The following is a 56,750-nucleotide window of genomic DNA, read 5'->3' as shown; positions in this document are numbered from 1 at the left end:
CCAGCGACCCCGGGTCTCCCTCAAAAGGGGCATAGGAACGCAGGGTCACATCGCCGCCGTATTCCTTCCAGCGCGGAAAAGCGGACTCACTCTCTCTGGCTTGAAGCATCATGATCTCATGATTGCCCCGCAGTGGCTTCAGATCAAACCGGGAGTCGAGGTAGAGTAGATAGTCCAGCACCGCATGCGTATTCGGACCGCGATTGACATAATCCCCGAGCGTAATCAAGGTATCATCGTCACGCAGTCCCACAAACTCGCACAACGTACGCAAGGCCTCATAACAACCATGAATATCTCCAATCGCCAGATCGCGTTTCAAATGAAAACTCCTTAATCTGAGCCTGAATCAGCCCTGCAAACTCGTATCATAGTAACAGACTCACCTGAACTCTGCCTCTGTTTTGAGACGATCCAAGGGCATTCTCTGGTTCTCGAACTGGGTCACCGAAAACTGATTTGCCCGGCCGAACCAGCCGGGCGGACACATGGGTCCGCACCCTACGTTGGCGTTGGCATGTCCTTATTGGAACAGTGAAACCCCGCCAACCGTGAGCGGAATGGCGCTAGCCACCGTTTTTGAACCAGGCCACCCAACACAAAAACGGCAGCTAGCGCCGTGCCGCTCATTTTTTCAGAATGAGTCAGTAAAGTTTTCGTGTGGTTTCGTGTCTTTCGTGGTAGCAAATCCGTTACTAAAACCCGCTCCCCGGTGGCACCGTTGGCTGGCCTAACGGTGAGTGAGAATTCACCGATGACAATCCGTTTCAAGAGCTGGAGACGTCACGCTCACGCCGCCGCGCGTTCCTTCGAAAACTATTTCCCGAAATTATTTCAAAATTCTGAACTCTGATATTTTAAATTCTGCAAAGATTGGTAACTTACTCGTCGATATGAATATCTTAGTTCATATCTGTTTCTCAACCTCCTTTTTACTGGAGACACTGCGATGGCCAAATCTACTTCTAAGATTGGGCAAGGTGCCAAAAAACAAACTGGCAAAACCGCTGAAACAACAAAAACTGCCAAAGGAAAAACCAGCAAGAAGAAATAAGCTTCTCGCCTGATTCTTAGCAGAATGACAGCCCCCTGTTTTTGATGTTTTCGAACTCAAACACAGGGGGAAATTTTTTGCGTCCGCCTTTATCGAACTGGTCCGTGGTGAGTGAGAAGTCGCCGACCCGATAGAATTTGTAGGGGCAACCCTGTGTGGTTGCCCGCGGTATCGATGTGATTTGTGTGAAGGCGTTTGAATGCTTCAGGCGACTCCATCGCAAGAGTAAGCCAAATCAAGCCCGCCAGGCGGGCAGGCACATAGACCTGCCCCTACGTTTTTATGAACCGATCGCGTGTTCCGGAAACGCTCGTATTTCCTGCAATCCCAGATGCTGTTCGCATCTTTTCGTATTTTTCGTGGTAGAAAACCACTGATTTCAGGATCGGCGTTCCTGCTGTCGTAAAAAGGCCAGCACGTCGCGGCAGCCGCGTTGAATCTGGGCACTCATCACTTTGCGGGCCAGGGGACCGTCGCCGGCGCGCAACGCTTCCAGCAACTGCTGTTTGCTGTCACAGGTTTTCTCAGCCAGGTCCAGCGTCAACAGTTTCGAGCTGTTCCGCTGTGACTCAAACACGGTTGACACCGCACGATGTTCGCGAATCACTTTGGCAATCAACCGATTGCGCGAGGCGTCGATCACAATCTCATGAAAGGCTTCTTCCAGATCCAACCAGCGATGGAACTGGGCCGGCGTGGCATGCCCGTCGCTCCGGCCGCGAATGAGCTCCCGGATTTCGTGAAACTCCACCAACAGCGCGTCGAGGTCATCCAGTTGGTGCGGCGTAATGTACCGCGCCGCCTCCGCAGCAGCACAGCTTTCTAACGCATCCCGTAGTACATACAGTTCTTCCAAATCTTCCCGATTCGGATTCCGCACGAAGGCGCCCGCGCCGGGAACATGCTCGACCAGGCCTTCCGAGACCAGCCGATGAATGGCTTCCCGCACCGGAATCACACTCACGCCGATTTTCGACGCCAGCTTCCGGTTCACCAGCTGCACGCCGGGCACCAGCGCCCCGTCCTGCAGTTCCTGCTTGATAAATCGATAAGCACGATCCGCCAGATTTTCAGTAACTTCATACATCTCTGGTTTTCCGGTTGACAGACAGACTTTCAGTTCTCACAATCAGACTATGTTATAACATGTTATTACTGTATGTCAATTTCCCCCCTTAATCCAGTTTCCTCATCAGAAGCGCGCACTATGAAAACCTTGTTGACTCTGCTGACTCTCTTCATTTTCACTTCCGACCTCAACGCCGCCGATCCACTGCCACTGGTAGATGTCTCTAAACAGACCGACCGGCAGACGGTCATTGCCGCCGGAACTCCTAAAGTCTATCAGGGGCACCCGACCACGCTGCTGATGCCCGATCAGAAAACCATCTTCTGCGTCTGGTGCGTGAATCACGGCGGCTCGGCGGGACCGATGGCGCGCAGCACCGATGGTGGGAAAACCTGGCAACGGGTTGATCAAACATTACCCGCCGGTTACACCACACATCAGAATTGTCCCAGTATCTACCGCATGGTAGACCCGGCAGGCAAAGCACGGCTCTGGGTCTTCTCTGCCGCCAAAGGAACACGTAGCGGCCCCGGGATGCCCAGCATCATGAGCGAAGATGAGGGCAAGACCTGGAAAGAAATGCCGCCCCTCGGCTTTCCCTGTGTGATGACCTTTAGCAGCATGGTGCGATTGAAAGACGGTCGCTATCTGGGACTGTACCATCGCGGACCGGACGGAAAAGATCGTGCACCGCTGGTGGTCCTGCAAACCATTTCCGCTGATGGCGGCTTTACCTGGTCTCAACCGCACGTGGTCGCCGAAGTCAAAGGGAAAAACCCGTGTGAACCCTGTGTCTTCCGTAGCCCGGATGGAAACCAACTCTGTTGCCTGATGCGCGAAAACACGCACAAAGGCCGCAGCCTGATGATGTTCAGCAATGACGAAGGCAAAACCTGGACGAAGCCGGTCGACACGCCCTGGGGATTAACCGGCGATCGACACAAAGAGGTCTTCACCAAAGACGGCCAGTTGGTTGTCTGCTTCCGTGATCAGGCGCCCGGCAGTTCCACCCGCGGCCATTTTGTCGCCTGGGTCGGCACCTATGATGACATCGTCAACGGTCGCGACGGTAAATTTCGGATCAAGCTGTTACACCACTACGGCCGGAAAGGGGACTGCGGATACCCGGGCGTCGAACTCCTGCCAGACGGAACGATCGTCGCCACCACGTATGTCAAATACCGTGACGATGAAGCCAAAAACTCAGTCATTTCCGTCCGGTTCAACTTAGACGACCTGCCGCCGAAATCCGATAATTAAGCATTGTCCAATAATAAAAAGTAGGGAAAACCCTGTGTGGTCGCCCGCGGTATCGACGTGGTATATGTGAAACCAGTAGCCTCAAATGAAATTCGGCGGGTGGCACCGTTGGCTTGTCCAACGGTGAGTGAGAAATCTCTCCCCCAACAAAAAATGTAGGGGGAGACCCATGTGTCTCCCCGCGGTACTCACATTGATTGTGTAATGTTGAACGAACTCTTCTACCGGTCCCATTCGACCGAGGAGATAAATCGACCATCGCCAGGCGGGCGGACACATAGGTCCGCCCCCTACGAAGACGAAATCGATCGCTTTATTCAATCCGCGCCGCGACAGCGTTCTGCCAGTCGATTGATGGTCGCGACCGCCGCCGTCATGCGATTGCGGGCAGGTGGGTTGGCCGTATGGACCTGGATTACAGGAGGATCGAAATCACTGGTGGCGACAGTCTCTTCAATCCAGAGCAGCACATCATACCCGGTTCCCCGTGCGTCATCGCCCAGATCATGGTCGAGACTGATCTCCCGCACCGTTTCTGTTTTAAGCAAGGAAATCGCTTCTTGAGGCCAACGTACCTGCCGCCAACCCGGCGGCGCCTGTCGTTCATCGTCCAGATAAACCCGCATGTGTCTGTTCTTTCGATCATAAATAGGAGCATAAAACAGGAGTGGTTCTCGTATTCTGATCAGACACAAAAGCACAAAAAAAGTTCGGGGAATGCCTTCAGCCGACATATCGACCAAGGACAAAACGCTACTGATAAAGCCTTAACCGAAGATTTCCTGTTATTCAGAACAGTGCAGGGAGGCTCATGGAATGCATCTATGGGAAATGGCCAGGTGACAATAAGTCTGCCCCGTTACTGAGATCGTATGGCAATCAGTATAATGCCTGTTCGCAACATGTTGACAGCCAAGCAAAAAATAGCAACCATGACCTTCAGGATTCCTGATACCTAAACCACGCTGATATAGCGGAAGTTGACGTTGCTTGCCGACACATTCCCCCGGTCGATCTCCGGACTGTTCGTGTTCGAAGTGCCAATTATTCTGCGCGTGCTCTCCACGGGGAGGGCGAGCAGTTGTCGTAAACACGGGAATACAACAGTAGATACAATACAATTCCTGCTGCCCCGCATTCTCGACATGAACGATCGTATGATTCGTGACAAACTCTTCAATCGCTTTAGAATCATAATTCTGAATGGCCCTCGCGATTTTTTTTCTGACAGGAGAAGCAGTTTTTCTACTAGTAAGTGCATAAATCATGAGAGACCTTTGATAGAGAGTTGAAGAAAACCCAAACCAGTTCATCAGCCGCATCTGATCAATCGTCAGATAACTCCTCAATCAATTTTGCTCATCGCATACCCCAGTCCCAAGGCACCCGCTTCCAGGCAGGCGAACAGAATCACCAGCCACAAACGATTCGCGAAATTGAACGAGATCACCGACACCACATTCGGAATCTGGCTGAAGGCGTTCCAGATAAAATCTCTCAACGATGACTTTTTTGCCCGCCTGATGTTCCCAGCGTCTTCCATACGTTCGTCCTGCCCGACAGCCGTGGGATCAGCAACATTGGTGCTGCTGTCTGCTTGTCGCCAGCCTTCTTCTGAATGGGCATAAGCGGCTGCGAAAAAGGCCCAGCCAAAGAAAGCGATCGCCAACATCAACATCACGATGACTTTTGTCGTTGATGCTTCACCGTCAGTATTTTTTCTACTCATTGTTGTTACTCTCTAATCATTACCTGTTCGATTCCAGCTTCACTACGTTGTTCGTCTGGTTGATTTTTCTATGTGAGAATTTGAAGCATTGACTCACTACCGGTCTCTCAATAGAGTAGACAGCAACAAAACAAGTTCATCTCATCTACAACACATCAAGCATGAAAGCATCACAAATACTTGCCTTCCACCCCTGATTTCTTACACGCTTTTTTATACACTTTCTTCATTCCTTTTTCGGAAACCAGATCGGGCCGCAAATCGTAAATCTTGTCGTAGGTTTCCACGATCTTGGGATAATCGTTCGCATTTTCATGAATCCCGGCGATCTCTATAATCACATCCAGATTATCGGGATCGATCGACAAGCACTTTTCAAACGCCTGCATCGCTTTGCCGGTTTTTCCCATCAATCGTTCTGTTTTGCCGATCTGATAGAGAATAAAAATATCTTCCGGGCTCAATTCATGAGCGGCCTGATAGCTCTGAACGGCACGATCCAGATTCCCTTGAATTTCATGCCAGCGGGCAGAAACGATTTCCGCTTCATGATGCATCTCCTGCGACTTTAAGACGGCAAGAATCGAATTCGCGTCATCAATTTCCTGCAGCAGATACAGGTTCTCCAGCGCCCCCGAAAACAAAAGTCCTACGTTAATCGGCTCGGGATCGCCTTCAACATGAATCTCTTTTTTTCCGCTCTGAACCTGTTCAATCCAGTTTTTAAAATTGCTACGAATATCATCCCGGATCGGCTCCATCTTCTCCAGCGGAATATGAGTGCCGATCCCACAGTTACTGCACTCGTTCAAAATTTGGGAACGCGGGCCTGCCGGGAACAGAGGGATAAAATAAATGTGTCCAAACTTCCGGGCCTCGTAACTGGTCTGGCTCGTATAGTGCCCACAATGATCACACGTGCCCTGCGATTCCACCACATTTTCTTTGAAGTACATTCTGGAGCCGTAAATAATCATCGCTGTACCTTTCGCCAACCCGCCTCAAGAAAAGAAACCTGAATCCACACAGACCCGCACAAAAAAACATTATGGCAGACACTATCCCCATGTCAATCATGTGCGCATTACTAGTTAATGTCAACCAGACCAGTCTGCACCACAAACGCATCATCAAGCAACACCGGCACAACGCCACTGATATCGAACTCTGCCGCGATTTCCACATCACGCACAAAACCGCGTTCTTCCAATTCGCGACCCGATGCGCAGGAGAGCAAACGCTCTGGTAACTGATCCGCAGCATCTTCAAAGGCAGCGACAGCCAACGACGATTCAGGAGAGCGTATTCCTGTTAGCTGGTTGATGATCGCACCCGCACCAATGAGATCTTCAATCGCGGGACGCAACGAACCGTCGGCCCAGCGTTCCCCCGCCGGAACAACTGTGATCCGCCGCCCAGCCGCTTGTGCCTGTCGGGCGACTGCTGATGCATTCCGCAAGCAGCCCGCAAACACGGTCGCACCATGCGACATCGCCGCGAACGACAGGGTCGAACCGTTGGGAGAGGGAAGCACCAGCCGCAGTCCGCGGGGAGCGGTGATTAGCGAAGAGGGAGCCAGTGAATACTGGCCCGGCAGACTGTTGCGCGAACTGGCCAACTCCGCCGAACGCTGTTGTGCATACGCTTGTGCCGAAGCGTCTTTCCAGCGGTAAGGAAACACCGTCACTCCCCGGCTCACCGCCACTTCGACGCTTGTCGAGAATGATAAAACATCGACGATCACAATCACATCGGACGAGGTCATTTGCTCTACGCCGGGCAGACCCCACTCACAACGAATGTCATATGGTTCCTGATCAAACCAGGTCATCGTTATTTCGCTTCATTGCCAGACAACTCATTCAGGTAACTCCGCAATCGGATGGAGAGATCGATATACTTTCTCGCTTGCTCCTCGGAGAACGTATAGCCTTCGGCATGCACGATCTTGTTTCGCAACAGACGCAGGTCGTTAAATATTTTGCAATGCCGTTCGTCGAGCAGGTTCTCGTTTTCTAACGTATCCTGGATCAGTTTGTACGGGGTCGCGGTGTCATAATCCAATCGGTGTCCCTTCGCTTGAATCAAGACGCGCGCGGCAGATTCAACCGATTTCCAGGCCTCAATCACAGCGACCGTCGGCGAAATACTGGCAAGCTCATACAGGTCAATCTCAACACTTTCCAGCTTCCGTTCCCGCGGAGGTTCATTCAGAGAAACCTCTTGCGCTTCGGCTTCAATTTTTTCGATACTCTCACGGAAACTGACTTCGAGGTCTTTATATTTGAGCTTCTTCGTCTTTAAGAGCAACCGGGCCAGTGATTCGCGCAGAATGACCACCACAATGATCACGGTCACCGGCCAAACCAGGATTTCTAATACTTCGTTCATCTTGATCCTATTTGCTTATTCAGAACGCCAGAGAGATACTTCTTGATTTTTGACGGCCCACCACCCACATCAAATCTGCAACCGGGAGACACTCGGCTCGTCGATATCTTCCCGATTTTCAAGGGCCGCCCGGATAGCCAGCTTCACGCCGGCAGTTGAAGTCTCAGCCGACATACTCGGCGCCCCCAGATTTTCCTCCAGCGCCGCCACACAAGGCAGGTGCGGCAGATGAATCCAGCCTGCGCGAATCGGCAATTGCTTCTGTGCGATGTGATGCAGAATGCCGTACATCAGGTGATTACAACCGAAGGTTCCCGCCGCATCAGAAATATCGGACGGAATCCCTTCGGATCGCATCGCCTTGACCATCGCACGCAGCGGTACTGTTGAATAATAGGCCACCGGTCCTTCCGGTACTGTCAATTGTCCCTGCGGTGCCGCCCCCGCATTGTCGGCCAACTGGTAGCGCGTCGCATCATTCAAATTCTGTGCCAGTCGCTCTACCGTGATCATCGAGCGACCACCGTATTCTCCCAGCATGAACACCAAAGACGGTTCCAGCTCCGCGATTGCCGCACTCACCACATCGATGCATTCAAAGAACACGTTCGGCACAATCCGGGATACAATTTTCGCTTCGCCAATCACGGTCCCGTCCAGGGCCCGCGCCACGGACTCTGCCGGGTTGACCGGAGTGTTTCCAAAAGGTCCGTAGCCTGTCAATAATACGTTCGTCATCAGTGGTCCTTCCTGAGCCCATGTGAAATATCATGCGAAACCTGATCCGAGGTAGCGTCTCTCCATTCGAACGCTCCTTACCAATGACGCACAACCGGGGCTAACGCCCTGCGGCTAATGGGACTTTTCTGCGGTCATTGTCCAGTAAACAAGGGCGACATCACACTGTCGGTCAAGACATATTCTTTGATCGCTAACGCTGTCGACCTCAAAATCAGGATCGGAGCGATTAAATAAACGCTACCTGGGTTTTCATAGAGTACCGGTTCAGACGAACTCATTCCAGAGGGAATCAGAAACAGAGCAGGGTGGGGGAAGAATTCCACTTACCGTTGTGAAATCACATCCGGTTCGCGTGTCTCACTCTTTTGTGACGCGGCGGCAATGTTTTTCAGCATGCCGGAAAAGACAAAATGATGCAGCGGGCAGACCGCATACCAGTAAATCCGGCCCCACACACCGATCGGATCATATATGGCCGTCTGCGTGATCGTTGACGATGCCTCGTCCCCCGTCACTTCAAACTCCAGCCAGGCACGTCCGGGCAGCTTCATCTCGGCCGACAGCCTTAACAGATGATTCGGTTCATACGCTTCCACCCGCCAGAAATCGACCGTGTCGCCCACCCGCAGATGTTCCGCGTGTGCCCGTCCCCGACGCATACCCACGCCGCCCACAAGCAAATCCAGCGCCCCGCGCAGATGCCAGAGCCAGTTGCAGGCATACCAGCCGGTTTCGCCTCCGATCCGCTGAATCGGCTGAAACGCGACCTCAGGTGGTTGATTGACTTTGATGCTCCGCAAGTCGACGAGCCGTGAACCGAAGCGGACGCCTACCCAGGCCGGCAATGCTCCTGAAGAAGAGAGCGCGTCTGACCAGCGTGTCTCGGCAAACTCCCGGTCTTCATTGACCAGCGCACGTCGGATTGCCGCCTCGATTCCCATCGGCTGAATTTCAAACGCGACCAGCGCACTCTGATCCTGGACGACTGTCGCATGCACGATGCTCTGAATCAGCTTGCGACCAATGCGTGCGTACAACGGAGTCACCAGCCCCAGCCAGAGACTCGAAAGATAAGGCGTCAGCACGGGCACCGGAATCATCCGCACACGTGTGCCGCGGCACTTCGCATACACGCGCATGATGTCGGCATACGACACCTGATCGGCGCCCCCAATTTCAAACACCCGGCTCTGCGTGAACGGCATTTCGAGCGCCCCGATCAGGTAGGCAATCAAGTCTTCAATCGCAATCGGCTGGGCTGCCCGCTGCACCCATTTGGGCGTAATCATCACCGGCAGCCGTTCCACCAGCGAGCGAATCATCTCGAACGACAGACTTCCCGAGCCGATCACAATCGACGCGCGAAATTCCAGTACCGGCACACCCGTTGCACCTAAAATCTGCCCGACTTCCTGACGACTCCGCAGGTGGGCCGACAGTTCTTCGTCCTCATTTCCCAGGCCGCCCAGATAGATAATCCGCTCGACCCCCGCCTCTCGGGCCACTTCCGCGAAGTTGCGGGCCGCCTGACGATCATTTTCTTCAAACGAACCGGTCGCCCCCATCGAATGGATCAGATAGTAGGCAACCTTCACCCCCTTCATCACCGGGTTCAGACTGGCCCGATCCAGCACATCGCCGGCAACCACTTCCGTTGATGCGGCTACTTTCGGTTCCAGAATCTCCGGCCGCCGCGCCAGACAACGCAGCTTCGCCCCGCGCTGCTCCAGCACCTGTAACAATCGACCGCCCACATATCCCGTCGCCCCGGTCAATAAGATCAACCCGGCTTCAGCGAGATTTTCCTCAGCGGCGACAGACTCCGGCACAGTTCACCCATAAAATTAGTAGAAAGGACAAAACCGGTTAGTGGACTTTTCAGTACCTGCGGGAGTATAGTCCGCCGTTCTCCGATGATCAGGGATGAATTCGGAATTTCAGAGAAAAGCAGGGAAATTTGAAAGCAAAAGTATGCTTAACGAATGACCAACTGCCCCTGATCGTAGGCAATCGCTTTCTGCCGTCGGATCACCATATCCCAGTCCATCCGGTGCGGCGGATCCAGATAATGCTGATAGGCGACCACCATCTGCCGAGCCACTTCCTGAAAAGGAACACCGCCAAAGCCGGCTCCCATCGCGGGAAACACAACCGTTTCAATTTTCGCGTGCTCATTCTCACGCTGACTGACATTGTGCTGATACACGGCCAGCAGCGATGCCCAGGTCGCCGCATACACTTTGTCCGTCCCCGAGATCGAGCCGGGCACACGCATCGTCGGGCTATGTGCGACATACGGATATTCGGGATTGCCCGTCGGCTCAATAAACGAAGTTCCCAGCGGCTGCTCGCCCAGATACGCATCCATAATACGATGTTGAATCCGCCGCATCAGGTCTTCGCCATGAAAATGCACAACGGCCGCATCGATGCCAGCGTTCATAATTCCAAACGCATTCGCCGCCGTCACAAAACAGTCGTGCGGAGGCAGGTCTTCAAAACGGCTCTCGATCACCGTTACGCGAGGCAGGTCTTCAAAGCGATCGCGAAACGCGTCGCACATTTCGGTTTGAGGATGAATTAACCAGAGATCAATGGGCAATGCCATAAGTCAGAAGGGGTCCTTTCTAAATGACGCGCCCGATTTATATCACAGCTTTGTTCAGGTGACAAGTCGGCAGTCACCAGAGTTTCCTAAAACAGCGTCGCTTTCATTTCCCCCCTTGATCGGCAGATTTATTCTGGTAGCTTAATAGAGAGAGACAGATTCACTCCATCACTGGTTCTAAAAGGGAGACGCTGCGATGTGCTCAAGCAACGATCACCGACAGGCAAACATCCGCCGCTTACGACTACTGGGATTTGGCATCTTGTGCGTTCCCCTACTTGCTGTTTCATCCCTCGCTGCCGAGACAATCCGCGTTCCGGAACAGCATAAAACCATTCAGGCCGCCGTTGATGCCTCACAAGCCGGCGACACCATTCTGGTTGCTCCCGGGACCTACAAAGAACGCATCAAACTCAAAGCAGGCCTGATCCTGAAAAGTACCGGCGATGATACGAAAGGCACGCTCGGCTTAAAACGGGCGGAAGCCACCATCATTGACGGCGGTGGAGAGCAGGGGGAAGGGGCCGGCGTCACGATGGCCCAGCGTAGCACGCTCGACGGGTTCACCGTCACCAACGTCGGCGTGTACGACGATGCGAAATGGAACAAGCACCACGCCACGCACGGCGAACAGCAGTCACACGAACACATCGGCGCACCGGGCACCGCCGGCATCGGAGTTATCGGCGTGACCTGCGCAGTCACCAATAACATCGTGCATCATATCGGCTATACGGGCATCGCCATCCAGAGCGCACCCAGCAAACGCTGTTCGCCCCACATCTATCGCAACATCACCTACCGCAACATGGGGGGCGGCATCGGTTCGATGCAGAAGTCAACCGCCATCATTGAAGAAAACATCTGCTTCCAGAACTTCTACGCCGGCATCGGTCACGACGACGCCAGCCCAACCGTCATTAACAATACCTGCTACGAAAACATCCGCGCCGGCATCGGCATCAGCGAAGGCTCGCACGCGCTGGTTCGCGGCAACAAGTGTTATCACAACCGCCGTGCCGGCATCGGCGTGCGGACCGGCGGCGAGACGCGCCCGATCATCGAAAACAACGAGTGTTATGAAAACGACATGGCAGGCATCGGCACACGCGAAGAAGCAGCGCCGCTCATTCGCAACAATCGCTGCTATAAAAACAAACTCGCCGGCATCGGCTCGCGCACTCACGCCACGCCCACCATTGTCGGCAACGAATGTTTTGAAAACGGACAATCCGGCATCGGACAGCAGAGCGACGCCGTCACCATGCTGATCAACAATTTTTGTCACCACAACAAAGCCTCCGGCATCGGTTTCGCTCCCTGCAAAGCGGGCCGTTCGACTTTGATCAATAACCGCATCATCGACAACGCCCGGGTCGCGGTCGGCGTCAACGGGGGCTGGACCGTACGTCTGGTAGGCAATGAACTCTCACGCAAAGGGGGCATGCCCCCGATCATGATGGTTTTCAATGGGTCCGAGGTCACACTCACCGACAACATCATTCGCGGCGGCGGAGTCGCCGGGATTCGCGTCGCCGGTAAGATCCGCGCCGAAAACAACGAATTCGCAGGCACCTCACTCCGCAAAGTCGGCCCCCCCAACTTCGGAGTCTGGGCACTCCCCGGTTCCGACGTCACCCTGATCGCCAATAAATTCCATCACTGGCGACACGCACTCCAGGCCAGCGAAGCGACGGTTCTCGCAACCCGAAATAAAATCAGCGACTTCCACGGCACCGCGCTGGTGATCCAAAACGCAAAAGTCCCCGCGAATGTCTTCGACAATACCGCGATCTCAGCCAATCCGAAAGATAAGGTGGTCTCGATCAGCGGTGAAACCGGCATGATGCAGGGGAATCTGTTACATAAACCCGCTGATTAGAACGTGTGTAGTCAATCTACCAACATGATGACTTCCTGTTCGTCCCAGCCGTATTCTTTCCCATCGACTCGGAGCCAGTTTGACATCATCACAAACTCATGTCCCTGCCAAACAAAGGCCACGTGGCCGGGACGCAGTGTGATATCCTGAAACGTCAACCGGGCACCGGGCATTTGAACGGCTTCATCAGGCAGCTTGAACTTACTCGCTTGTATCGCTTCTGCCCCGATATTTTGAAAGACAATCACGCGGTGCCAGGGTTGTGCTTCTCCCCCTGTCAGTCGTAGCGTCAGCACGGTGTGAGGTCCTGCATTTCCAATCTCCGCCTCCCAATATCCCTGCGAAGCATTATAAGATTTCAGAGACCTGGTAAGCAGCAGAACGCATACTATGAGACCGGACAGACAAATCAGGATAATTCTGACCGTTTTCTGTTTCATGGATATCTCAATTGAAAAATCAGTCTTCGAGTACCGCGCAGGTAAGAATAAAAGCAGTGACAATCAAAACACCGAGAAGACCAGAGGTGAATTTGATGAGCCAGTTCCAACGACTGGTAAAATAAGAATCGGCGAAAGCCCCGATGTAGATTGTCAGATAAGCGAAAGTCCAACCCAGTACGAAAATCCAATCAATAGATTCGGCAGCTGGTCCTTCCCAGGAGATAACAGGCAATCGATGAGTCCGATCTACATGAAGATGAGTTAAAGCGAAGAACAATACCGCTATGGAAGTGAAACACACCAAAACCGTCAAAACGGCGGGCCAGGCACTTTCCTTTTTCTTCTCAAACTGAAAGCCTTTCGGTAATCTCCAGCAGAGATATCGCTTCAAGTGTTCTGGAAATAGAGCACGCAGTCCGAACAAGAATCCTATAACGAGACCACTAGAAGCAAGACAAAAAAAGATCAGGTTATACCATAAACTGGTAAAAGCATCGCCAAAGATCTGCAAAAATCCGAATACAGGAGGTAAATGATTTGTCAGATTATTAATGTTGGCCTTCAACCCATATGACGCAAATAAAAATACCCAGACTGCATAAAAACAGGCGATCACATTGATCTCAAATACAAATCCCATTTCGTTTAACTTAACAGAATCAGTCAGCTGTAATTTCACCTTCTCGGAGGTTTCTTCATTCTGATTCATTGCTCAACCACTCCCAAACTGCCCCAGGTGTTGTTCGAGTTTCTCCCATTCTTCAATCACATGCTCATAGATCTCAGGATCGGAATAGTAGGGATGTTTGCTATGGGCGGACACGTCGACCGCTTCCTTCACATGTTCTATCAAGGCTAACACGCGTGGTACCAGTTCCTGTACTTCAGGAAGGCATTTTTCAGAGAAGTGAAACTGGATCGCTTCCCCCAATCCCAGGATCTGGCACCAGACGATGCCATCATCTTCGTACCAGACCGGCGTGACCATCAGGTAGCGTTCCAGCACCGGGAAGTAATAGGCAAACGCCTTGCCCCCCATATACATAAAATCTTCCTGGTACTCATCGGGACTTTTCTGAAACTTGTGGAACGCCTCCGCCAGAGTCAAACCGCCAAAATTCCCCCAGGCCACTCGCGCATCCAGATCTCCCACATGGGGATCAAAGTCCCGTTCGCCGGGCAGGGAACCGGTGACTCCCTGAAATGGTTGAAATGTCATACTTCTGCAAATTTCACTTAAACTCAACTCACCCCAACATCAATAGCGCTTGCCAGGGGTTCCTGTTCGAAAAACTAGATCATCCCATCAGTCAGCCTGAAGCATCGTGCCGATAGCACAACTCAAAATAAAATTCATGCAACCGAAGAATATTCCCACGACCGCTAGAGTATTCCAGCGGCTGTCGAAATAATTCGATACAAAAACATATCCACACACCGCCAGGTAAGACAATGTCCACCCCAAGACCAGTATCCATTCCATATCGTCCGCAGCAGGTCCTTCCCAATAAATGAAAGGTTGTCGCTGTGATCGATCATTCCGTAGATGAGTTGCCGCGAAGTATAACACCGCTGTTGCTATTAAACCAAATATCGCCGTAAAAATAGCCGGTTTGTCATTTTTGATTGGTTTCTCTTTCTGATAAACCGAGGAGCTATTCCAGACCAATTTATGTTTCAGCCGAAATGGCAAGACGAATCGCAATAGCCAAAGCAGGATAAATACATCTGCGGTAGTTGCAATGGGAAAGAAAATAAATTCATAGATCCCCTCTGAACCCGAAGGGGACAGAAACGGAAAAATGATCGGTTCTCCCACTCTTCGATTCGCTTCATTGACTGCCAGCCCAAATAAAGTAAACGGCCAAGACCAAATAAAATAAACAATTACAAGAGACCGAATGCTAAATATGATTTCTGAATTGTCTGTAACCTCGTTCTCAGTCTCAGTCATAAGCTTGCTTTTCAAGATTCTGGGAACCAACGAGTTCAACTCACCCCAACATCAACAGCGCCAGATAAGGCACTAAACTAAACACAATAAACAGCAACTTGAACGCACCGATAAAGGAATAAATCACCACGTCAAACGTTTCGCGTGACATGGGAAACCAGTTACTTTGCAAACGATAAACCAGATTCGGTGCGAACAGGCAGAACAGGGACCAGAAAATCAACAGGCCGCCATTGAATATGGTACACCACATAAAAAATGAAGTCAGTGTCTCAAGATCCATATCGATACTCCTTCACCACTCGACAGTTTAAAGACGTTGTTTCAAAATATTCCGCACCCGCGCTTTGACCGACGCTGCTTCGTCTTCGATCGCCTGTTCCAGCAGTTGATCTGTCTCGGCTTTGAATTGCGGATGCTGCAGCGCGAGTTCATAAAACCCGTTATAGGCCCACGCCCGCACAAATTTATTTTCGCTCGTCAGACAACGCCGCAAAAACGCTTCGACCTGTTTCACATCCCGTTTCCCGATCGTCAAATAAGGCAGAGACTGCAGCAGATGTAGCGCCGTCTCCCACTCTTTCACTTCAGACAGAGACTGAAAGACCTGTTTGACTTCAGTCGGGGACAACACGCCCCCTTCTTCCAGATACAGTTTCAACAACCAACTCGCCCCGCGTTCCAACCCCGGTTCTTTCAACAGTGGAATGAGAGCCGCACCGAATCCGCGTTCCAGGCCGTGACAATCATAAATCGCCTGCAAAGCCTCGACCGACTTCCCGTCCCAGTTCGCGATTTCCTGCTGGATCTTCATGGTTGATGAATTCTCGTTTCATGTCCCTCAATAGCAATGACTCAACTCAATTTAGGACTTTTCAGGCGGTGATTCAACATCACTTTCCGTTTCCGGTTTGATTTGTGTCTGCTTGCTTGACGAATCTCCGGCCGGAACATCGACGGAAGGTTCCGGCTCTATTATTTTTTTTCCGTTGAGTAAATTTTCAGCCGTTTTCCACCAGGCCAGCATATGCAGGAACACCATCACCGTCCCGGCAATCAGAAATAGTCGTAATCCATTAAACTGAAACCACGGACGCGGATCTTGGTTTGAAAACTTGTTCCAGATTTGATCCAGGTTCAATACATCCCAGAGGAGATAGATCCCCAGGAAAAAAGCGGAAAGAACCATGGGAAAATCAGCCAGAGTCAGCCACCCCAGTTTCTTATACAGGCCCCATTTTTTATCCGCGGCCTTTTGATCGTCCCCTGTGACATCCTGAATTTTTTGAATCGCCATCAGTCTGATGGCTGAAAGATAAGCAGACAAAGTCACGGCGATTCCAAAGATCGCCAGCAGGCTACTTGTCTCAGTGATCATGGTTCAACTCCTCTCGATGGTGGTGATCGTCGCATGGTAAATCACGCTGACAAAAGGGCTGAAGAACCAATCTTCAGACTTCATTCGAGAGTGCCTGCAAACGTCAGTTTAACAAATATTTTCTTTTGCGAAAGCAGTTCTTTGATTTCTCCTGCTTAAACAAACCATTCCCCGGGAGGATCTGTCTCATCTTGCGGTGCTTCCGTTAGTACCTCTTCTGCAGTTTGATGCTTCCAGATCCCAAATCGGCAGAAATTGGGAATCACCACCAGCCCGGCAATCAGAAAAACCACGCCGGCACAAAATGCGAAAAAACCGAACACAGCAACCGGCATCTGCTCCATGCCACACAATCGGTATTTCGCATAAATCGTTTGTGTGTGATCGGCCAATGCAGGTGCTCCCTCATCAATGGTGACCGTTGCCGTATACGCTCCGGTTTTAAATGTTGGAATCTCTGTCAGCATGACTTCACCACTGACCAAATATCTCGAAACAATCGGCTGGCCGGGAGGCGGCGTCTTCCACTCTGTAAGATCTCGATTCGCAATTTCATTTCCTGCGGAATCTGTAATCACCAGGGAACCAGCCAAGCCTTTCAGCACTTCATCGGGAATCTGGCCTGCTTCGTCTCTGATCTCACAATCCAGAAAAACACCTTCTCCATGTGAAATTGAGCAGGTCTGATGAAAGGGAACGGAAAGACTACCCGGCTGCGAGAGATCTACTCGCGTCTCCATCGGTCTGGCTAGATTCCAGCGGTGAACCATGACATTATATCGATAGGCAGCAACCCCAAACACAACGGCTCCGACCAGTGAAATCACCGCCAGCGATAAACCGAACAGTCTGCCAAACGCCAGATTTCGCATTACAAAAAAGATCCTACTTTTCTGCCATCTTTTTCACGTTGTCATGAATTTTGAACAACACGATCAGCAGCTCACACCAGATCCGGGCACCAACCGCACCGCTGATCATCATCAACAAACCCACGATCAGCTTCTCAAATGAGAATCCGAATCCACCGAAAATAGTTTTCAAACCGGAAATCAGCACGACCACCAGCATCAGCCAGTAGACGAACGTAATGACTTTCGGTGTCAGCATCGAATCAAAAAAGAGGACGTCACGCATGTCAGTTTTCCCTTTCATTGGAGTTCAAATTCGTTCATCGTCTGCCCGCAGTGTATCACAAAATTCCCGCACGGCTAAATTAAACGCCTGCGGGTTCTCCAGAAACATGAAATGGCTGCCTCCTGCGTCCGCGCCGATCATCACAACGTCTGCCCCATGAATCTGCTCCGCAATCCAGGGCATCACAGCCGGTCCCAGATGACTGGCTTCGCCGCCGATACAAAGGGTAGGCAATGTAATCCGTGGCAGCAGATCGCGATAATCGGCTTCACTCACACTGAGCAACAGTTGGGCCGCATACGGGCGGGGGAATTTCAAACTCTCCTGAATCACTTCCAGCAGTTCCACTTCCGAAAACGATTTCGTAAACATGCTCGCCAGAAACTCGGCTGACTTCGCAGGTCCCTCATGGCCTCCCACCAGTTCCGCCTGCGCCAGCAGTTCGTCTCCCCCCACGGAAGCACCATAGTGGCGGCATTCTTCGTTAGACCATTCGGGGCGACGGAGGCGCGCGACCATCTGATCGCAGAGAATCAGCCCGCGAATCCCCGCTTCCCCAAACAGATCCAGATAACTCCAGATCACCGCGCAACCGGCGGAATGCCCGAGCAGAATTACCTCATCCAGTTCCAGCGCCTGCAGAAATTCGCGCAGATCCTTCGCCAGCCGTGAGACGCGGTAACCATAATCGGGTTTCGCCGACTCGCCATGCCCGCGGTAATCCAATGCCAGACAGCGATAAGTGTCGCTCAATTCATCCAGTTGCTTGTGAAACAGCGCCGCCGTCAGCGACCAGCCCGGCAGCAGGACCAGCGTCGGTCCCGCACCTGCTTCCAGAAAATGCAGTTCGACACCATCGGACGTCGTAAAGGTTCCTGAATCCGTGTTTGACATGGTTCCCTTTCCCGTTCTGAGCTCATCCGCCCGTCAGTTTCAGTTCCTCGGGAGTCAATGCCCGCGAGCCGCATTCATTGATGCACTTCTCAAACGTATCAAAATCGAAGGCGGTCAGGGAAGGGCTGCCATACCAGTCATCACTGAATTTCCGGTTGCCAAATTTGCGAAAACGTTCCGCATAGGGTTTGAGAGTCTTGTGTTCGATCCCCGTGTTTTTCGCATGTTTGTCCCGATGGAAAAAGGTCGTCAGTTCCAGATCCGACAGCGGCTGACTGGTATCGAGCAGCTTCCGAATCAAGTCCGCATCGTCCGTTTTCGACAGGTTGGGACAGACAAACAGATAGGTCACTCCGCCGCGACGTTCCAGTCCCCACATGATCACAGGCACCTGCTTGCCGTTCTGTTTGGTGAAGACCAGATAGTCGCCGACTTCGAACAGCAGTTTTTTCGGAGCACGATTTTTCTTCCGCGCTACCGGTTTCGTCTTCGGTTTGTTCAATCTGGTCAGAAACCGTTTGAGGACTTTCTTCCGTTCCGGATACAGGTCGTCCCATTCCGCCGCCGTCGCATCGCGGTCCAGCATGTCCTGAATCTGATCCGCCAGTTCGACCACCGGCTCTCCCACACTCCACAGACACTCGGCCAGCGTCGTCAGAAACAGTTCCCGGTCCAGCGTGCTGAGAAGCTCTCCCTCGTATTCTTCGGTCAGTTCTCTGCGTAACGCAGCCGGCGCGGCCCCGGCATCAAAGCGTTCGAAAAAGTCATCAAAAATATCCCAGGCAAAATCGCTGTCAACAATTTTGACTCCCTCAATGGCCATCCCGGTACACCTTTCAGACTGTATCCAGTTTTACTGTAGCGTCTCCAGGGCCATTTGGACCGAGTAGATTAGATTGAAATACGCTATGATTAAATGTGACGCGATCTAGAGGAACACGACGAACGTAACGCGGAACAGAAATTGCCCGCCAATATGATTCACCAAGCAGCAGGCTTTACTTGTAATCAATATCAGCGGGAAATCAACAACTTTCGCCCCCATTCCGCAGAGACGGGATAAACTTTTTCCGGCGGCAGAAAACGTTTGAGACTTTTGCTGCTCCCTTTACGGATTGCATTCAGTTTGCGAACCACGGGAGTTAAGTCTTCAATACTCACAATCCACTCATCCACAAACTCGCGAATGATGTGCCTGCTCAAGCCAACCTGAATACTGAAACAGGGCAAGGCCGCCCCCCGCGGACTGCGCTCGGTATCCCATTGAATATGTACGGGAGCCTTGTTGAATTCCTGTTCCCAGACTTTTCTCGATGCATAAACCTGCTTTTCCGGCGATGTCAACACTCCCAGTGACAACGCTTTCTCCCAGCCGTCTCGTCTGATCCGTACGCCGAGAATCCGCGTCTGTCCCGGTTTTTGCCCCCAGTTGCTGCGATGTATCAACCACAGAAACGAAGGTTTAATCCACGTCATCCGCTGAAACGAAAACGGTGCCACAAACTTCTGCGCCTTTAATGCTGCATCGGCAATCTGCGACGAGTAAGCCTGATAGACGACGATCGTCTCACGATCATAGTCGGCTCGAATTTCATACAGGCTCGTCATCTTTTTTTACTCACTCGGTATTAACCAGTCAGTTCCATCATTCAGAACACCCCAATTAGCCGCAGGGCGTTAGCCCCGGTTTCTCCCGATTCTGATTTATCCCGATTAGGAGAGCACCACTTTCCTCCCCTCCGGATCTTGAACGACATACACAGGATACTCCGCGTGTGGGAGCACATTCAAAACGGCAATTCCAGCTCGATCCAGGATCTCTCTCAAGTCACCTTCCACCGACAGGCGAAATCCCAACCGCGTCAGCTCTAATTCGGCTCCCTCGCTCAGCGGATACAGTTCAAACACCAGCCCTTCCAACTGCGCTGCATAATGAATCGGCCCAGTTCCATGTTGTTCTCTCTGGAAGGAAAAACCGAGATGCTCATAAAACGTTTTACAGGCAGCAAGATCCCGACAGCGCAGCACCAGCAGATTCAATTGAGCAGCCATAAGTTCTCTCGCATCAGGGAAACAGACAGTGATTGACACCAGTCAAGACACAACAGCCCGACGAACGTTCGCCACGAATCAGGCAAATGCGCATAGAAACTCATAGAGCCCCAGTTGATCTTGAAGCGACTGACCGTAATTCGGCCCCGTCTCCTCTGGAGAAACAGAGAATCCACCCTCTCGCTCCTCCTGCAGCCGAGAAAGAACCCAACCCACTTCGCCATCAAACTGAGTGAGATCAAACCCAGACAGATCGAGTTCAGGTGACGCTTTCGAAGCGCGTCGACGCTGGATTATTAACCAGGCTCCCGCGGGCACAATAGCCATGCCTGTGGGTCGCTGCAATGTCTCCAGAATCGCGGATGAGAGTGACCAGTCCTGAAGCAACGCCGCCACAGCAAAGCCCAGCAGGCGATCCCGCCAGTTCACTTCCTGAATCAGCTGCAGCGCCAGACCTCGATCCAGGTTATCACGCAACTGACAGAACCGATCCAGACCAGCCCGAAACTCCGGATCATCGGGGGCAGGGTGAATCAGACTTTGATAGAAAAGTCCGGTCGTTTGAACCAGTTTTTCGGGAGTCATGCTCACTCTCGTTTTCAAGACTCGAACCAGAAAGTCAAACGCACTTCCATCGGACTTGACTCCTGATCAAATACTTCCATGGCGTGCATCAAGGCCAGAAATTCGATATCCACGTCATCCAAAGGCATCTTGAAATGGTCCAGGGCTTGATTGATCTCTTCCAACGTCAACCACCCCACGTTATGTAAGTACGGCTTTGAAACCACGTTCCACAGGGGTTTTTTCTCAGAGTACGGCCAGAACGCAGCAACTTTCCCATAATGGGCCAGTCCCGCTTCGACCCGCTGCTTCGCTTCTGATTTCGAGATGGTCTGATAACCAACGGGAACTCGTGGGTCAATGCCAGCAGGATCAATAATCAGGTCATAATATTCGAGCGCCACTTCATAACTGAGATCCCTCGGGATGCCGCGGGGAGGGATCAAGGCATGACGATCGACCTCTTCGGGGTCCAACCGATCACTCCTTCCGTTCGCCAGTGCGTCGAACAGATCATAATCCCGCCCCATCCAGAACCTTCCCAATATCCAGGGAGGCTCTTCCGGTCTGCCGGAAAAGCCAGACGACTCATCACAAAATCTTTTTTCAACAAACGCCGTAATATCCGTACCCACAATGCCTCCAGAAGCCAAAGTCTCACGAAATCGTTGTGTTCTACTTTAGCAAATTCACATGCATTGTGCATCACTCATGATTGTAAGCCCATTCGCCCAGTCGTTCCAGATTTCCGCCATAACCCTGTTTGGGATAATTCTGTTTTGGGAAATACAACATCTGATCAAAGTTCATTCCCCAGGACGTGTCTACTACCAGAACCCACGGATTCTCCTGATATCGTTCGCGGGCTTCCGCGCCTGCATAGTATTTATACTCAGAATAGGCCATCATGCCTGTCCCCGGCACAGCCGGCAGGTAATCTGGTACCAGTTGCTCCAACGTCTCAGGTGGTCCGCCGTGATCGTCGCTGTATTGATTGATCGCGTCAATTAAAGGCTGGCTTCGTTCCGCGAAATCAGTCATGCGCGCCATTCGAACATGCATCCCCATAGCGATTCCGGAGAATGCCAGAGGCAGATAAACCAGCGACAGAACCAACACCAGCAAAGCATCACGTCGTGTCTTCTGAAAGCAGAGCGCCACCAGTGATCCCGGTATCGCCACAACAGCCGCCAGTCCTGCAAAACCATAATAAATCACACCCAAGAGAAATAATTCCGTCCCCACAGGGGTCGTCGAAATCCAGTGGGCAAACGGAAAATAAACGATCACAGAAACCGTAAATAAAGTCAGATAAACTCGCTCTTTAGTGTTCATGTCCGAGCACTTCTTTCAGTTCGCCTTGACGGAGTTCCTTTTCTTTTTCCTCACTACTCAGTTCTGATCTCTGTGCGAGGAGATACCAGGCTACGACGGCACCGATCATCCCATTCAGACTGCCCGTGAACAAAGCGGCGGGATTTCCCCCGATGAATCCTGTCGTGGCCCCCATTATGAAAAAAAGCAGTCCCCAGATCGCAGGCTGAAATCGTTGATACGCATTCTGGCAGGCATAGTGACTATAATAAACATACATGGACGCGATCAGCCCTCCCTCAAACGCACCCAAAAGCAGGCATCCGGGAATCCAGCGTTCCTGCCCCGTCATCATCGCCACAATGTGACCGAGTCCAAACCCCACGAGAGTTCCCACAACCATTCCCAGGCTACCATACGGAATATAAAAAACCGAACGAGGTACAGGCAGGCGGGGCATACGCATCAGTCTGAGAAAAGCATACCAGTGTTTCAGCGTTTCAGGAGAATGCCCACACGAAAAAAAGCCGTCGGGAGTTTGAAAAACAATTCCCTGCCGCAGTCCTGTATACAGACAAATCAGATCACAGAGGGTAGTAGTGCCCACATACCATTTGCATTTCTCAAGCGGAAAACGCTTCTGTTTTTTGCCATATCGGACGATGAGCTCTCCCTTTTTGAATTTCAGAATTCGGGGAAGATGAAAATGCTTGATGATCTTCAAAATCAACGACTTCAGCAGAACCAGAATCAGGCCTCCGCCGCCAAAAAAAGCAAACAGCGTCCAAGGAGATATTGGATCTTCTTCTTTCCCAACTCCAATGAGAGTGAGTAGCCCCCAAAACAGGAAACAAAACAGAAAGGTAAACACCAGAAGCAGTTTTCCAAAATTGATCAAATACAGCAGCGAGCGAACATCAGACGCCTTCACGACATCCACCAACTGCCCGCCATTCCGTGCGAACTCGTAAAGCTCCGGCGACACACTCTTAATGCAACTCCGGCAATACCGCCTGCCATCCCACAACCGCACCGCTTTGTCGGAGACACGTTCTCCGCAATAAGGACAGCAGGCACGTTGAGTCATGAGAGCACCTCCCGATGAGAAAAGAGAGAGTCTGTTTTCCACCTGCTATGATAGTTGATTTTGTCAGCAAACGCACGTTTTTTCGGAATTTCATCCAGAGGGTTAAAAGGTGCTAACTTTTTAACATCCTCGAAAAATCACTCCCCGCCGATGCCTTCTTCTTCGCGTTCCACTTCTTTCGCTTCCTGTACATGCTGGCCTGCGGGGTTTACGATCCGATCCATTTCGGCCATGGCTCCGATGATTCCTCCGCCGCCCGATCCCGTGCTCCCTTTGTGTCGAAACAGATCTTTCACAGCCACCACCATCAGCCAGGGCATCAGCAGGACCAACAAAATCAGCACTCCCAGTAAGCAGAGTTGCACGAAGTCCATCAGATTTCCCTCGCTTCATAGTCAGAGGAAACGAGTGACTGGAATCGTTTCAGTCCTACACCTAACTGAAACAAGGCGATCACAAACAGCACTTTTCCCACCAGGGCCAGACTGCTCAATTGAAACCAGTCATTCCAGAGTTGCTGATACTCATCCGGCCCCATTAGTACAGGATCAGAAGAATTAGAGCTGAGTTCCAACAATTGCGTACACAAATCAACCAGCAAAAACAGGAACAGCGAAGATACCAACCACGTTTTTCCTTTGACCATCGGCCAGGAGAACACCAAAAACAGTGCCGCACATTCCAGACCGAGCATCAGCCAGGGGCTGATCTGGTAAAAGTTTTCAATACCTTTCATTGATGTGATCGTCCTGAAAATAGATTCATTTAAAATTCACGGCATCTCTTTCGAAGCCGCCTCCGCATCCCGAATCGCCTGTTGTTTGCGACTGCTGTCACGAATCGTATAACTCAGCCACAACCCATAAGGCAGCCAGACATAGTGGTTCCAAGGCTTGGGCAATACAAAAACCAACACCACAAACAAAGGAACCACAATCCAGTACAGGACAGACAGTTTCACCACAAACGCCCGTTCTCGTGGGCCCTTCGTTTTCTTGATCCCGCTCCAAGTGCCATAGACGCCTCCCAGCACTCCCAACAAAGTGCCGCCAACAGCACCAACTATTCCAATCATTGCTGGGTCCAACTTAGACGCCTCCCTATCAGTCTCTCATAAAATGGCGTATCAAAGGTCTCATGCATCCTGCTCAATCTTAAAATCAGGTGATAACTGGCGCCCCCACGCCTTGCACACGCGTCGATATTCTGCGTTCGCTGTTTCGTCTGAACATTCCAGTTCCTTCATTTTGTCCTGTGAAGAACCACTCCACGCGTTCAATACTAAATGCAAGACCCAAACAACAAACACGATCCCCATATCCACAGTCACAAATCCACTCTTACCACCAACCAGCATCCCTACAGGCAGCGAGAGGACGAATAAGAGCACCAAACCGACTCGCTCCCATTTATGATTTGATTGGACAACGGTTTTCCATAATCGCAACGAATCCTGATCTTGAATCACGGGATCTGTGTTTAGATAAAAATCCAATTTTAATCTGTTGTAAATCAAAATGAAAAATTGAATGACTTCTGAAACCAGAAAAATCCCCAGCAACAGTGAACTGGTGGATTCCTGTATCAGGAATTCGCGTATGTTTTTTGCATAGATAGTTAACAGGATCAAACACACAATCACAACTGAGCCCATCCTAAGCACAGTAGGGGAAAGTACAAGTACAAGCTCTTTCGGATTTTCATCTGTATTCTCGACAGGCTCACTCGAATCGTCTTTCATGATCTCCCTTTTATCAATCTATTTTGTCAATCAAAGGTTGGTATTTCTTAATTCGTCAATAAATAATTCGCGGGCAAAAATATTCGGGTTCATCCAAAGGACTGATTTCCTGCATCTGTTCGAAACACCTTTCCTTTCCATCAAATCTTCTTCAATCAGAGACATATCTTACCAGCAATCGCAAGTAGAACAAACAGCCCAGTCTCAGCTCCAGTAACCCAACACAGATCAGTCAAATCTGTGAACTCGCATCGAAAATCATTTTTTTTATAAAACGCCCCTTTACATATTCCCATATGGGAATACAATAATCGACATGCCAAGATCACCCACAACTACCGACGCATTTAACGCGATTGCCGAACAGCGACGACGCGACATCATCCATCAACTGGCGGGAAAAGAGTGTTCCGTCAATGATCTGGCTGAGTCGCTTGGCGTTGCCCAACCGCAAATTTCCAAACATCTTCGTGTACTCCGTGAGGTAAACCTGGTGACTGTCAGACAAGAAGGCAAACACCGCTGGTACAGCCTGAATGCAACACAGCTCAAGCCAGTTTTCGACTGGGTACAGACATTCGAACGATTCTGGGACCACCAGTTAGCAAATATTAAAGCCGTCGCAGAGGCGAAAGCGGCAGAACAAAAGAAAACCAGGAAACAAAAAGAAGGGTAGACAGATATGGTCACCGCCACAGACAATTCACTCTCCTCGCTGCACATTGAACGCAAAATTGAAATTGCCGCTTCTGTTCAACAGTCATTCGAAGCGATCCTTGAACAACTTGGCCCCGGTTCAACAATGCCGGATGGAACACCGCTCCCCATGAAACTGGAAGCATGGCCCGGCGGGCGCTGGTTTCGCGATCTGGGAGAGGGAGCAGGACATTTATGGGGCCACGTGCAGGTCATCAAGCCTCCTACTCTGATTGAAATCACCGGCCCCCTGTTTATGTCCTATCCAGTCATGTCTCATATTCAATATCGCCTCAGCGAAAACGGAGACACGACAACACTGGCGTTCCTGCATCGCGCCACGGGTCATATCGATCCGTCGCATGCAGAAGGCGTCGTGCCCGGTTGGAAATACAATCTGGAGCAAATCAAACAACGTGCCGAACAATCCAGTTAAGTCCTCTTATTCCTCTTAATCACCCCAAATCAGGAGACGATTCATGACGACCCAACAACAAACACACTCGATGTCAGAGTTTGGAATTGAGCAACTTCAGCGTTCGCGAAACTTTGTACTTTCTCAACTGGAAACCTTTTCCGACGACCAGTTATATGTACGCGTCGGCGGTGGAAACCATGCCCTGTGGGTGATGGGCCATCTGGCATTCGCCGATGATTTATTCGTCTCAGCATTTCTCAACGAACCAAGTGGTCTGCCCGAAGGGCACTATGAACGTTTTTCCAACGGCTCTATCCCCAGCAACAATCCCGCTGACTATCCTGGCCGGGAAGAAATGCTGGAGCTCATGCAGACTGCCCGCGATCGATTCATCAAATGGGCGCAGACTCTGGAGGAGGATGCACTTTGGCAAGACTCTCCCGAGGCAGTCGCACCCATTGCCGAAAACGCAATCACCGCAGTGCATGCTTTATCGCAACACGACTTTCTACACGCCGGAGAGCTGGCCACCATTCGTACTTCCCTGGGTATGAAACCAGTGTTTGGATAAACCACAGCAAAATGAGTCAGACTCTTGCGGTGAAATGAACTCACCGCAAGAGTGATAGCAGCACTCAGTATTTGAATCAAACGTGACACTTCACAAACAGAAACCCCGGTTCCGTCGAGAGCTTGCGAAAGCTGTCCGGGTCACTCTGTTCCATTTGTGGGTCGGGTTTCCCTTCGGATAGTGCCACCAGCGTCATGCCCGCTTCCAACAGAGGTTGAATGATGGCCGACAGAGGCCGCCGATAGAACTCCACCCGCACCGGTTTCCCGACCGTATCCCACTCGTCCACGATCTTTTCCGTCAGAAAATAATTGCCGCTCGGCGAGAACGGATAATCGACAAACGGATGATGCGTCGAAAACACGAACCAGCCGCCCGGCTTCAGGACGCGCCGGACATCACGAAACAGGGGCGTGAAATCTTCCAGGTAATGGATCGCCAAAGGACAGATCGCCAGATCATACACCGCGTCCGCTTCCTGAGGCAGCCCCTGCGCCAGATCCTGCTCGTAGCAAGCGACCGCCTCACCCAGCCTCTGTTTGACCAGCGCCACCATTTCCGGCGAACGATCGACGGCGGTCACGCGTGCGCCCTGGCTCAGTAGATATTCCGCATACACGCCCGGCCCACAGCCCAGATCGAGTACCGCTTTTTCTTTCAACTCAGGCAGTAACGCCATTAGAGAAGGGCGTTCGTATAACGCGTTATAGCTGTTGTTGCGAATCGCCGTCGCATAGTCGTCTGCGTGTTCGGAATACATGGGATTCAACATGGTGCGTCCGTTCCGGGAAGAAGTAAAAAGCCATAAGCCCCGCGTCAGTCACACCACCTTATAACAAGACTCCGCCCCCCCATCAATTGATGAGAGAGCGGAGTCCAGATTTGATCCCGTTTGTCAGCCGCCTGAATTAATACTGCGCGACCGCATCTTCATACAGCTCTTTTGCAATCGAACGCAGCGCCTCATCGGCCTTCACTCCGCCGATATTGGTCATAACGACAATCGCAATGTCTTTTTCTTTATCGATCCAGACCTGCGCCAGGTTCTTCCCATTCGAACCAGCATGATAGAGCAGGGGGTACGGTGCCCAGTCGACCGTCAACCAGCCCCAGCCATGGGCATACTTTCCGTTGGGAGGCGTTCCCGGACGAGCCGGCTTGTCTCCTTTGATCGTAAACACGGGACTATGAATTTTCTCCACCATTTTCGGACTGACAATGTTACAAGGCATCCGCGTCCCGTTCCCGGCGTTCCAGCCTGCCCAGGTTGCTAAATCCAGAATCGAAAGATGCACGCATCCCGCGGGTCCAAGGATCATCGAGTTATCCGCATTCGGCCCCGCCATATACGACTTGACCTTGCCGTCTTTCTGTATCACGTGTCCCAGTGGGGCATCGATTTTTCCCAGTGTCGACTGAGTTCCCAGGCCGGCAGTCGTCAATTCGAACGGCTCAAAAATGCGTTCCACAATCAACTCATCCCACGGTTTGCCGCTGACGCGTTCAATCATCGCACCCGCAATCGTATACCCGCGGTTGTTATACGCCCACGCCTTCGAGGGCTCAGCCACCAGAGGCAGCTTGACCGACTCCTTCAACAGCCAGTACCGCTGATCGTTCAAATCGCCGTCGACATCAAAAGAATCTTTCAGCAGTTTCATCAGGTTTTCATCGTCGGCACGCATGCCGCTCGTATGCGACAACAGTTGCTCCAGCGTCACTTTCTCAACGCCGGGTGCCATCGATTTTTTCAATTCGGGAAAGACGTCGCCCAGCGTCGAATCCCATTTCAGTTTGCCTTCTTCAATCATCATCCCCGCCAGAGTCGCGGTCATCGCTTTGCCATCGGAACCCAGATGAAATTTGTCAAAAACCGTCACCGGGATATCGGCACCCATTTTGCGCGTTCCGACCGCACCATATTCCGTCAGTACGCCCCGTTCGACCACCGCGGCCGCTACAGCCGGCAGATTCGCCGATTTCAGATAAGGCTCTAATTTGTGATTAATCGTCTGTCCCTGCACAACGTTCTGCTGGAGGATCAGAGCGCCCCCCATCAAGAACAGAGCGGCCCAGCGTCGTAAAACAGTCATCAGCAAAACTCCCCACACACAAAACTCAAGATTACAGGCCCGGATTACAATCATCCGTGTACTCTTTATCGTGAATCGGCAGCGCCGAGCGTTGACGCATCTCAGAAAAACAGAGCGGATCACCAAATCAACGAAATACGATCCGCCCAGGCTTCACAATTGATCCGTAGAGGCCGCAACCCGATAATCCGCATAATCCGAGCGGAAATCCGATTGCACAGATTGCACCTCTTCCCAGTCAAACGACTGTTGAGTTTCAGAACCAGCGTGGGGAGCTGTTTTTATATGCAACGCCTTGGTAGCAATCTGCACACTCATCATCGCATCTGCCAGGCTGGCCATGAAAAAGACTGCCATCCCCGTCACATACTTCCCCTCGGAAAAAGCAGCCAGTGTAAATATCAGTAACAGACAAAAACCAATGAGTTCCATGACTGCCAGCGCGTCGTGCTTCATCACAAAATCCCCCCAGGAGGGGAACAGAAAACTGCGAATCCCAACTTCCGCAGGCGTCCAGTACGTGGCGCCACAACTTTCACAATCATAAACACCAGCGGGAATAACATCGAAACAGTGCCCACAAAGCTGTTCACGAGACTGAGTGACCGCGGGATCAAATCCTTGATTCCGAAACTGGTCGCAGTTTTCCTGAACGGTCTCCTGCATTCGATCCAATTCTTCTTTTGATATCGCCGAAAACAATAAAATTCGGCCATCTTTCAGAGAAAACCTGGCACTTTCAAATATAGTGAGTTTCAGACTTTGAATCTGGCTGTAATAAATCGACCAGAACGTTTTCTGAGGAGTGTCTTCACCATCGGTCCGAATACTAAGTACCCGTAGATTTGTAAAAACAAGAGCCGTGAAGGATGTGGTTCCAATCCAGATCGACCCTGTCAGTAATATATCTGTGAGTCTTCCTTCATTACCGTGCAGTACCAGTTGAACTTCCTCGTGCTCCAATAGCAATTCCGTCAGCAATGGTTCCAGCTTTTGTATTTGCCAGAATTTTTTCCTGAGCTTCCGGTTCACAAACCAGCCTTCCAATGAAGGAAACAGTGTCTCCAGTCGATAGGAAATCGCCGGAGACAGCTCCAGCTTCAATTCCGCTAATTTCGCCGCCACTCGTTCCGGGGTTACTGTCTGCATGGCTTTTCCTTCCTTAATCGAGTCATCAAAGAAGTCTAAAGCCTATTTTACATCAGATCCTCAATCGGTTCTAAGAAAATATTTTCGAGATCGCGGGAATTCATATTACAGAAAAAAGAAGATTGACAGGCTATTTGTTCTCACAGCCGCCCGAGCCAGTTTTCCACATCCAGCACTTCACTCAACATCATCTGCTGCGCACACAGAATGGAACGTTGCAGTTCTTCATCGGTAACGTCGCCCGCTGAGTTCGACAAGGCCAGCGTGCCCGTCGCATCGCTCAGAAATTCCACGGTAAAGCCGCGATGCACCGCCTGCCGGGCCGTCGTATCACAACACATATGCGTCATGTAACCGGCGATCGTGAGCGTATCGATGTCTCGTTCCCGCAGCCAGCCTTCCAGTTCCGTCCCGGTGAAACAGCCCGGCAGCTCTTTCTCTACCAGCAGATCATGCGGCCGCCGCGCGACTTCCGGATGCAGTTCCCAGCCCGGCGTCCCTTTCTGAAAGAATGGCTTGGCGGGATCAGTAAAATGATGCTGCACCACAATCACCGGCACCTGTTTTGCCGTCGCCCCGTCCATCGCCTCCAGGATCCGTTCCAGATGCCCCGCCGGATAAGTAATCGGCAGCGCCCCCGTAAAATACTCATTCTGCACATCAATCACCAGCAAAGCACGACTCATGAAATCTCCTTCATCATTATGCAACAAGAACAGACTCTAAGAACCAGCATCATACCCCGCCAACATCCAACACACCACTCCAGAAAGACTCGATTGGGTGGCACTGTTGGCTTGCCCAACAGTGATGAGAACCAGCGTCCAACAACACAATAATTTGTCTCATTTCGTGCTTTTCGTGGTAGTAATATTCAGTATCAGTTTTCACTCATTTCCTGTCCCACTTAAAATCCCATTCCAGATTGTTCCAGAATGATTTTACACCATTCCAAAATGATTTCAGTTCTTCCCAGACCGAATAGAAAGGATACAGAATCAACGAACTGGGCAAAACGATCAAAGCAGCATACCATTTCCAGAGCAATGTCCTGCGATGGCGCCGGCGTAAATCCCTTTCACTTAGACAATGACAATAGTAATACATTTGCTTTCCGCATCTCGCCTCAGCCCGCTCGTACTCATCGGGATCTTCAACGGCGGTTCTGCACTTTTTCCTTCCCCCCAGGTTTCTCAGCGCCAGCTCAATGGTCCAGCATAAGGTTCTCTCAACGATGTAGGGCTCCAGCGAAACGATCTTTGCTTCCTGAGAAAAATCGAGGCCCAATTTCACTTGAGGCAGACAGGCAAACGCCAGTTTATTTGAATAGGAAGGATTCTCCAGGTTCTCTTCTTCTGTGATCAACACGGGCAACGAAGAAACCTCTGTCATTTTGTCCCTGATTTCAGTCAGGCTGGGAATCGCGGTTTCAAAATGATATTCCAAACCTTTATAAAATACTGGACTGTCATAGCGATGAAACATCCAAACCTCCCACTAACCGTATTGAATCAGAGTCACCAGGGGTGCCACTGTTGGCTTGCCCAACAGTGCTAAGAACCAGCGTCGAACAACACGATAATTTGTTTCTTTTCGTGCTTTTCATGATTGCAAATCAATCACTTTCGAATTCCCTCCCACAAACTGAAGCAGATCATCCAAAGTAGTAGAACCGGTGATAACAATATCAAAATCAGCAACGAGACCCGATCCCAGAAACGTGTTTTACGATGGCGTTTCAGTAACTCGGCCTCGCTAATTCGACAGTTGTATTTCTGACGCTGCTTCCTGCCTCGCTCACTCCGATCTTCATCAAGATTCTCAGATGTATCGACTCCTCCCAGCGCTTCCAGAGCCAATATAGTGGTCCACAACAGAGTTGAGTCGGTTTTAGATCCTTTCAGTGTAATGAACTGACCTTGATCAATACTGAGACTGTCTGATTTTGTATTCCGCTGTTGAGAGTTGTGAGTAGAAAGATGCACCTTCACATCAGAAAGACACTCAAATGAAAGGTCTGCAGAAAATCCAACAGGATCGACAGTCTCTCTTCCAACGACCCGCACAGGAAGTGATGTAATTTCAGTCATCGTCCCGCTGATTTCGGAAAGTCGCGGCGCTCCGTCTGCAAAGTGAAATCCCCAAACATATTTTAGGATCGTACCATGACCATCATTAAACATGAATTTCGCTCTTTCGATATCGAAGAACAGTATCAAAATCCAACCCACTCTAATTTTCGTGTCATTTCGTGTTTTTCGTGGTAGCAAAACAGCCCGCCGTGTGCCACTGTCGGCTTGTCCGACAGTGCTTGTGAAAGCGTCCAACCCCAATCATTCATGGCAGTTCGCAGCAGCAAAACACTCTGCAAACGCCCCATAAATCGGCTGTGTTTCCGTACGATCCAGTACCGAGAACCGCACACGTCGGAAGCGTCCATGATAGGATCCACCTGGTTTCAGAAACTCCGCAAAACTCGCCGCCACCATCTGAGGACAGTTGCGAAACACGCCACAGCCCCAGGCACCCAGTACCAGCGTATCACAGCCCTTCGCCGCGAACAATGCGAGTACTTTATCCATTCGTCTCTGAAATATCCCCGGAATTTCCGCCACCATCAACGGCCGCTGTTTTTGAATCGCCCCTGCATTCGGGGCGGCACTCGTCAGAAAGTCCACTTGGTAGCTGTCATCCAGGAACGAACCCGCATCATCACGAAATACCGGACAGCCGGGAGAGTAAATCATCCGGTCCGAGTAAAACGCATCCCGCAACTTTCGATGCGTCTCGTAGTATTCCTCATGAAACAGATTCAGCGAACCATACAGCGCCGAACTTCGTGCCAGACTCTCTTCCTGTGCCTGGCTCCCTCCCAGGAAACCGCCCCCCGGATTCTTCGCCGATGCAAAATTCAACACACCGATCCGCCCCGTCTCCTCAGCAGCAGCCAACGCCCGTGAACCTTCCAGCGTCGTTTCATTAGCCAGTTCAAAACGGGTTTCTTCAAAGGGGCAGGGCACCGCTGCTACTTCATCCCGCAACTGTTCCAGTTGTCCCGGCTCAAAGAACTCCGAACCCGCCTTGCAGGCTCCCATCTCCGCAGCAATCGCCACCGATTCCCCCTGCGGATTCACATACCGCCCTACATCCATCACCTGTAACGTCGTCTTCGCCAGCGAAGCACGTCCTGATCGACTTTTCATTTCAACAATCCTTTCTCATTCGTTTTTTCTATTCTTGTTTATTCTCCCTTATCTTACCTTAGTGTATTTTATACGACAAGGTCACCAGCATCAGGTTCACCCCTTTTTCACAATTTCGTACCAACCGAGGTAGGGGCAGGTCTATGTGCCTGCCCGCCTGGTGATGATCGTCGTTGTATCAAGCACGAAATGGAACCAGAATTACCCCCCACTCAACACACAAACCACATCGATACCGCGGGCCACCACACAGGGTTGCCCCTACGATATAGTCATCACGAGCGTTTTCTAATTGGGAACCAGCCAACAATGAAAATCACCACAGACTTTCCTTCCCATAGAAAATCTGGTTAGAATGAAAATGCTCATACATACTCAAGCACAGGATCAACACCATGCCACACAATGCCCGCCTCGTTTTCCTCGTCTGTTTCTCCCTGAGCCTGCTCACCACCGCCACCAGTTTCGCGGCAGAACCCATTGATATCGGCTCCCGGCTCGAACTGCTGGTAGACGACACCCTGATCGAATCCCAGAGCGAAACCGCCCGCTTCGAATTGCATCATCCCACGCCCCGCGAAATCGTCTTCAATTACGACAAACCTTGGGAAGGGACCGGCTGCGGCTATCAGAGCATCTTCAAAGATGGCGACAAGTACCGCATGTACTACAAAGCCTGGAACCTCGACGTACAGGAAAAGAAGCTCGGCCCCAACCACAGCAACTTCACCTGTTACGCCGAAAGCGATGACGGCATTCACTGGAAACGCCCCAACCTGGGTCTCTTCTCATTTCCTCCCGGCAGTGGTAACAAACAGAACAACATCGTCATCGGCAAAGCGTATCGCGACTGGATGAAATCCGCCAAACCCGACCCGGTCCATCCCGCGGTATTCAAAGATGAAAACCCCGCCTGTCCCGCCGATGCAAAATACAAAGCCATCCTCCGCTCCCGCGGCCCACACGGCTTACTGGTTCTCAAATCCCCCGACGGCATTCACTGGTCGTTGCTTTCGGAAAAACCGGTCATCACCGACGGCGCCTTCGATTCCGAAAATCTCGCGTTCTGGGATCCCGCCACCAGACAATATCGCGCCTACTGGCGCTACTTCACCAAAGGCACGACCAACGAAAAAAACTGGAAGCCGTCCGGCCTGCGCGACATCCGCACTGCGACATCCGACGACCTCCTCACCTGGAGCAAACCGCAAGACCTGAAATACGGCGACGCACCGCCCGAGCAGCTTTACACCAACCAGATCAAACCCTACTACCGCGCGCCGCACATCCTCGTCGGCTTTCCCACTCGCTACATCGAACGGGGCTGGTCGAAATCGATGGAAGCACTCCCCGAATTGAAGCATCGTAAAATGCGTTCGTCGATCTCCAACCGGTACGGCATGGCGATTACCGAAGGACTCTTCATGACCAGCCGCGACGGCGTCAATTTCAAACGCTGGCCCGAAGCTTTCTTGCGTCCCGGCATCGAACGTAAAGACACCTGGAACTACGGGCATCAATACATCGCCTGGCAGTTAGTCGAAACGAAATCCGACACGGAAGGCGCCCCCAACGAACTCTCCTTGTACGCCACCGAAGGCTACTGGACGGGTAAGGGCAGCAAACTCCGCCGCTACACGATGCGGATCGACGGCTTCGTCTCGATCAACGCGCCGCTGAAGGGGGGCGAATTCACCACGAAACCGATCACCTTTACCGGGAAAGAGCTCAAGCTCAACTTCTCCACCTCCGCCGCCGGCGGCATCACCGTCGAATTGCAAACTCCCGACGGAAAACCGATAGAAGGTTTCACCGACGCCGACTGCACCGAACTCTTCGGCGATACCATCGCCCGCCCCGTCCACTGGAAACAGGGCACTGATGTGAGCAGTCTAGCCGGCCAACCAGTCAAACTAAAAATCAAACTCAAAGACGCCGATCTGTATTCATTCAAGTTTGAATAGGAGGACATTGTCGCAGTTATGGGGTGGCACTGTTGGCTTGCCCAACAGTGTTAAGATCCAGCGTGCAACAATCCAAATCAGCAACTGTCACACAACAAAGGGGTGGCACTGTTGGCTCGTCCAACAGTGATGAGAACCAGCTCACAATACACTTAACTTACATCTAACTGGCTTCAAAGAAATCCCAAGACAAACCTGAAATAACAGGCAAATCCGAATCCACAATTTGCCCTTCACTCTCATACCAGCGAGCACTGGACCATTTCCAGTCTCGAGACTGTTCCACCAGTTTCTTTTTCACTGGATTCAGATGAATATAGTCAATGGAAGCCTCGACTACTTTCTGAGAAGAGAGGTTCCGATCATATCCAGCTCCTTCCTGCCAGAAACGAAACACCGTGCTCCCAGGCCGATCTCGAACCATCAGTTCATCCAGCAAAGGATCTTCTGCCTGCATTAACAGTTCCTTGATCCGATACGAAAACGGACGTTTGACAGCAAACAAATACCGATCAATCTGGCACTCCTGCTGTTTGGGATAAACCAGCAAATGCACATGGTCCGGCATAATCACAAACGCAATCAACCCCAGTTCATAACGAACCAGCGCCCGATCAAGTGACTGGCACAACAACTGATTCCAGACATCATTCGTTAAAAGAGCTTTGTTCTGATAACAGGAAAACGTCAACTCATGGCAGTCACCCGGTTCATGATAATGCCTGATCTGTTTTCGATTCTTTGTCATGTTTTAGAACCAGAATGAAATCTTTTAAAGGCAGCTCTTTTTCACAAAGTTCATCAGTAATTTTGTCCAAATCCAATCACTGTTGGACAAGCCAACAGTGCCACCCCATATGTACTAGCTGTTAATTTAGAAAGCAATAGTTTTCAGAAAATCATCAATCAAAACCTGATAGAATAGACGTCTTCAATACGACTTCTATTCATTCTAATTCCTCTCTCATAACCTGATCTGATAGTAAAATCATCTTTCTGTTAATTTTAAACAACTAAGTTATTTAAGTTATTCATTAATTGAGAGATCGTTAACCATCACAAAATTTTTTAAAAGACAAAGAGTCCTCATAGAACAAGAATCAACCTGCAAATATAGGAATGATATTACAAGTTCAATACTTAGTCTGTGGCACCGTTGGCTCGCCCAACAGTGATGAGAACCAGTGTCCCAACACCAAACCCGTTCGTGCCATTTCGTGCTTTTCGTGGTAGCAAAAAACAACAGCTCACCCGCGCCGTTTCCACCGCTGCCGGGCTGCGTCGAGTAACACCGCGACAATAATCACCGCGCCCGTAATCACCCGCTTGATCGGATCGGTCGCACCAATCTGTGCCAGGCCCGTCTGCAGCACGGCGATGATCAGTACGCCGAAAAACGTATTGATCACCGAACCCCGACCCCCCATCAGGCTGGTCCCGCCAATCACGCAGGCCGCGATGGCCGAGAGCTCCAAACCCACCGCCGCGTTCGGGTCGGCTGTGGACAGTCGCGAGGTCTGCATCACGCCCGCCAGTCCGCAGAGCAAGCCGCTGATTGTGAACACGATAATCGAGCAGGGGGCCGTTCGAATGCCCGACATCCGCACTGCTTCCGCGTTCGTTCCAATCGCCACGCAATAGCGACCGAAGACCGTGCGTGTGAGCAGATACTGTCCGACCGCCACAATCACCAGCGCCAGCAGAAACGCAGGCGAGAACAGAAATCCTTTCACAGGCACGCCGATCCATTCAATGGAGGAGCCGATGTACTTCGTCTGCGAATCGGTCAAGAGGTACGCACTACCGCGAGCCATCTCCAGCATGCCCAGTGTGACGATGAACGACGGAATGCCCGCCTTCACGCTGATCACGCCGTTGAGCATTCCGCACAGCGCCCCCACGCCCAGACAGACCGGCACCGCCGCCCACAGAGGCCAGCCCCAGTCGACCATGCAGACTCCGAGCACTGCCGACGACAGAGCCAACAGTGAACCGACCGAAAGATCAATGCCGCCGATGATCAGCACGAGCGTCATCCCGACCGAAATCACCAACAGATCCGGGATATTATTTGCCACCGTGACCAGTGTTTGCTTCGAGAGAAAATTGTTGCTCATCAGACTGAAAATCAGCACCAGCAACACCAACACGCCGAGCAGACCCGCGTATTGGAAAACGGAATACGTCAGTCCGCCGCGCGGCTTGGCACTGATTTCAACAACAGGGGCAGGGGAGTCCGTCATGGCGTTGATCCTGAAACAGTCGTTCTCTCTTTAGTGGAATATCCTGAAAAGCAATCCTGCATGATCGCATCGTACGACCAGTCCTCGCGTGTGTATTCACTCACCAGTCGCCCCGCCGACATCACACCGATCCGGTCGCAGGTCTCGAACAATTCTTCAAGATCACTGCTGACGATAATCAGCGCCTTGCCTTGTGTCGCCAGTTGATCAAACAACTGATGAATGTTCCGCCGCGCCGCGACATCAATGCCCCGCGTCGGCTCATCGAACAGAAACACATCTGCTTCCTTCAGCAGCCACTTCGCGACCGCCACCTTCTGCTGATTCCCGCCGCTCAGCGTCCCCACACTCTGTTCAATGTCCCGCGCGTGAATCTGCAGCCGCTTTCGTTCCGCTTCCACCACCGACGCTTCGCGCCGACGATTGATCACGCCCGCCGCGCCGGTCAGCAGATCCAAACTCGTCAGCGTCGTATTCACACGAATCGACTGTGAAAGTAATAACCCGTTCTGTTTGCGATCCTCGGTGACCATCGCCAGCTTCGCCGCCACCGCTTCATGGGGATGACGAAACTGACAGGGCGTAGTCTCTTCACGCAGATACAGTTCCCCGCGTTCTACCCGATCCGCGCCAAACAGTAATCGCAGCAGTTCGGTCCGTCCCGCACCCACCAGACCGGCGATGCCATATCGCTCGCCCGCGCGAACTGAAAAACTCACATCCTGCACGGGACCACCGCTCAATCCTGCCACGCGAATCACTGTTTTTTCCGTCGCTCGGTTCGTATGCTCGGCGAGCGCGTGCTCAACCGCCTGGGTTTCTCCGGTCATCAGGTCGACGACCCGCTCAATCGGTTTAAACTCGCTCACCGCATGCCTGCTCACATATTTCCCGTCCCGCAGCACCGTCAGCCGATCAGCGATCCGTGCGATTTCATCCAGACGATGGCTGATATATATGATGCCTACCCCCTGAGAACGCAGCTCATCCAGTCGGGCAAACAGCCGCTCGGTCTCGCCTGCACTCAGCGCCGCGGTCGGCTCGTCCAGAATCAGCAGCTCACACTTCCGATCCAGGGCCGCCGCGATCTCCAGCATCTGCTGCTGTCCCACGCCCAGGCTCCCGGCACTTTGATCGGTGCGAATGTCACTCAAGCCAAATCGATCCAGCGCCGCCCGCGCCCGCTGATGCAATTCCCGTCGATCGATGATGCCCCACCGCTGGGGATACCGGCCCAGCAGCAGATTCTCTGCCACAGAGAGCGTCGGAATCAGATTCAGTTCCTGCTGCACAATCTGCACACCCAGCAACTCCGCAAACCGCTTGTCCTCAGGAGCGTAGGGGGAGCCGTTTAGCTGCATGCTGCCTTCCGTCGCGGGCGTTAAACCAGCAATGATCTTGCACAGCGTACTTTTCCCGGCTCCATTCGCACCTAACAGCGCATGAATTTCCCCTGCGCGGAGTTCGAATGCAACATCATCGAGCACCCGCACGACGTAGTCTTTCGAAAGGTGTTGCGCTGCAAACCGCAGCGACTGCGTATCACCGGTCATTTCAGATCCTCAGCCGTCACCAGATCCACGGGCGTTTCACGATCTTCCAGTTTCGCACTCGGATCTTTGAGCAAGTTCAGCGCGTATTCAATCCCGAACACTGCCAGTTGGTCGCCGTGCTGGTCGGCGGTCGCCAGGATCTGTCCTTCTTTGATCGCCTGCTGCACGGCGGCGATATTATCAAAACCGACAATCGCCACTTCGCCCGCTTTGCCGTTGTTCTTGACCGCCGCGAGCGCTCCCAGCGCCATGCTGTCGTTCGCCGCCAGGATCGCTTTCACATTCGGATGTTCGCTGAGCATCGACAGCGCCAGTGTATTCGCCATGCTCATCTCCCACTGGGCCGACTGACTGTCGGCAATCTTGATATCGGCTGCCTTCATCGCTTCTTCAAAACCGAGCCGCCGTTGTGTGCCGTTAAACGAGGTCCGAATCCCTTCCAGCACGATCACTTCATCGCCGGCTTTCAACTTCGACGCCAGATAGTCGCCCACCTTTTTCGCCCCCGCTTTGTTATCGGGCCCGACAAACGGGATCTCAATTTTCTCTGCGTCCAATATTTCCTGATCCAGTTTGTTATCGATGTTAATTACGACGACGCCCGCTTCGCGTGCCCGCCTGAGTGCCGGCACCAGCGCTTTCGAATCGGCGGGGGCAATCACAATCGCATCGACGCCATTGGCCACCATCTCTTCCACCAGCGCCACCTGACGACTCAAGTCCCGCTCATCCTTGATGCCGTTAACGACCAGTTCGTAATCGTCGCTATGCTCCTGCTGATGCGTTTCGGCTCCTTTGGCCATCGTCGAGAAGAAATCGTTCGCCAGCGATTTCATAATCAACGCAATCTTCGGTTTTTTGCTTTCCGATTTCGCATCGCTTGTCTTTTGTGTCTGCTCCGTCTGTGAATCACAGCCGACAATCGCGGCACACAGCAGCAACCCACAAGGGATTAAAATTCTCCTGAAATCATACATGAAAGCGCTCCTGTTATCGTTGTTGTAAAAGTGTTTCAATCTGTTCGCGTGTCGGCATCGCCGTTTGTGCGCCCGCGCCCGAAGCCGCCAGTGCCCCCGCGGCAGAGGCAAACCGGGCCGCATCGAACAATGTCGCCCCTTCTGCCAGCCGCACCGCCAGCCCCGCGGCAAACGCATCGCCGGCCGCCGTGGAATCGACGGCGTTAATTTCAAATGGAGGCACCTGCTTTACCCTTTCGCCCTCAAAGAGAACGGCTCCCTGTTCGGCCATGGTGATAATCGCCCGCCGTGGCCCTAATGTCGTCAGTTCCGAAACCCGTGCCGCGGCTTCCTGCAGCGAATCAGCGGGCCGGTTCAACAGAGCGGTTGCCTCGGACTGATTCGGGCAGATCAGATCCACGTTGAGCAGCCCTGAAGGAACCGTTGCCGGTGCAGGGGCCGGATCCAGAATCACAGGCACTCCCGCCTCCCGCGCGATTGCTGAGGCCGCGATCACCGTCTCCACCGGCACTTCAAGCTGCATCAACAGCACGTCGCTCTCATAGATCACGCGCCGCACCCGTTCCAGCTCGGCACTTCCCACTAATCCGTTGGCACCAGGGACCACTAGAATCGCGTTCTCGCCACTCGCTTCCACCATGACGACCGCGACGCCGCTGGTCGTCTTTGCCAGCTGTGAAACATGCGTGGTCTCGATGCCTTCCGCATTCAGGTTGGCCAGAAGTTGCTCCGCAAAACTGTCGTCTCCCACGCAGCCGATCATCGTCACGTCGGCCCCCATTCGTGCCGCCGCTACCGCCTGATTAGCCCCTTTGCCGCCCGGGTTCTCAACTTTCGAATCGGCAATCACTGTCTCACCGGGTAACGGCAATTTCGCCGAGCGGATCATCAGATCCATATTGATCGAACCCAGCACGGCAATCTTCGCACGTCGCATTTCGCTCATCAGAGACTCCCGTTCTACTTCTGAGGAGGCTGACTGGAAAGTTGCACGAGTGCTTCGATCAGACGGGCCCGCTGCAAATCATTCAGTTTCAGATATTGATGCCGCCCCTGGTCGCTTTTCTTAAAGGTCGTCAGGCCGTCATCTTCTACGGTCACGGTGCCAAATTCAGAGAGATCGAAATAACCCCGGTGTGGGAAGACCGCATACAACACGCTCGTCAGGTCCCAGGTCGGACGATCATGGGGAGGCGGATTGTACAGAATATACGCTTCTGCCAGCGGATGATGGGCCGTATAGTTATAGTCCTCTTCAATGCTTTCGTGCGGGTAGGGGACCGACAGACCGATTTCAAACCCGCTCCAGACGATCGGCGTCGGCCAGTCGTTGGCCAGTTTCTTTGCCGCCGGAATATCTTTCACTACGTTGTACTCGCGATGATCGACCAGCTTGCCTTTACGCGGAATTTTTTCAAACGCGCCCGCCATGATCGACAACAGTTTGACCTTCTGCTTCACCAGTTCTTCGCCGGTGAGCGGGCTGATTTTGTCCGCAGGTGACTTGAGCAGGTTCGCCAGATTCGTCGAGAACCCAACCTGCGCGATCACCACTGAATGATCTTTCGCGCCCGCCAGCGCTTTGCGTAACACGGAGACCGCAGAAGGAATCTGTTTCGGCTCCTTCAGATCATGCGGATATCGCAGTTTGCCATTGTCCTTCTTTTCCGCCAGCACATTGAACTTGCCCGGCTGCGGTGTCACGCCACTCTTACAGATGCCGATCGGAATGTTACCTTTCCCGTAAAACGTATTTACCGCATCGGTAAACGAAGCGGCCAGCGGGTTGTCTTTGGTAATCGTGACCGCCAGCAGCTTGCAGTCGCCACGGTCTTCGAGTGCGTGAATCATGCCCAGCGCGAGCACATCGTCCACGTCGTTACCGATATCCGTATCAAAAATCAGTGGCACGGGTCGCTCCGGCTCCGCGGCAAAGCTGTTGTCACAAAAAAGCAGGGCGAACGCACCGAGCATGAGAAAGGTGAGCGTCTGAGTCAGTCGTTTCATTTCATTTGATCCTTATTCTGTTGAATCATCGTCCCGCCTCTCATTCGATGTTCTTGATCGAACTGCGATTGATCAGCTGGACCGGAATTTGATGTTGTTTCTGTTGCGGCGGTTGCCCCGTTTTGATTTGTTCGATCAGCAGCCGGGCCGCGAGGCGTCCCAGTTGAGTCACATCCTGACAAACCGATGTCATCGGCGCTGCCAGATATGCGGCGAAGGGGTGATCATCGAACGCGATCAGCGACAGATCTTCGGGAACCGTGCGGCCTAGTTCTGCAGCCGCCCGTAAGGCACCCAATGCATTCTGATTACTGAAGGCAAACAGTGCGGTGATCTCGGGATGATCAGACAGCAATTTGTAAGCGGCCTGATATCCGGACGCTTCATCGAAATGATTTCCGGCAATCAACGTCGGATCGAAAGGCACGTCATGCTCTGCAAATGCGTCACGCACACCAACCAGACGTTCGGTGTTGGGCAACGTATCCGGCAACCCCTGCAGTACGCCGATCTTCTGATGCCCCGATTCCAATAGCAACGTCGTTGCTTCTCGTGCGCCGTCCCGGTGATTGGAAGTCACCGTCACCAGATCTTTATGATCAAATCCCCGGTCGACCAGCACCAACGGCAAATTCTGTTTTGCAAGTTTGCTCAGATGTTGATGGGCAATTCCAACCGGACAGACGACGAGCCCTTCAATCTGCCGGGCCTGCAGCTGTTCGACCAGATGAACTTCGGTCTCACTGTTTTCCTGACTGTCCGCGAGCAGCACCGAAAACTCATTCTCTTCGGCCGCCAGTGTGATCTCGCGGGCGATCGCCGCAAAGAACGGGTTCGCTACGTTCGGTAGCACCACGCCTAACAGTTTGGTACGTTGTGAGCGCAATGACTTCGCCAGCAGACTGGGAGAAAACTGCAAACGTTTCGCCGCCGCCTGTACCGATTGTTCAGTCGCCCGGCTGATGCGATACGCTTCCGCTTTCCCCGACAGCGCCCGGGACGCAGTCGACACGCTCACCCCGGCGGCTTCGGCCACCTCTTTCAGCGTGATCGGTTTACTTGTAGATTTACTCATAGAACCCCTTTGCACAATCGATTGTGCATATTAACAAATCGGGGGCAAAGATCAAGAGAGTGGGGAATTTTTAGGTAAAGTAGCAGGTCGTCCCGAATACAATTCGGGATTGCCGCAGGCAACAGGAAATTGTCAGAAAGAACAATCGAACTGGAGCAATAATTCGATGCTTATTTTTTCGTAGGGGCAGTGCCTGTGTGCCTGCCCGCCTCACGACATCCAACCTCAAATCACGCGAGGAACGGAACCAAAATCAACGTCACACGTCAATACACAAACGACATCGATACCGCGGGTCGCCACACAGGGCGCTCCCTACAATTATATTAATGAGAGTGTTTTCCCATTCACTGTTGGCAAGCCAACAGTGCCACACAACGTCCTGATTGGGATGTAGACTACCCAAGCAGGGTGCCATCTGTCGGCTTGTCCGACAGTGTTGGTCCAACGGTTGAATCAGGCCTTGAAAATCAGGTTGCTTTATTTCTCACCCACACAAATCAACTTGCCGCGGGTGCGGATGAAGATCCGGCCGTCGGCGATGGCCGGCGTGCCCAGAATCGAATCGCCCATGTCGTTTTTGGCGAGGATCTTCTGCTCGGGTCCGTCTTCCAGAACCACGATCTTGCCGTTCTCGCCGGCGACATAAATCTTGCCGTCACCATAAATGGGAGAGGCGAAATATTCACTCTCGTTCTGAATTCGTTTGGGTCCCCAGATTTTTTTCCCTTTCTCAACTTCAAAACAGGTCGAAATGCCGCCCCCTTTGACCAGGAACATGCGATCTTCAGTCACCAGGGGCGAGACGATATGATCGGTATGTTTGGTGGGATGTTTCCAGAGCAGATGCGTTTTCGTCACATCACCGCGGCCGCCCCCTTTGACGGCCAGAACAAATTGCTGGGCCGGTTCTTCACCAAACTTCGCCCCCGCTTCGTTACCCGGCGGCAGAAAGGCGATATCGAGTTCTTTGCCTTCCAGCGCCCCATCTTTATTCAGATCGCCACGATCAAAGGTCTTTTTGTAAAAGGCTTCCGGCACTTTCGTTTTCCCGACAAACGCCTGAATTTCTTCTTTGGTGACTTTGCCGTCACTGTTACCGGTCTCCCAGCGGTCGATGGAGGCCAGCCACTGATTGGCAATCCCGCCACTCTGCAGTGCGACGTAAATAATGCCGTCGCGGCTCACAGGAGTCGTTTTAATATTCCGCAACAAAGTTCGTGCACTCCAGAGCCGTTTCCCTGTCTGGGGATCGTAGCCGATCAGCTTGCCGGTTCCAGCGACCACGATTTCATCTCCCTTGTCGGTTTCGCAGATCACCGGATGCGAATAGTTCACTGCCTGATCGCTGCGGTCGTCTTTCCAGACAATCTTCCCGGTCTTTTTATTGAAGGCGTAAAAGGCGGGCGCCAGATCGTCATCCTGACAGAACAGAACCAGATCCTTATACAATGTCGGCGACATGCCCGCGCCCCATTTGAACACGAAGTAGGGAACCGGCAGTTTCTGTTCCCAGACGTCGGCTCCCGTTTCGGCATCAACGGCCAGCATACCCAGCGTACTGAAGTAAAAGTAAACCCGCTCGTCATCTGCAGCCGGGGTCGTGGCGGCAAAGCTGTTGGTTTTGTGAATTTCTAAAAGATCGCCGGTCTTCCAGACTCGCTCCCAGAGTTTTTTCCCGGTCTCTGCATCGAAGGCATACAGGCCCACTTTATCCTTGCCCACCATGCCGGAGGTAAAAACGCGACCGGCGGCGACCACGGGGCAACCAATGCCATCGCCCAGTTTAGCCGACCAGATCACATTTTTTTGATCGTCAAACTCAACCGGTAACGGATTCTTGGCGGTCGAAACACCCGAACAATTCGGTCCGCGGAACTGAGGCCAGTCTTCTGCCTGCAACTCAGAATGATGCGTCTGGAGACTGAAAGAAAAAATGAATAAGCCGAATAAAACCGCCTGTTTCCGCATCGAAAGCATAAGAGAAGTCTCCTGAAATTCAAAGAAGCCATTAACGTGCGCGCTGGAGCCAGACCCTCGCTTCAAGAGGGTCAATCTCAACTGTACCCGAACCATTCCGTAAAACCCACCATCGATTTCTGTTTTTTTAATCTCCTTTAAAAACATATCAAAAAACCTGCATATTATAGAGACAGCCGGCCGATCAATTGTTAGAATGGCGCGCTGTCTGTCCCGGCTGCCTCGCCGGATATCTTTTTCAGTTACAGAGTGAGTTGATTTCACGTGCCAAACTGAAACGAGAGAAAGGAATTTCGAATGTTCTCGATTCTGAATCAGCCGCAGCGATTCTCACAGGGCATGTCACGCCGCGAAGTCCTCACCACAGGCGGCGCCGGTCTCTTGGGACTGTCACTCCCCAAGCTGATCCAGGCGGAACAACAGCAGAACGTCAATCCCTTCGCCGGGGGTCGGGCTAAGTCCGTCATCTTCCTGTTTCTGTTTGGTGGCCCAAGCCAACTCGAAACCTTCGACATGAAACCGGAAGCGCCCAGCGAAATCCGCGGGCCCTTTCAACCAATCGCCTGCCGCACGCCCGGACTCTTAATCAGCGAACATCTGCCGCAACTCGCAAACCTCTCTGATAAATTTTCCGTCGTCCGCAGCATGACGCACACCTTCAACGATCACAGTGGCGGCGGCCATTATATTCAAACCGGAAAACGCTGGCACGTTCCCGTCGGCGGCGGCTTCGATGCGACTCCCAAAGACTGGCCTTCGATGGGCTCGGTCGTTGAGTATTTAACACAGCATTCTCCCGGCGGACTGGAACGCGATCTGCCGAACTACTCGGTGCTCCCCAATCGTCTGGGGCGTCTGCAAGCCGGCGGCCGCTATATGCGTCCGGGTGAATACGCGGGCTGGCTGGGACGGGCCTACAATCCGCTTCCGACCACCGTGGACAGTCGCGATTCCACCGACAACCCCTACTGGCGCGATTGCACCGATGAAGAACTCAGTTTCGAAATCGAAGGGCTCGCGCCGGAAGTACCACTCTCCACTATCAAACGGCGGATCGATCTGCTCAAACACTTCGATCACATGAAGCGCAACTTCGACAAAGAAGATTCGATGGTCTTCGATCGCTTCCGCCAGCGTGCGTTAGCCCTCCTGACTTCCGACAACACCCGCAATGCCCTCGACATCAAAGACGAACCGGAACCACTCCGCGATCAATATGGACGGCACCTGTTTGGTCAATCCTGTCTGATGGCCCGCCGTCTGGTCGAAGCAGGCGTCCGATTCGTCACCGTGCATTACGACTGCGTTGACGGCTACAGCTGGGACTCGCACCGCAACAGTGACGACGTGAAACACAATCTGCTGCCCACGTTCGACCAGGGATGCGCGGCCTTGTTGGCGGACCTCGACCAACGAGGCATGCTGGACGACACACTCGTGGTGGCACTGGGCGAAATGGGCCGGACCCCCAAACCAAACAAAACCTGGGGACGCGGCCACTGGAGCCAGCTCTTCCCGGCACTTCTGGCGGGCGCAGGCGTTCAAGGGGGCACGACCTACGGAAAATCCGATCGTCAAGCCACCAAACCGACAGAGCATCCGGTCAAACCGGAAGACCTGGCCGCCACCATCTACTGGGCACTGGGCATCGACCCCGGTCTGATGCTGCCTGACTCGCTCGATCGCCCGATCCCCATCAACGACGGCGGCAAACCACTCAAGCAGTTATTCAGCTAAACCGAGTCCATTCGTAGGAGCTGACGCATGTGTCAGCCCGTGGGGTATGCATGGTTTTAATTTTGCGCGTGGGTGCTATGCGTAGTTCCGTTGTGGCTGTGAATTGATGAGGATGTCGCGAGGCGGGTCGACACATGGGTCGACCCCTACTTTTCGCATAATAAAAAATGTTTCCCATTCACTGTTGGCAAGCCAACAGTGCCACACCGATGTCTTATCATTTGAAAACGAAACCCAAGCAGGGTGCCACTGCTCGGCTTGTCCGACAGTGCTGGCCCAGCAGTTGAACCAGACTGCCAATACCCCGATTGGTGGATTGTGATATCATCGTATCAGGATCATTCGACATAACAATCCGGGAATTCCTTGCATTCCGGCGTTCGATCAGCTTCAATCATATTTGTAATCTGTTTTCAATTTGATGTCCTCCCACCGACAAGGTTTTCCGATGATGCGCTTCATTTTCATTGCCTGCCTGTGCTGTTCTACGGTTACATTTGCCGCTGACCATGCTCCTGAATTCAAACCACAAACCATCGACGATACAGTTGAAATCGGATACGGTACCGCCATCGGTGATGTGGACGGCGATGGCAAGCCCGATATTCTGCTCGCCGACAAAAAAGAATTCGTCTGGTATCAGAACCCGACCTGGAAACGGCACGTGATCGCCGAGAACCTGACCGAGCGGGACAATGTCTGCATCGCCGCCCGCGATATTGACGGCGACGGTAAAGTCGAAATCGCCGTGGGTGCGCAATGGAACCCGGGCGATACGCTCAACTCCGGCGCGGTGTTTTATCTGGAACCACCGGCTGACCGAACACAGCTCTGGAACCCGATCCAGCTCCCTAATCAGCCGGTGATTCATCGCATGCGTTGGGTCAAGCTGGGTGAAGGAAAATTTGCTCTCGTCGTCTCTCCGCTACACGGTAAGGGAAATAAAAAAGGGGAAGGGGCCGGCGTCAAACTGATCGCTTATGAAAAACCGACCAACCCTAGCGACGAGTGGAAACAGACCGTCATCGAAGACACCCTGCACGTCACACACAATCTCGACCCGGCACAATGGAATCCAAACACGGAAGCCGAAGAGATTCTCTATGCGGGCCGCGAAGGCGCCATGCTACTCGCTTTTGATCAGGGACAGTGGAACAAAGAGCCGTTCCCTGTCATCGAAGGCAGCGGTGAAATCCGCATGGGACTGCTGGCTCCCACCAGCCAGTTTATCGCCACCATCGAACCGCTGCACGGCGACAAGCTGGTTTTATATCAGGCCGATTATCGCAATGAAAACACGAAAACCAAGCCGCTCTCCATCATCAGTCGCCAGATCCTCGACGACAATATCAAAGCCGGACACGCCATCGCGACCGCGAATCTGTTTGGTAACGGACGAGAGGAAATTGTCGCCGGCTGGCGGACTCCCAACAAAGACCAGAAGGTCGGCGTTAGAGTTTACTGGGCAACCGATGAATCCGGCAAGAACTGGAAGTCAACCTGGATCGATGAGAACGGCATGGCCTGTGAAGACATTCGCCTGGGCGACCTGAACGGCGACGGAAAGATCGATATCGTCGCCGCCGGTCGCAATTCGCACAACCTGAAAGTTTACTGGAACCAGTCCGAGTAGATCACGGGGCACGAAGTTAGTTCTGGTTCCATTCGGAATGTGTTATCACAATGATTAAGGTGTATCGAAAAGACGGATCTATCTTGGGATTGGGCGCCTGATTTAGCAATTGCACCAGCACTGTCGGACAAGCCGACAGTGGCACACGCCAGCGGTAATTCATATTGAAAGAACAAACAGGAAACACGTATGTTGTGGCATTGTTGGCTCAGAGGGTGGCACTGTTGGCTTGCCCAACAGTGAATGAGAACACGCAACCATAAAGAGAACAAGCAGGGGCAACCTCAAAGGATTGCCCGCTAAATCGATGCGGTTCGTTTGAGGTATCACATCGTTCGTCCGCCGTCGACGACGAGCAGTTGCCCGGTGGTGAGTGTCGTTCCCAGTGAAAGATAAACCACCGTATCGGCGATATCATCGGGCAGAGAAGGACGGGGGATCGGATAGTCGGCGGTCATCTCTGCCAGTTGTTCGTCGGTCATCACCCGTTTGAGCCAGCGGCTGTCGATCGGGCCAGGGCAGACTGAATTTACGCGGATCTCCGGCCCCAGTGCGCGGGCCAGCGATTTCGTGATCGTATTCAAGCCCCCTTTACTGGCACAATAGGCGACGCTCGAACCGCGACCATCAATGCCGGCGGTCGAACTGACATTCACCACCGAACCGAATTCGCTTTCACGTAATAAATGGGCGGCGGCGCGAATACAGAAGAAGGGCCCCTTCAAATTCACGCCCAGCAGGCGATCCCAGATTTCCTCGCTGAGCGCGTCCAGATCTTTGTGCTCGATGAACTCGGTCGTTCCCGCATTATTCACCAGCACATCCAGCCGCCCCCACTCGGATTCCACTTGTCCGATCATCTGCTTCACGGCGCCGTCATCGCTCACATCACATTGAATGAGTAATGCATTCACACCTTCGGCTTCCACCAGCGATTTCGTTTCGAGGGCTTCCTCTTTACTGCGGGAATAATTCACCACAATGTCAAAGCCTTCTTCTGCAAACCGCAGGGCACAAGCACGCCCCACGCCTGTGGCTGATCCGGTAATTAAGGCAACGTGATTTTCATTCATGAGAGTGGATTCCAGTGAAGTAATTCTATTTCAAGTTGATTGTAAATGATTCGCAGAGATTCAATTCGTCGCATTCGCTTCGACAATGCTCCAGTCGACTTCAATCCCCAGGCCTGGCGTATCCGGGACTGTGATCACGGGGCCTTCAATCACCAGTGGATTTTTGACGACGGAAATTTCATGGTATTCGGGGCCGAGGATATCGCCGGGATACTGTTCGACATTCATATTCGGACTGGCAACCACGGAATGACACATGGCGGCTGACGCGATATCCAGTTCCAGATTGGAGCCGATGCTGCAGGGAACGCCATGTTCGCCCGCGTATTTGACAATCGCCGCCGTCTTGCTGATGCCACCGTTTTTGCCGGGATACACGTTAATCACGTCGCAGGCTTCATTGCGAATACACTCTTTCGCATCCGCCAGATCAAAACAGATGTCATCGGCCATCACTTCCGGTTCAATCGCCCGCCGCACTTCCGCCAGCGCCGCAAAGTCCCCACGGGGAGTGGGCTGCTCGAACAGCGCCACGTTATATTCCTGCATTCGCTGCATCGCGGCAATCGCAGTCCGCGCATCCCAACCGGCATTCGCATCGATAGTCAACTCAAGATCGGGGCCCATTGTTTCGCGCACGATTTTGACCCGCGCGACGTCTTCATCCGGATTCGTGCCGACTTTGACTTTGATGGTCGTGAAGCCGGCGGCCACCAGTTCTTTCGTTCTGCGTTCGGCACGTTCCAGCGAATAGGCGCCCATCGAAAACCGGCATTTAATCGAACGACTGCGGGCGGCTCCGCCTAACAGTTCATAAACCGGCTGGCGGGCTTCTTTGCCTTTGATGTCCCAGCAGGCCATCTCAATCGCCGACTTGGCAAACCAGTTACCTTGCGCGGTCCGGTCGAGTATCTGATTGATCCCGTCAATGTCACACGGATCATGCCCGAGCAGCAGGGGAGTGAAAACATGATCCACAATCGCCTGCGCGCCCCAGACCGTTTCTCCGCTCCAGCGACAGAGCACGGTCGCTTCACCGGCTCCTTCGATGCCGGCGTCCGTTTCCACACGCAACACCAGATAGTGGGAGACATCATGCTTCCCCAGTGCCGAGATCATCCGGCGTTCCGGCTTGAGAGGAATTCGCACGGGATAGGTTTTAATCGCGGTAATCTTCATGGCAGGTCGCCTCGCTTCCCTTCAAAACAGGCAGTCAAAGATTCGTCATCTTGCGCCGACGAACGAATGCAGCATGCATCATAACAGAACTCGTTTCAGACAGGAATCAACAGCATGGTTCGATACCCAGATATTCGACCCTCAATGATTCGTAGGGGCAGTGCCTATGTGTCAGCCCGCCTGGCGACATTCGATTTTACATCACGCTCCGAACGGAACCAGAATCAACGCTGCACGTCAACACACAATCCACATCAATGCCGCGGGCAACCACATAGGGTTGTCGCTACTTTTCCTTTTGCGATAGCGTGTTCCCGTTCACTGTTGGCAAGCCAACAGTGCCACCCCCGCGTGTCTCATATTTGGTATTATTGGAGACAAGTTTCATCGGTTGTGTGCCACTGCTCGGCTTGTCCGACAGTGCTGGTACGACGGTGGAAACATGCCCCAAATCACAGTAAATGGATAGAGAAACAACACGATCCAGGTTCCATGTAACTATGCCTTTCTCATCTATAGTTGAATTACCGCCTCGCTTCCGCTAAAAGCGAAATTCAACAAGCCTGTTTTTTCCGTTCCATCAAATCAGAAAGTCTCCCGTGTCGTCTCTGCAAGATCGTCTGCCCTCAACCCATCAGCGTATCCTGGAAGGCATCGAAAAAGAACTGCATACCGGCGTTCAGATTTATGTCTCACACCAGGGAGCGGTGATCGCTGATACCGGCGTCGGCGAAGCCCGGCCCGGCATACCGATGACGGAAAATACGATCAATCTCTGGCTCTCCGCCGGCAAACCACTGACGGCGATGGCCATCGCTCGTCTCTGGGAACAGGGAAAACTGGGTCTCGATGATCGCGTTACCAAATACATCCCCGAGTTCGGCACACACGGTAAAGAACCAATCACGTTACTCCATCTGCTCAACCATACCGCCGGCTTTCGTCCCGTGGATACCGGCTGGCCGGAACTGAGCTGGAACGAAACATTGCAGCGCATTTATGATGCGCCCCTGGAAGAGAACTGGCAAATCGGGAAAACAGCCGGCTATCATGTCACCTCCAGCTGGTTCATTCTGGGAGAAGTCCTGCAACGGCTCACGGAAAAACCGTATCCCGAACTGATGCGGGAGCTGATTCTGGAGCCACTGGGCATGTCAGACAGCTGGGTGGGCATGCCGCCTGAGGTCTATGAGCAGATCCAGGACAAGATCGCGTATGTCTATCAGCGCGAAAAAGGGGAGATACAGCTCACGGACTGGCATGCAGCCCCCCGATGCGTGACCCCCTCGCCGGGCGGCAATGCGCGCGGCCCCATTCGCGAACTGGGCTGGTTTTATGAATGCCTGCTGAATGAAGGCATGCCGCTGTTTGAACCGCAGACAGTCGAGACCATGACCAGCCGACACCGCATCGGCGAATTCGACCTGACGCTGCAGCACACGGTCGACTACGGATTGGGCTTCATCGTGAACTCCAATCGCTACGGTGACGAAACCGTCCCTTATGGCTTCGGCAAATATGCTTCCGAAGCAACCTTCGGGCACGGCGGTTCGCAGTCGTCCATTGCCTTTGCAGACCCGGAGCGAGAACTGGTGGTCGCCGTCGTGGCGAATGGCAGACCGGGCGAACCCAAACATCAACGCCGCGCGAAAGAGATCAACGACGCGATTTACGAAGACCTGGGACTGACGTAAATAATTTTAGAATCTTGCGTCTTTTCAATATTAACTCGTAAATCAGATAACTTTTCCCGTTCACTGTTGGCAAGCCAACAGTGCCACCCCAGCGCTCATTTTCAATATCATCGCGGCAGGATCATTCGCCACTTTTTCCTGTCAATTTCCTGCTCGCTGCGCTCGGACCGAATTATATTCGGTCCCACCCAGGTAAGTCACTTACGGACCAACGGCGCCGACATACGGTTTCATGCCGCCGGGGGTGCCGGCGACTTTGCGGGCTGGATTATCCGGGGCAGGGGAGAGGAATTTCTCATCGCCGGGTGTCGTCGAAACAAAGTTACTCAAATTGGCATCACCCCGTTTGCCTTTGTTTTTGAACAGATCCAGTTCATCAGCGGGGATCGGCTTGGGTGCGGTGCGCGAAGAATAATTTTCCTGCGCGGTCAGAATTTTGGCCCAGACTTTGGGATCGTTCTGCTGTTCGACTTTCGCTTCGGCACCTTCGAGGGTGGCAAACAGATTACGGGAAATCTGAATGGCTTCACTCCCTGGCCCGGGCATGGCGGTGATCACAATCCCCGCATTCACGATAAAAAACGTGTTGTTCGTCAATTTCAAATTACTGAGGTCATCCCCCTGTAATTCAAAGCGGATGCCGGTCGACGATTCTGAAAAGATCGATTCTTTAATATGCGTGTTTCTGACACTCGAAGAAAACCGCACCCCTGTCTGCATTGCATTCAGACAACGCACATTGGACATCATAATGCTGTGATTCGTCTCGCCAGTAAAATCGAGGCCAATCGCTTGAGGACTTCCCGCTTTGAGTCTGACATTCTCCAACAGAAACGGCTCATCATTCAGCCCGGAAACGCCGGTAGCCAGAATGCCGGTCGACTGATAATCATTAATTTTCAGATTTTTGAGTTTGGTCCCCACCAGATAATCGGCCAACTGAACCGCGACTTTTTTCCCCTGAGCTTTGATCAGAAAACCGTCGATCGTCAACCCTTCCATCCCCTTTAACTGAATCACCGGTTCCGGCCCGTCAGGTGCAAGGATCACCGGCTTACCACTCTCCGCAACAATCGTGATTCCCTTGGGATAACTCAGACTTGAATTATCGATCTGGATGCGTTCTTTTAGCTCCTGGCCTGCAACCACTTTGATCGTGTAATGCTTGCTGTCGACTCCAAAGGTTTTACCGAAAACAATCTGAATGTCTTTGAGCACTGCAGCGATCGTTTTATATTGCTCTTCAGGACCAACTTTAATTTCCTCAGGCAGCGTCTCCGGTTCGGGAGTTTTTTTCTCTGCCTCTTCGGGCTGGGCAACCTGTTTTTCCTGTGGCTTTTCTTCTGCTCCCCCCGACAATGCAAACATCACCACGCCTGCAATCAACAGCAGACCAATCCCGCCCCCCACGACTGCGGGCATAAACCATTTCTGGCTGGTCAGTGAGAGTTCAGCCGGTGCCGCCTCTTCAACGACTTCTGCCTCCATTTCATCCGGCTCCGCTTCCATCACAGCCGAGTCGGAAGGCAGTGCTTCGACTACCGGAGCTGTTTTTTTCGCGGGGCGTTTGACTGCCTTGGCAACCGGTTTCGCAACCGGCTTGGCAACTGGTTTCTTGACCGGTTTCGCGGCGGGAGCAGTCGGTTTCGGTTCCAGTTTCTGCTGAGTTTCTGCCGCCCCTGCGATCCGCGTCGATGCAGAACTGATTTTGTCCTCTTTGATGACCGAAGAACCACGGACGTCCGAGGAAGGCTTAGTGGCTGGCTGCTCTGGTGAGCTGCCCGGCTTCTGTTTGACTTCACCAGAACCAGGGCCTTTTTGAATCCCTGATTCTTCTTTCAGATTAGAGAGAAAGGCAGCCAGTTCGGGATTTTTTTTCTGTTGATCCTGCGCTCCGGAAGCCGATTGCGATAAACCAACCCCCGATCCCAGACCACTACTTAAATTATTTTGCCGCCACTCTTCGTCTGTATTATTCTGCAGCCATTCAAACAAGGCATCTGCGGTTTCATCGGCCGTCTGATAGCGTTCGTCGCGATCTTTGGCCATCATTTTCTCTAAGATCTTCACCAGATCTTCGGGAGTATCAGGCCGGTCTTTGGTAATCGGCGGCGGCTCTTTAGTTTGATGAGCCATCAGACGCTGCGCGAGCGTGCCTTCGGTGAAAGGGGGATGTCCTGTCAACAAAAAGTAGAGCGTACATCCCAGGCTGTAAATATCTGCTCGGGAATCGACCATGTGACTGTCAATCGCCTGCTCCGGCGCCAGATAATCAGCCGTCCCCAATACTTTTTCGTCATGGGCAATCGTCAGCGATTTGTCTTCGCCTTCGTGAAAGAAACGGGCCAGACCCAAATCGAGAATCTTGACCACTCCTTTGGAATCGACCAGCAAATTGCCCGGCTTCACGTCCCGGTGCACCATATCGGCTTCATGCGCGTGGGCCAACCCTTTGGCTGCCTGCCGAATATAATTGACGGCATCACGAAACTCGAGCGCGCCGTTCTTCGTCACGATCTCCTGCAAATCCTGTCCGTCTACATATTCCATGACCAGAAAATGAATCTCGGCGTCATTTTCCATTTCATGGTCGACGTCGTAGGCACGCACGATATTCGGATGATCCAGTGAGGCCACCGCCTGCGCTTCGCGATGAAACCGCGCCAGGTAAGAGGCGTCATTCACACGTTTAGAAGGGAGTACTTTGATCGCACAGCGGCGACGCATCAGCACATGCTCCGCCAGATAGACCGAGCTCATGCCCCCTTTTCCGACTAAGTCCAGCAAACGGTATTTTCCAAGGAAAAAACCCTTGTGCTTGCCTTGCAGCAGCTTATTAGCCTGCCAGCGCGTCAGAAGCGTCCGCTGAATCAGTTCGTCAGCGATCTCAGCCGGTTCCCGTTCACCCAGCTTGATCCCTTGTTCCTGATATTCGGAGAGGAGTTTTTTCAGTTGATCGACCGAAACCAAACCGCTTTGTTTTACCAGGTTTAAAAACCCTTCGGCCGTTAGTTTTCCTGCCATTCTCTACCAATTCGCTCAACGTGTCCTGCGATGAATCTCAATACTTAGCAAGGTAATAGTAACACTCTAGCATCCGTTTTAGTGACTGACCAGTATTGGTTTAGGGAATCTCTCGAATCCCCGATAATGCCAAAGCACTGCATCCAGGACCATTTTCCCCGCGATTCCCAAAAGGACCTTTTGAACAGTATTCAAAACTCCCGATTTCTGCCCCGATCCACCAATCTGGCTTGTGAAAACCACCAAGAGATTTAAAAAGCAGGGCAATTGACTATAATATTCCAGGAAGAATTTCGATGATTATTATAGAGAGCGACGAAGGGTAGGGTACTCCGTACAGAGTCAGAGAGAAGGGATGCGACCGAGGAAAATCATATGAGCACAATCGCACACAAAGAAGAACTTCCTAAAGGGCTCCCTTTTTTGGGGAACTCTATGCTATTTCTAGGCTTAGGTATTTTAGCCCTCTCGCTGACCGGGACCGAATGGCTTCCATTCAATATGCCGCGTTCCTGGTATCAGAGCCCTGCAATTTGGCAATTACTGGCACTTTGCCTGTCGTGTGGCGGCGTTGCCGTCCTGAAACAGGTTTCCAGTACGGAAATGAAACACGCCGAACGCAATCACGTCAGCCAGAAAAAAGAAGACTGGATGCCCGAAGAGCAGGGCCAGCGATTTCAAACCCTCTTCGTTTATACCAAAGAAAACTGCCCTCTGTGTGAGGAAGCAGCAGAAATCCTGGAAGATTACGCGGCCTACCTGCCTCCCGCTGATTTTGTCGATATCTACAGCGACCCGGCACTCGTCGAACAGTTTGGAACGTGTGTCCCTGTTGTGGCCTTTGATGGCAAGATTCGTTTTCGCGGGCGGATTAATGAAGTCCTGCTCCGTCGACTGATCGCGGCATCCCCCGTCACCAAAGCGGTAGGAGCCACCCAGTCAGGCTGTGGCTGCAACAAACAGAGCTGCGGCTGCAAACGTCCGACTTCACAACTCGAATCAAACGGATGTGGGAACAATTGCCGTTGCGCATGAATCGGGTTCTCATAGAAATCACCCAGAAAACGAGCAGCGGCCAGTAAAAAACGGGGAAGCGGTTGTTGTGATTCCCCGGTAAATGAGATAAATTACTTTCAGAGTGCATGAAATCATGCTTCATGCCAACTGAGCGGGCCAGATTTTC

60 protein-coding genes (1 of these 60 only partly in view) are annotated in these 56,750 nt (G+C 52.4%); 10 read left to right on the top strand and 50 right to left on the bottom strand.

Going from position 1 to position 56,750, the window contains the following annotated elements; translation table 11 throughout:
* A protein-coding gene (locus tag Pan241w_RS10935) for a metallophosphoesterase family protein (protein WP_145215069.1) crosses the window boundary here: on the bottom strand, positions 1–322 show its beginning. The gene continues 365 nt to the left of window position 1, outside the view; 322 of the gene's 687 nt are visible here — the first part of the coding sequence; the start codon lies at positions 320–322; its stop codon lies off the left edge, out of view.
* A gap of 1,111 nt (positions 323–1,433) precedes the next feature.
* A complete protein-coding gene (locus Pan241w_RS10930) occupies positions 1,434–2,141 on the bottom strand; it encodes a GntR family transcriptional regulator (protein WP_145215066.1) in 708 nt (235 codons plus the stop codon).
* A 120-nt stretch (positions 2,142–2,261) separates the two neighbouring features.
* Here Pan241w_RS10930 and Pan241w_RS10925 point away from each other — a divergent pair, with 120 nt between their 5' ends.
* Positions 2,262–3,383 (top strand): sialidase family protein, encoded by a 1,122-nt coding sequence (locus Pan241w_RS10925; protein ID WP_145215063.1) that lies wholly within the window; start codon positions 2,262–2,264, stop codon positions 3,381–3,383.
* Between the two features lie 317 nt (positions 3,384–3,700).
* Here the strand turns inward: Pan241w_RS10925 and Pan241w_RS10920 are convergent, their stop codons facing one another.
* The 8 genes from Pan241w_RS10920 to Pan241w_RS10885 all read right to left on the bottom strand — a co-directional run bounded on the left by Pan241w_RS10920 (position 3,701) and on the right by Pan241w_RS10885 (position 10,852).
* Entirely contained in the window at positions 3,701–4,009 is a 309-nt protein-coding gene (locus Pan241w_RS10920) for a cyclic-phosphate processing receiver domain-containing protein (protein WP_145215060.1), read from the bottom strand.
* A gap of 719 nt (positions 4,010–4,728) precedes the next feature.
* Positions 4,729–5,112 carry a hypothetical protein gene (locus tag Pan241w_RS10915; RefSeq protein ID WP_145215056.1) on the bottom strand — a complete coding sequence of 128 codons (384 nt, stop codon included), beginning with the start codon at positions 5,110–5,112 and terminating at the stop codon, positions 4,729–4,731.
* Positions 5,113–5,282: 170 nt separating this feature from the next.
* Entirely contained in the window at positions 5,283–6,089 is an 807-nt protein-coding gene (locus tag Pan241w_RS10910) for a tetratricopeptide repeat protein (RefSeq protein WP_145215054.1), read from the bottom strand.
* Positions 6,090–6,199: 110 nt separating this feature from the next.
* Positions 6,200–6,943 carry a 2-phosphosulfolactate phosphatase gene (locus Pan241w_RS10905; RefSeq protein ID WP_145215051.1) on the bottom strand — a complete coding sequence of 248 codons (744 nt, stop codon included), beginning with the start codon at positions 6,941–6,943 and terminating at the stop codon, positions 6,200–6,202.
* 2 nt (positions 6,944–6,945) lie between these two features.
* Positions 6,946–7,503, bottom strand: a complete 558-nt coding sequence (locus tag Pan241w_RS10900; protein WP_145215048.1) for a hypothetical protein — start codon at positions 7,501–7,503, stop codon at positions 6,946–6,948.
* Between the two features lie 69 nt (positions 7,504–7,572).
* Complete coding sequence (gene pcp / locus Pan241w_RS10895) at positions 7,573–8,241, bottom strand: pyroglutamyl-peptidase I (protein ID WP_145215045.1); 669 nt, start codon at positions 8,239–8,241, stop codon at positions 7,573–7,575.
* Between the two features lie 326 nt (positions 8,242–8,567).
* The gene (locus Pan241w_RS10890) at positions 8,568–10,073 is read right to left on the bottom strand and encodes an SDR family oxidoreductase (RefSeq protein ID WP_198000466.1); all 1,506 of its coding nucleotides are present in this window, start codon (positions 10,071–10,073) and stop codon (positions 8,568–8,570) included.
* Positions 10,074–10,219: 146 nt separating this feature from the next.
* On the bottom strand, positions 10,220–10,852 hold the full coding sequence (locus Pan241w_RS10885; RefSeq protein WP_145215042.1) for a macro domain-containing protein: 633 nt from the start codon (positions 10,850–10,852) through the stop codon (positions 10,220–10,222).
* A 196-nt stretch (positions 10,853–11,048) separates the two neighbouring features.
* On the opposite strand from Pan241w_RS10885, the gene Pan241w_RS10880 reads away from it, so the two are divergent.
* Positions 11,049–12,734 (top strand): right-handed parallel beta-helix repeat-containing protein, encoded by a 1,686-nt coding sequence (locus Pan241w_RS10880; RefSeq protein ID WP_145215039.1) that lies wholly within the window; start codon positions 11,049–11,051, stop codon positions 12,732–12,734.
* An 11-nt stretch (positions 12,735–12,745) separates the two neighbouring features.
* Here the strand turns inward: Pan241w_RS10880 and Pan241w_RS10875 are convergent, their stop codons facing one another.
* From Pan241w_RS10875 to Pan241w_RS10775, 21 genes are all read right to left on the bottom strand, one after another.
* Positions 12,746–13,030 carry a hypothetical protein gene (locus Pan241w_RS10875; protein WP_198000465.1) on the bottom strand — a complete coding sequence of 95 codons (285 nt, stop codon included), beginning with the start codon at positions 13,028–13,030 and terminating at the stop codon, positions 12,746–12,748.
* A gap of 163 nt (positions 13,031–13,193) precedes the next feature.
* Complete coding sequence (locus Pan241w_RS10870) at positions 13,194–13,886, bottom strand: hypothetical protein (RefSeq protein WP_145215033.1); 693 nt, start codon at positions 13,884–13,886, stop codon at positions 13,194–13,196.
* A gap of 3 nt (positions 13,887–13,889) precedes the next feature.
* On the bottom strand, positions 13,890–14,396 hold the full coding sequence (locus Pan241w_RS10865; protein WP_145215030.1) for a hypothetical protein: 507 nt from the start codon (positions 14,394–14,396) through the stop codon (positions 13,890–13,892).
* 87 nt (positions 14,397–14,483) lie between these two features.
* A complete protein-coding gene (locus tag Pan241w_RS10860) occupies positions 14,484–15,131 on the bottom strand; it encodes a hypothetical protein (RefSeq protein ID WP_145215027.1) in 648 nt (215 codons plus the stop codon).
* 40 nt (positions 15,132–15,171) lie between these two features.
* The gene (locus Pan241w_RS10855) at positions 15,172–15,414 is read right to left on the bottom strand and encodes a DUF6868 family protein (RefSeq protein ID WP_145215024.1); all 243 of its coding nucleotides are present in this window, start codon (positions 15,412–15,414) and stop codon (positions 15,172–15,174) included.
* A 27-nt stretch (positions 15,415–15,441) separates the two neighbouring features.
* Positions 15,442–15,945 carry a hypothetical protein gene (locus Pan241w_RS10850; protein ID WP_145215021.1) on the bottom strand — a complete coding sequence of 168 codons (504 nt, stop codon included), beginning with the start codon at positions 15,943–15,945 and terminating at the stop codon, positions 15,442–15,444.
* A 51-nt stretch (positions 15,946–15,996) separates the two neighbouring features.
* Entirely contained in the window at positions 15,997–16,509 is a 513-nt protein-coding gene (locus Pan241w_RS10845) for a hypothetical protein (RefSeq protein WP_145215018.1), read from the bottom strand.
* 155 nt (positions 16,510–16,664) lie between these two features.
* Positions 16,665–17,381 (bottom strand): hypothetical protein, encoded by a 717-nt coding sequence (locus tag Pan241w_RS10840; protein WP_145215015.1) that lies wholly within the window; start codon positions 17,379–17,381, stop codon positions 16,665–16,667.
* 13 nt (positions 17,382–17,394) lie between these two features.
* On the bottom strand, positions 17,395–17,646 hold the full coding sequence (locus Pan241w_RS10835) for a DUF4282 domain-containing protein (RefSeq protein ID WP_145215012.1): 252 nt from the start codon (positions 17,644–17,646) through the stop codon (positions 17,395–17,397).
* A gap of 24 nt (positions 17,647–17,670) precedes the next feature.
* Positions 17,671–18,540 (bottom strand): alpha/beta fold hydrolase, encoded by an 870-nt coding sequence (locus tag Pan241w_RS10830; RefSeq protein ID WP_145215009.1) that lies wholly within the window; start codon positions 18,538–18,540, stop codon positions 17,671–17,673.
* Between the two features lie 22 nt (positions 18,541–18,562).
* Entirely contained in the window at positions 18,563–19,363 is an 801-nt protein-coding gene (locus tag Pan241w_RS10825) for a hypothetical protein (protein ID WP_145215006.1), read from the bottom strand.
* 191 nt (positions 19,364–19,554) lie between these two features.
* On the bottom strand, positions 19,555–20,148 hold the full coding sequence (locus Pan241w_RS10820) for a DUF4291 domain-containing protein (RefSeq protein WP_145215003.1): 594 nt from the start codon (positions 20,146–20,148) through the stop codon (positions 19,555–19,557).
* A gap of 105 nt (positions 20,149–20,253) precedes the next feature.
* The gene (locus Pan241w_RS10815) at positions 20,254–20,592 is read right to left on the bottom strand and encodes a VOC family protein (protein ID WP_145215000.1); all 339 of its coding nucleotides are present in this window, start codon (positions 20,590–20,592) and stop codon (positions 20,254–20,256) included.
* 78 nt (positions 20,593–20,670) lie between these two features.
* Positions 20,671–21,177 carry a hypothetical protein gene (locus Pan241w_RS10810; RefSeq protein WP_145214998.1) on the bottom strand — a complete coding sequence of 169 codons (507 nt, stop codon included), beginning with the start codon at positions 21,175–21,177 and terminating at the stop codon, positions 20,671–20,673.
* A 14-nt stretch (positions 21,178–21,191) separates the two neighbouring features.
* On the bottom strand, positions 21,192–21,791 hold the full coding sequence (locus Pan241w_RS10805; protein WP_145214995.1) for a hypothetical protein: 600 nt from the start codon (positions 21,789–21,791) through the stop codon (positions 21,192–21,194).
* Positions 21,792–21,861: 70 nt separating this feature from the next.
* Positions 21,862–22,491 (bottom strand): hypothetical protein, encoded by a 630-nt coding sequence (locus Pan241w_RS10800; protein ID WP_145214992.1) that lies wholly within the window; start codon positions 22,489–22,491, stop codon positions 21,862–21,864.
* Positions 22,481–23,557: a hypothetical protein gene (locus Pan241w_RS10795; RefSeq protein ID WP_145214989.1), complete on the bottom strand. Its 1,077-nt coding sequence runs from the start codon at positions 23,555–23,557 to the stop codon at positions 22,481–22,483. The genes Pan241w_RS10800 and Pan241w_RS10795 overlap by 11 nt, the downstream gene beginning before the upstream one ends.
* 137 nt (positions 23,558–23,694) lie before the next feature.
* Entirely contained in the window at positions 23,695–23,931 is a 237-nt protein-coding gene (locus tag Pan241w_RS10790) for a hypothetical protein (protein WP_145214986.1), read from the bottom strand.
* Positions 23,931–24,293 carry a hypothetical protein gene (locus Pan241w_RS10785; RefSeq protein ID WP_145214983.1) on the bottom strand — a complete coding sequence of 121 codons (363 nt, stop codon included), beginning with the start codon at positions 24,291–24,293 and terminating at the stop codon, positions 23,931–23,933. Before Pan241w_RS10785 ends, Pan241w_RS10790 begins: the two co-directional genes overlap by 1 nt.
* Before the next feature lie 36 nt (positions 24,294–24,329).
* Complete coding sequence (locus Pan241w_RS10780; RefSeq protein ID WP_145214980.1) at positions 24,330–24,632, bottom strand: hypothetical protein; 303 nt, start codon at positions 24,630–24,632, stop codon at positions 24,330–24,332.
* Positions 24,633–24,692: 60 nt separating this feature from the next.
* Positions 24,693–25,298 carry a hypothetical protein gene (locus Pan241w_RS10775; RefSeq protein WP_145214977.1) on the bottom strand — a complete coding sequence of 202 codons (606 nt, stop codon included), beginning with the start codon at positions 25,296–25,298 and terminating at the stop codon, positions 24,693–24,695.
* 316 nt (positions 25,299–25,614) lie between these two features.
* Between Pan241w_RS10775 and Pan241w_RS10770 the strand changes: the two genes are divergently transcribed.
* The 3 genes from Pan241w_RS10770 to Pan241w_RS10760 are packed head-to-tail and all read left to right on the top strand — an operon-like array spanning position 25,615 to position 26,983.
* Positions 25,615–25,974 carry an ArsR/SmtB family transcription factor gene (locus Pan241w_RS10770; RefSeq protein ID WP_232107413.1) on the top strand — a complete coding sequence of 120 codons (360 nt, stop codon included), beginning with the start codon at positions 25,615–25,617 and terminating at the stop codon, positions 25,972–25,974.
* A 6-nt stretch (positions 25,975–25,980) separates the two neighbouring features.
* Positions 25,981–26,430: an SRPBCC family protein gene (locus Pan241w_RS10765; RefSeq protein WP_145214971.1), complete on the top strand. Its 450-nt coding sequence runs from the start codon at positions 25,981–25,983 to the stop codon at positions 26,428–26,430.
* A 43-nt stretch (positions 26,431–26,473) separates the two neighbouring features.
* A complete protein-coding gene (locus Pan241w_RS10760; protein WP_145214968.1) occupies positions 26,474–26,983 on the top strand; it encodes a DinB family protein in 510 nt (169 codons plus the stop codon).
* Between the two features lie 76 nt (positions 26,984–27,059).
* On the opposite strand, the gene Pan241w_RS10755 is transcribed toward Pan241w_RS10760, so the two are convergent.
* The 8 genes from Pan241w_RS10755 to Pan241w_RS29710 all read right to left on the bottom strand — a co-directional run bounded on the left by Pan241w_RS10755 (position 27,060) and on the right by Pan241w_RS29710 (position 33,994).
* Positions 27,060–27,755: a class I SAM-dependent DNA methyltransferase gene (locus Pan241w_RS10755; protein ID WP_145214965.1), complete on the bottom strand. Its 696-nt coding sequence runs from the start codon at positions 27,753–27,755 to the stop codon at positions 27,060–27,062.
* A 136-nt stretch (positions 27,756–27,891) separates the two neighbouring features.
* Positions 27,892–29,076, bottom strand: coding sequence for a serine hydrolase domain-containing protein (locus tag Pan241w_RS10750; RefSeq protein WP_145214962.1), 1,185 nt, complete (start codon positions 29,074–29,076; stop codon positions 27,892–27,894).
* Between the two features lie 153 nt (positions 29,077–29,229).
* Complete coding sequence (locus Pan241w_RS10745; RefSeq protein ID WP_145214959.1) at positions 29,230–30,225, bottom strand: hypothetical protein; 996 nt, start codon at positions 30,223–30,225, stop codon at positions 29,230–29,232.
* A 140-nt stretch (positions 30,226–30,365) separates the two neighbouring features.
* Positions 30,366–30,911 (bottom strand): cysteine hydrolase family protein, encoded by a 546-nt coding sequence (locus Pan241w_RS10740; protein ID WP_145214956.1) that lies wholly within the window; start codon positions 30,909–30,911, stop codon positions 30,366–30,368.
* A 205-nt stretch (positions 30,912–31,116) separates the two neighbouring features.
* Positions 31,117–31,710, bottom strand: a complete 594-nt coding sequence (locus tag Pan241w_RS10735) for a hypothetical protein (RefSeq protein WP_145214953.1) — start codon at positions 31,708–31,710, stop codon at positions 31,117–31,119.
* A gap of 134 nt (positions 31,711–31,844) precedes the next feature.
* Positions 31,845–32,408: a hypothetical protein gene (locus Pan241w_RS10730; protein ID WP_145214950.1), complete on the bottom strand. Its 564-nt coding sequence runs from the start codon at positions 32,406–32,408 to the stop codon at positions 31,845–31,847.
* A gap of 150 nt (positions 32,409–32,558) precedes the next feature.
* On the bottom strand, positions 32,559–33,428 hold the full coding sequence (locus tag Pan241w_RS10725) for a TIGR02452 family protein (RefSeq protein ID WP_145214947.1): 870 nt from the start codon (positions 33,426–33,428) through the stop codon (positions 32,559–32,561).
* Between the two features lie 365 nt (positions 33,429–33,793).
* Complete coding sequence (locus Pan241w_RS29710; RefSeq protein WP_232107412.1) at positions 33,794–33,994, bottom strand: hypothetical protein; 201 nt, start codon at positions 33,992–33,994, stop codon at positions 33,794–33,796.
* Between Pan241w_RS29710 and Pan241w_RS10720 the strand changes: the two genes are divergently transcribed.
* Complete coding sequence (locus Pan241w_RS10720; protein ID WP_232107411.1) at positions 33,986–35,392, top strand: glycoside hydrolase family protein; 1,407 nt, start codon at positions 33,986–33,988, stop codon at positions 35,390–35,392. The genes Pan241w_RS29710 and Pan241w_RS10720 overlap by 9 nt on opposite strands.
* 163 nt (positions 35,393–35,555) lie before the next feature.
* Here the strand turns inward: Pan241w_RS10720 and Pan241w_RS10715 are convergent, their stop codons facing one another.
* The 8 genes from Pan241w_RS10715 to Pan241w_RS10680 all read right to left on the bottom strand — a co-directional run bounded on the left by Pan241w_RS10715 (position 35,556) and on the right by Pan241w_RS10680 (position 45,227).
* Positions 35,556–36,140 (bottom strand): REP-associated tyrosine transposase, encoded by a 585-nt coding sequence (locus tag Pan241w_RS10715; protein ID WP_145214941.1) that lies wholly within the window; start codon positions 36,138–36,140, stop codon positions 35,556–35,558.
* Between the two features lie 499 nt (positions 36,141–36,639).
* Positions 36,640–37,635 carry an ABC transporter permease gene (locus Pan241w_RS10710; RefSeq protein ID WP_198000464.1) on the bottom strand — a complete coding sequence of 332 codons (996 nt, stop codon included), beginning with the start codon at positions 37,633–37,635 and terminating at the stop codon, positions 36,640–36,642.
* On the bottom strand, positions 37,632–39,188 hold the full coding sequence (locus Pan241w_RS10705; RefSeq protein WP_145214938.1) for a sugar ABC transporter ATP-binding protein: 1,557 nt from the start codon (positions 39,186–39,188) through the stop codon (positions 37,632–37,634). The genes Pan241w_RS10710 and Pan241w_RS10705 overlap by 4 nt, the downstream gene beginning before the upstream one ends.
* On the bottom strand, positions 39,185–40,165 hold the full coding sequence (locus Pan241w_RS10700; protein WP_145214935.1) for a sugar ABC transporter substrate-binding protein: 981 nt from the start codon (positions 40,163–40,165) through the stop codon (positions 39,185–39,187). Before Pan241w_RS10700 ends, Pan241w_RS10705 begins: the two co-directional genes overlap by 4 nt.
* Positions 40,166–40,178: 13 nt before the next feature.
* Entirely contained in the window at positions 40,179–41,111 is a 933-nt protein-coding gene (rbsK, locus tag Pan241w_RS10695) for a ribokinase (protein ID WP_198000463.1), read from the bottom strand.
* Positions 41,112–41,125: 14 nt separating this feature from the next.
* Positions 41,126–42,172: a nucleoside hydrolase gene (locus tag Pan241w_RS10690; protein ID WP_198000462.1), complete on the bottom strand. Its 1,047-nt coding sequence runs from the start codon at positions 42,170–42,172 to the stop codon at positions 41,126–41,128.
* Positions 42,173–42,212: 40 nt separating this feature from the next.
* Positions 42,213–43,247: a LacI family DNA-binding transcriptional regulator gene (locus tag Pan241w_RS10685; RefSeq protein WP_145214932.1), complete on the bottom strand. Its 1,035-nt coding sequence runs from the start codon at positions 43,245–43,247 to the stop codon at positions 42,213–42,215.
* A gap of 480 nt (positions 43,248–43,727) precedes the next feature.
* The gene (locus Pan241w_RS10680) at positions 43,728–45,227 is read right to left on the bottom strand and encodes an outer membrane protein assembly factor BamB family protein (protein WP_232107410.1); all 1,500 of its coding nucleotides are present in this window, start codon (positions 45,225–45,227) and stop codon (positions 43,728–43,730) included.
* Between the two features lie 297 nt (positions 45,228–45,524).
* On the opposite strand from Pan241w_RS10680, the gene Pan241w_RS10675 reads away from it, so the two are divergent.
* Together Pan241w_RS10675 and Pan241w_RS10670 are read left to right on the top strand one after the other, a co-directional pair.
* Complete coding sequence (locus Pan241w_RS10675) at positions 45,525–46,964, top strand: DUF1501 domain-containing protein (RefSeq protein WP_145214929.1); 1,440 nt, start codon at positions 45,525–45,527, stop codon at positions 46,962–46,964.
* A 448-nt stretch (positions 46,965–47,412) separates the two neighbouring features.
* The gene (locus tag Pan241w_RS10670; protein ID WP_145214926.1) at positions 47,413–48,597 is read left to right on the top strand and encodes an FG-GAP-like repeat-containing protein; all 1,185 of its coding nucleotides are present in this window, start codon (positions 47,413–47,415) and stop codon (positions 48,595–48,597) included.
* 326 nt (positions 48,598–48,923) lie between these two features.
* Here the strand turns inward: Pan241w_RS10670 and Pan241w_RS10665 are convergent, their stop codons facing one another.
* Complete coding sequence (locus Pan241w_RS10665) at positions 48,924–49,670, bottom strand: SDR family NAD(P)-dependent oxidoreductase (RefSeq protein ID WP_145214923.1); 747 nt, start codon at positions 49,668–49,670, stop codon at positions 48,924–48,926.
* Between the two features lie 60 nt (positions 49,671–49,730).
* Positions 49,731–50,849 carry a mandelate racemase/muconate lactonizing enzyme family protein gene (locus tag Pan241w_RS10660; protein ID WP_145214920.1) on the bottom strand — a complete coding sequence of 373 codons (1,119 nt, stop codon included), beginning with the start codon at positions 50,847–50,849 and terminating at the stop codon, positions 49,731–49,733.
* 599 nt (positions 50,850–51,448) lie between these two features.
* Between Pan241w_RS10660 and Pan241w_RS10655 the strand changes: the two genes are divergently transcribed.
* Complete coding sequence (locus Pan241w_RS10655) at positions 51,449–52,543, top strand: serine hydrolase domain-containing protein (protein ID WP_145214918.1); 1,095 nt, start codon at positions 51,449–51,451, stop codon at positions 52,541–52,543.
* Between the two features lie 201 nt (positions 52,544–52,744).
* Here the strand turns inward: Pan241w_RS10655 and Pan241w_RS10650 are convergent, their stop codons facing one another.
* Positions 52,745–55,567 carry a serine/threonine protein kinase gene (locus Pan241w_RS10650; RefSeq protein WP_145214916.1) on the bottom strand — a complete coding sequence of 941 codons (2,823 nt, stop codon included), beginning with the start codon at positions 55,565–55,567 and terminating at the stop codon, positions 52,745–52,747.
* Positions 55,568–55,942: 375 nt separating this feature from the next.
* Between Pan241w_RS10650 and Pan241w_RS10645 the strand changes: the two genes are divergently transcribed.
* Positions 55,943–56,602 carry a glutaredoxin family protein gene (locus Pan241w_RS10645; protein ID WP_145214913.1) on the top strand — a complete coding sequence of 220 codons (660 nt, stop codon included), beginning with the start codon at positions 55,943–55,945 and terminating at the stop codon, positions 56,600–56,602.
* Positions 56,603–56,750: the final 148 nt, after the last annotated feature.

The sequence above is a fragment of the Gimesia alba genome, from assembly GCF_007744675.1.
GTDB lineage: Bacteria > Planctomycetota > Planctomycetia > Planctomycetales > Planctomycetaceae > Gimesia > Gimesia alba.
Note: the sequence above shows the minus strand (reverse complement) of the source record. Positions and strands in the feature narration are given on the sequence as shown.

Bases quoted from the DNA above. Each gene is read 5' to 3' on its own strand.
- Pan241w_RS10930 (WP_145215066.1), bottom strand. From the start codon at position 2,141: ATGTATGAAGTTACTGAAAATCTGGCGGATCGTGCTTATCGATTTATC.
- Pan241w_RS10925 (WP_145215063.1), top strand. From the start codon at position 2,262: ATGAAAACCTTGTTGACTCTGCTGACTCTCTTCATTTTCACTTCCGAC.
- Pan241w_RS10920 (WP_145215060.1), bottom strand. From the start codon at position 4,009: ATGCGGGTTTATCTGGACGATGAACGACAGGCGCCGCCGGGTTGGCGG.
- Pan241w_RS10915 (WP_145215056.1), bottom strand. From the start codon at position 5,112: ATGAGTAGAAAAAATACTGACGGTGAAGCATCAACGACAAAAGTCATC.
- Pan241w_RS10910 (WP_145215054.1), bottom strand. From the start codon at position 6,089: ATGATTATTTACGGCTCCAGAATGTACTTCAAAGAAAATGTGGTGGAA.
- Pan241w_RS10905 (WP_145215051.1), bottom strand. From the start codon at position 6,943: ATGACCTGGTTTGATCAGGAACCATATGACATTCGTTGTGAGTGGGGT.
- Pan241w_RS10900 (WP_145215048.1), bottom strand. From the start codon at position 7,503: ATGAACGAAGTATTAGAAATCCTGGTTTGGCCGGTGACCGTGATCATT.
- pcp (WP_145215045.1), bottom strand. From the start codon at position 8,241: ATGACGAACGTATTATTGACAGGCTACGGACCTTTTGGAAACACTCCG.
- Pan241w_RS10885 (WP_145215042.1), bottom strand. From the start codon at position 10,852: ATGGCATTGCCCATTGATCTCTGGTTAATTCATCCTCAAACCGAAATG.
- Pan241w_RS10880 (WP_145215039.1), top strand. From the start codon at position 11,049: ATGTGCTCAAGCAACGATCACCGACAGGCAAACATCCGCCGCTTACGA.
- Pan241w_RS10870 (WP_145215033.1), bottom strand. From the start codon at position 13,886: ATGAATCAGAATGAAGAAACCTCCGAGAAGGTGAAATTACAGCTGACT.
- Pan241w_RS10865 (WP_145215030.1), bottom strand. From the start codon at position 14,396: ATGACATTTCAACCATTTCAGGGAGTCACCGGTTCCCTGCCCGGCGAA.
- Pan241w_RS10860 (WP_145215027.1), bottom strand. From the start codon at position 15,131: ATGACTGAGACTGAGAACGAGGTTACAGACAATTCAGAAATCATATTT.
- Pan241w_RS10855 (WP_145215024.1), bottom strand. From the start codon at position 15,414: ATGGATCTTGAGACACTGACTTCATTTTTTATGTGGTGTACCATATTC.
- Pan241w_RS10850 (WP_145215021.1), bottom strand. From the start codon at position 15,945: ATGAAGATCCAGCAGGAAATCGCGAACTGGGACGGGAAGTCGGTCGAG.
- Pan241w_RS10845 (WP_145215018.1), bottom strand. From the start codon at position 16,509: ATGATCACTGAGACAAGTAGCCTGCTGGCGATCTTTGGAATCGCCGTG.
- Pan241w_RS10840 (WP_145215015.1), bottom strand. From the start codon at position 17,381: ATGCGAAATCTGGCGTTTGGCAGACTGTTCGGTTTATCGCTGGCGGTG.
- Pan241w_RS10835 (WP_145215012.1), bottom strand. From the start codon at position 17,646: ATGCGTGACGTCCTCTTTTTTGATTCGATGCTGACACCGAAAGTCATT.
- Pan241w_RS10830 (WP_145215009.1), bottom strand. From the start codon at position 18,540: ATGTCAAACACGGATTCAGGAACCTTTACGACGTCCGATGGTGTCGAA.
- Pan241w_RS10825 (WP_145215006.1), bottom strand. From the start codon at position 19,363: ATGGCCATTGAGGGAGTCAAAATTGTTGACAGCGATTTTGCCTGGGAT.
- Pan241w_RS10820 (WP_145215003.1), bottom strand. From the start codon at position 20,148: ATGACGAGCCTGTATGAAATTCGAGCCGACTATGATCGTGAGACGATC.
- Pan241w_RS10815 (WP_145215000.1), bottom strand. From the start codon at position 20,592: ATGGCTGCTCAATTGAATCTGCTGGTGCTGCGCTGTCGGGATCTTGCT.
- Pan241w_RS10810 (WP_145214998.1), bottom strand. From the start codon at position 21,177: ATGACTCCCGAAAAACTGGTTCAAACGACCGGACTTTTCTATCAAAGT.
- Pan241w_RS10800 (WP_145214992.1), bottom strand. From the start codon at position 22,491: ATGAACACTAAAGAGCGAGTTTATCTGACTTTATTTACGGTTTCTGTG.
- Pan241w_RS10795 (WP_145214989.1), bottom strand. From the start codon at position 23,557: ATGACTCAACGTGCCTGCTGTCCTTATTGCGGAGAACGTGTCTCCGAC.
- Pan241w_RS10790 (WP_145214986.1), bottom strand. From the start codon at position 23,931: ATGGACTTCGTGCAACTCTGCTTACTGGGAGTGCTGATTTTGTTGGTC.
- Pan241w_RS10785 (WP_145214983.1), bottom strand. From the start codon at position 24,293: ATGAAAGGTATTGAAAACTTTTACCAGATCAGCCCCTGGCTGATGCTC.
- Pan241w_RS10780 (WP_145214980.1), bottom strand. From the start codon at position 24,632: ATGATTGGAATAGTTGGTGCTGTTGGCGGCACTTTGTTGGGAGTGCTG.
- Pan241w_RS10775 (WP_145214977.1), bottom strand. From the start codon at position 25,298: ATGAAAGACGATTCGAGTGAGCCTGTCGAGAATACAGATGAAAATCCG.
- Pan241w_RS10770 (WP_232107413.1), top strand. From the start codon at position 25,615: ATGCCAAGATCACCCACAACTACCGACGCATTTAACGCGATTGCCGAA.
- Pan241w_RS10765 (WP_145214971.1), top strand. From the start codon at position 25,981: ATGGTCACCGCCACAGACAATTCACTCTCCTCGCTGCACATTGAACGC.
- Pan241w_RS10760 (WP_145214968.1), top strand. From the start codon at position 26,474: ATGACGACCCAACAACAAACACACTCGATGTCAGAGTTTGGAATTGAG.
- Pan241w_RS10755 (WP_145214965.1), bottom strand. From the start codon at position 27,755: ATGTTGAATCCCATGTATTCCGAACACGCAGACGACTATGCGACGGCG.
- Pan241w_RS10750 (WP_145214962.1), bottom strand. From the start codon at position 29,076: ATGACTGTTTTACGACGCTGGGCCGCTCTGTTCTTGATGGGGGGCGCT.
- Pan241w_RS10745 (WP_145214959.1), bottom strand. From the start codon at position 30,225: ATGCAGACAGTAACCCCGGAACGAGTGGCGGCGAAATTAGCGGAATTG.
- Pan241w_RS10740 (WP_145214956.1), bottom strand. From the start codon at position 30,911: ATGAGTCGTGCTTTGCTGGTGATTGATGTGCAGAATGAGTATTTTACG.
- Pan241w_RS10735 (WP_145214953.1), bottom strand. From the start codon at position 31,710: ATGTTTCATCGCTATGACAGTCCAGTATTTTATAAAGGTTTGGAATAT.
- Pan241w_RS10730 (WP_145214950.1), bottom strand. From the start codon at position 32,408: ATGTTTAATGATGGTCATGGTACGATCCTAAAATATGTTTGGGGATTT.
- Pan241w_RS10725 (WP_145214947.1), bottom strand. From the start codon at position 33,428: ATGAAAAGTCGATCAGGACGTGCTTCGCTGGCGAAGACGACGTTACAG.
- Pan241w_RS29710 (WP_232107412.1), bottom strand. From the start codon at position 33,994: ATGATGCAATTCGAAGCGGGCGGTTTCGCTCTGGGATTCGATCAGGGT.
- Pan241w_RS10715 (WP_145214941.1), bottom strand. From the start codon at position 36,140: ATGACAAAGAATCGAAAACAGATCAGGCATTATCATGAACCGGGTGAC.
- Pan241w_RS10710 (WP_198000464.1), bottom strand. From the start codon at position 37,635: ATGACGGACTCCCCTGCCCCTGTTGTTGAAATCAGTGCCAAGCCGCGC.
- Pan241w_RS10705 (WP_145214938.1), bottom strand. From the start codon at position 39,188: ATGACCGGTGATACGCAGTCGCTGCGGTTTGCAGCGCAACACCTTTCG.
- Pan241w_RS10700 (WP_145214935.1), bottom strand. From the start codon at position 40,165: ATGTATGATTTCAGGAGAATTTTAATCCCTTGTGGGTTGCTGCTGTGT.
- rbsK (WP_198000463.1), bottom strand. From the start codon at position 41,111: ATGAGCGAAATGCGACGTGCGAAGATTGCCGTGCTGGGTTCGATCAAT.
- Pan241w_RS10690 (WP_198000462.1), bottom strand. From the start codon at position 42,172: ATGAAACGACTGACTCAGACGCTCACCTTTCTCATGCTCGGTGCGTTC.
- Pan241w_RS10685 (WP_145214932.1), bottom strand. From the start codon at position 43,247: ATGAGTAAATCTACAAGTAAACCGATCACGCTGAAAGAGGTGGCCGAA.
- Pan241w_RS10680 (WP_232107410.1), bottom strand. From the start codon at position 45,227: ATGCTTTCGATGCGGAAACAGGCGGTTTTATTCGGCTTATTCATTTTT.
- Pan241w_RS10675 (WP_145214929.1), top strand. From the start codon at position 45,525: ATGTTCTCGATTCTGAATCAGCCGCAGCGATTCTCACAGGGCATGTCA.
- Pan241w_RS10670 (WP_145214926.1), top strand. From the start codon at position 47,413: ATGATGCGCTTCATTTTCATTGCCTGCCTGTGCTGTTCTACGGTTACA.
- Pan241w_RS10665 (WP_145214923.1), bottom strand. From the start codon at position 49,670: ATGAATGAAAATCACGTTGCCTTAATTACCGGATCAGCCACAGGCGTG.
- Pan241w_RS10660 (WP_145214920.1), bottom strand. From the start codon at position 50,849: ATGAAGATTACCGCGATTAAAACCTATCCCGTGCGAATTCCTCTCAAG.
- Pan241w_RS10650 (WP_145214916.1), bottom strand. From the start codon at position 55,567: ATGGCAGGAAAACTAACGGCCGAAGGGTTTTTAAACCTGGTAAAACAA.
- Pan241w_RS10645 (WP_145214913.1), top strand. From the start codon at position 55,943: ATGAGCACAATCGCACACAAAGAAGAACTTCCTAAAGGGCTCCCTTTT.